Source organism: uncultured Clostridium sp. (assembly GCF_963515715.1).
GTDB lineage: Bacteria > Bacillota > Clostridia > Clostridiales > Clostridiaceae > Clostridium_AW.
The window spans coordinates 57,672-101,249 of sequence record NZ_CAUPZS010000012.1; the positions used below are offsets into that span (position 1 = coordinate 57,672).

The window sequence follows — 43,578 nt, forward strand, 5'->3', positions numbered from 1 at the left end:
CAAAGGATAGAAAAAATTAATGCACATGGCTTGAGATGAATTTAAATGATGAAAATATTTATGAAACTCAATTTTACTATACTCTGATTTATAGAAACCGTCTCTATAATTTTCAATTATGTTTAATTCTTTCTTATCTTCCGGTAAAATGTGCTTATATAAAAGTTCTTTACCTTTATAAATAAATTTGCCATCCTCTTTAGTTTTTAATTTATTAATTTTATATTCTCCCATATGTTCTTTAACACGTGTTTGAAAATCTCTTAAGTCAAGAATAGCAGCTTTATCATTCCAGCGAGAACTGATAGATGCAAGCCTTTCTATTGGAAAACTGTCTTCTGCTATAAAAACATAAGCTGAACCATATGGCAATTTATCCTTAGGCAAATTTATAATATCATCATAGCAACAATCAATATCTGCCATATACATAAAGGTCCTAACCACTTCTAAATCTGTACTTTCATCAAGATTATCAACAATTATCATTTGTTTGTTTTTAGAGATATAGTAGGGATTTTTTCTATCTGAGTAAGGCATTTCTTCAATATTATTTGAATTTAAGGTTCTGGCATCCAATTTACAAACTTCTAAACTTCTTTTTTTAGAATACCTTTCAAGCTCTTTAATGATTTTATTTTTGCTACCATTAACTTTTATTATAATTAATGGTTTTTTACCAAATAAATCATCTAAAAACATATTTAATTCATCTGGTAAATGTAAATCTGCTCCTTGATCACCTATTTTTATATTGCGCAATAAACTCATCTCCTATTTCCCTATTTTTATAAAGTACTTTCATATTCAACTAATGATAATATTTTGATTATATAATTTATCCATTCTATAAAATTCCAAATATTCCTTCTTAATTTCCATATATATTCTATTAAATATTTATTTTTCTTCAATAAGATATTATTAACATCATATTCACATTTCTCCGTCAATTCTAATAAACATCGTACAAAAAAAGAGCCGAGATTTTACTCTCGGCTCTAGGTCTTTTTCTTGATTTTTTGTTTAGTTTCTGATAATGAAAATATGTTAATCACTATTGCAAAATGGTGCTCTCAAATAACTTATTGATCAACATCCAATCAGAGACTGCAACAAAACACATATGCAGGTGGTATGTTCCTCACTTCTCTTTTTATACCTACCTCTTTAAAGTATTGCCCAATAAAATCTTTTTTCAATAAAGTGTACTGAAAAGTAATAAATTTACCATCTTCCTTCAAATGATTTTGTGTCTGCTTTAAAATATTTGAGGATACATTATGTGGCAAACTCGCAAAGGGAAGTCCTGAAACAATATAATCTATCCACGGAATATCATACCTTATTATGTATTTCTCAATATATTCGGCAGAATCGTTAATAATATAAAGGTTTGGTTCATTTTTATATTTCTCTTTCAGCAGGTTGCAAAACTCTTTGTTGCTTTCAAAAAGCAAAATTATGGTGTCTCTCTTTCTTTTTTTTATCATTTTTTCAGTAAATACCCCTGTGCCTGGTCCATATTCCACAATATAGCTGGCACAGTTAAAATCAATATTTTCAATCATTTTGTTTGCAAGATATTTTGAGCTTGGAAGTATAGCTCCTACAGTTCTTGTTTTTGTAATATATTGTTTTACAAATGATAATCTTTCCATTTCAACCCCCTTTTATGTTGCAATACCAAATCTTTGATTTATTATCCAAGTCTATACAAAAAACATTCATAAAATAAGATTTGAATACCGGATGTCCATTATAAATATGCTTTAACCAATATGGAAAGAGATCGGTGTCAAATTAGAATTAATAAACTTTTCGTATTAAACTGATTTGCTCATTATATCAACCTCCATACTAGTATCACTTAAATTCTAAACTATAAAGTTACTTTACAGTCAAGTATTTTTATAGTATTTTTATGTACAGCTATATGCAACTGGACATTGAATTTTCCCCATACTTCCCAAAGTGTTTGCTATTCTTATTCTTCATGCTGCCCTAACACTACATTTAATTTAGCCATAGTTCAATTCTACTAAAATTTATAAATTTTTATAAATACACCTGTCAAAGTAAAAAGCAAAGGCCGCCAGCAATATAAAAGAGGCTGCTTTTCCAATCAGTTCCGGAGCGGTTACATGAACATTCGTCATAAGTTGAAACGCAGACTGTATCATCACCATAACAGCGATAATCTCGCATAAGCGAATCATAGTGGCGAATATCACATCACCCAAACCATTTCCTTTTCTAAGCAGATATAGACAGATAAACATCAGCGGGCTCAAAATACCTATATCCAATACATTTGTAATCTCCGTTGTATAAACTTCAATCCTCGAAAGAGAATGATTGTTGATAAGGGAAATAACTACATCAGGCAGCCAAGCTACCATTAAAGCAATGCCAGAACAAATCAGAAAAATCTCTACTCCCTTTGTTGGCTTATTCCACGCCTGTTGTTTCTTCAATTCCGAAAAATTTACATCTTTAATCAGAGCAATCAAAATAAATAATGATAAACCGAACAATGAAATATATAACAAGTGTAGCTGATTATAAGTAACACCAAATGCAATGCTCGTAGCGTAGTAAAATACTACACCCATATAAGAAATTAAGCTAAGCTGTGTTTTCAATGTTCTATGCTTGATTTCTCTAATCAGAGAAGCAATCATAAAGGGAATTACAATAATAAGCATTGTAATATCGCTGCCAATGAAGATTGGCGCACGAAAGTAGGAGTCATGAGCATAAACTCCACTGCCCCATAGCTTTACGGTATCCCCATATTGGTTTACCACTTCGTATGTCTGACTAGTAGAAAAGGAACAGGCTCCTGTTATAGTTATGACAAAAAGAAGCAATAAACAAATTCCAATAGAAATATGAATACCATTCCATTTTGTGTGTGGACTATTTTTCATTGGTTTGTACCTCACTTTGAAACTTTTCGATATTTTCGTTCATCTTTTTAATAACTTCAACGACAGCATCCAGTTCTGTTTCTGTGATATTCTCAAATACCCTTGCAATGTTGTTTAGACTGTATTGTTCTATTTCATTCAAAACGTCCTGTGCTTGTGGTGTAAGTGATACACTCAAAGCTCTGGCATCTATATTCGATTTTTTGATAGATACAAAACCTTTCTTTTCTAACGATAAAAGCATTTTCTTAATGTTTTGCCTGCTGCTTCCCATATATTTCGCAATCTCGTTGACGGTTGCATCATCTTCTTCCATCTTTGTCATAACGATAAGCAGAAACCATTGTTTCAGTGTCAACTCTGGTAAGACTTGATCCCCCAAAGTCTGTAATTTGTTAGAGAGCAGCAAGATGCTTCCAAAAATTATTTCTTGTTTTTCTGTTTTACCCATTATTTACACCTCCATTATGCAACAGGTTGCCTTTATTTTATTATAAGCAACCTATTGCATAAATTCAAGGTATTTTTTAGATTTTCTATAGTTTCAAGCCTAATGTGAGTTGCATTTCTATTTCTATAGCAGCGAGAGGTGTATCCATCATAAATTATGTTTATATAAAAACAAAAGCATCAAAATCTTTCATCTCAATGCCTTTGGACTTTCCTCGTGTAATATTTGTGTAATATAAGGTGTGCTCATTAGATTTAGTTACTCAATTTTTGAATTTCAGGATATTGCGATAACAACTTCTCGTTTGCAATTTCAAGCTGTTTGTAATAATCCGAGTATGATGTACTTAGTTTTTTCATTGCTGGAATAAAAATATCGTAATAACCACTGATACTGTTAAACTCCTTAAGCATTTCTTGAATTTTGTAGGTAGGGGAATTTTTATACTCCTCCGACTGCTTATATTCAAGATACCAATCCAGTATTTCCTTGTTTTCAGATAAGAAATTTTCTGGATTTTCAATAGATTGCTTAATTTTTTCGTTCATCTCAATAATACTTTGTGTACTGAAATTCTTTGTGCATTCAATTAGAAATTCCTGTAGATCTTTTGGGAAGTTCAGCGTGGGAACGTTATCGAGAAAACTAACTATTTCTTCATAAGCTACTTGTTGTTCTTTCGTGGAAATCGGCTCATTTAAAAAACGTGAAAAATGAAGGGTAATAAATCGACCATAATAACCAGGAAAAGCATCTAATAGCTTTTCTGTTATTGTTTCGTTTTTTTCAATGGATTTAAGCTCCACACTTACTTCATCAAAACTTTTGCCCGTACTTAGTTTATCAAGTAGCGATTGTTTTGCTCTTTCTTGTTTAAGTCTTAACTCTTTTTGAATGGAAAGCTTTTGTAAAGTCTCTCCATTTTCATCTGATAGTGCAATTTTAATATCATCCGTTCCAAGCCCCAATTTACGCAAAATTGCTATTTTTTTCAGTTTTTCAATATCATCAGTGGAAAAATCTCTGTACCCGTTTTCCAAAACATCAGGAAAAATCAAGCTTTGTTCTATGTAATATTCAATTGCTTTTTTAGTCAGTTTTGTTGTTACACACACTTCTTTAATAAACATAATTGTCACCTCGAAACAATCATAAGCTAGCACCCAGGGTGATAGTCAAGTGGCTTTGCAAAGAAAATATAAATTAACTCACCTACAAGAGCTACTTCTCTTTTCTTTTACATACCATAATTTTAAGCTTTTGTCAAAGAGCCATGGACTAGGAGTTAACCTAACCCATGGCTTTAAATTTAATTTGGTACCTTTAACATTATTTCATTCTCTGCTACAATTTTTCCATCCTTGTTATATCCTTTAACCTTAATTTTATAGTAGACTCCTTTAGAAAAAGTGCCTCCTCCATTTCTTATATTTATAATTTTGCTAGTATTTTTAAATAGCTTTGTATAATTACCATTAGGTGGATTAATGTCAAAAGCCCAACTTGATCCCTTATCACTGTCCACCCAAACGAAAACTCTTGTAATATCGTCAGAATAATCTCGAATTATTAAGTTTATACCAGGAACTCCATTGTAATTTGCATAGCCCCCTCCGTCTAATTTTATATAAGACTTTATTTCCTTATCAGATAATATAGCTTTTCTGATCTCCTCTAAGGGATAATTAACTCCAGGGCAATTGGAAGCTCCTACTTCTCTATGACCATATATTTTATTAATCCCATATTTATTACATAAATATTTACATAAATCTATTATAGTCTTCTTTTGTACCTCTGGCATTGTTTCTTTCATATAGCTTCCTTCTGCGCATATTCCTAAACTGTTTTGATTAAATCCGCTCACATGGGATCCTACTGCATTTTCTGGTCGTCCTGTCCATATACTTCCGTCTTTTCTAACTAGATAATGGTATCCACAGCCAGCCCACCCATTATTTAAATGCCACCTATGAATATCTTCTATACTGCATTTTGAAGCTTCTGCATGATGCAGAACTATAGACTTTGGATTATTACCATAGGATAAATTTTTAAAACTTAGATTAGATTTATTTATCTTCATTATTTTCACCCTCTCCTTTCTGTTCTCTACTTTATTCGCTGATTAGCATATACAATTACTCCTGTAACCAATATGCCTTGTATAACTGCATTTATATTAAATTCCATTAAGGCTATAACTCCTATTGTTTCAAAGAATAATAATATCCATGGTATTAACCAATCCTTTATATTAGACTGCTTTAACATTAAACCTAAGGTATAAAGAACAGGTATTAAAATTAATGCCTGTTCTAAGATACACTACATTATATTCATTTTCTTTATCTCTTGTTATTTAAAATAGTAAAAGAACTTGACTCTCAAGTTCTTTTACTATTTTTTCAACTATTCTATTGTATATTTCTTTTTAATATTGTAGATAGTTTCGATAGTCTCTATAAATCTCTCTCCATCTTTCCATTCGCATTGTAGAAATAAAATTATAATATTTATTAGCTATTTGCTTAGCATTTAAACGCACTGCAAAGTCTAGTAAAAAAGCTGATCTTGTAGCTCCTCTTTTCCTATTCTTATTTAACGCTCTTATTATTCCATCAGCGGTTGTTATACCTATACCATGACCATAATAAGTTCCATCGCCTAAATTAATAACATTTTCTCCCTGCCATTCAGGCGTTACCGGATTTACATCAGGATTTCTAAAATATTGACAATCTCCAGGAAAGAATTCTGTTACACCTCTATAATTTTCCATATAAAGGTTTCTACTTATATATTGCCAATCTAATAAATATATACTCGGATACATTTCATTAAAAAGTTTTTCGGGAAGTATGTTAACAAGTGCCTTATAATAAACAATAACCATTGCAGTGGCACATTCAGTACCATATTTTGAACTATTAATAAAGATATCCTTTATGGCATCAGATGGTTTTATATATTTTTTTAATAAAAAACCACCTTCATTAGTACGCTGCCAGTAATCTGTATTACATTTTGATTTACGAAATGTTGTAAAACTCATATCACTTTCATCTAATTCCCTAGCTGCTCCAACAATATTTACTCGTAGTTTTATGTCAAAATTTAATTGATTTAGTGAGTCATATCTATAAATATCTTTACTTGATGCTAACTGCTCGGCAATCTGTCTTTCCAGGCTATTTGGTGGATACTCAGCAACAATTTTATCTCTGGTAACTATATTACCTGAAATTATAATCATCGTATTCCTCCTATTCTAGCAAATTTTATTTGTTCCTCTATTGGACACTCTAGCCAATCCTGCCACTTATATATGTTATTATGATGTAACATAACGGAAAACTCTGAAAGTAATATTTGAGTATTCTTATCTAACCTTTTAAATTCATCTATCAATTTACACTTTTTTGCGCTTAAAATCCTTAATATTTTTCCTGTATCAATTGATATTGGTTCACATAAATACTTTCCTTCCAAAACTACCCTATAAATTACGGGATTGCCGCTTTGTTGAAAGCATTCCTCTGTGAAGCGCAGAAACAGATTATTTTTTCCGAACCAATCAAGAAAAGATAGGTATTGTTCTTTGATATCTATGTTATCTCGTATACCTATGTCTGGCACAAAACTTAAAAGCTTCTGTGCCAATTCAATATCTTTCAACTCTTTAGATAGTAATCTTTCTGAAATAATGCTTAAACTTATAGGATCACGTGATTCAAAAAAAGCCCAAGCTAAATGATGTATTAGTAATCCTTGTTTATATCTCCTAAAAATCATTTCTGCTATTATGGGCAGTACCGTTTTATCTCTATATACTTTTGTTAGACATATTGCTGTTATATCTAAAACTTCATCATATTGATCATTCAATCCATCGTTAATGCACCCCGTTTCTAGCATCCACTTTAAGACAGAATGAACTGCTTGTATATAGTCAAATGAAAGATCTTCAACAGCTGAAATGTTTTCTTTACTTAACAATATTTCACTTGTGATTCTTAAGGCAATTCTATTTCGTATATTTAACTTCTGAAAAAGCTTTAGTTCCTCAATTTCAGGTTTAAGCACAAAAAGTGAAGCAAAATGCAAGTTTTCATCATTAATTAAATTTAGAGCTTCTTTCTCATTAGCTTTGGTTAGTTGATGAAAAAAGGGCCTAATACTATCTACTCCACTATCATCCATTCTTTTATCTAAGAGATTTATGGTGTTTAAATTATAGATATACACATATTCTCCTCCTTCATTTTTATAGCGCTAACCCATATTATTATTTATACTTGCTAAACTTGGTACAGCTCTAAAGGTTGTGCTATAGTTTGAATATCTAGGTTTAGGAATCTTATGTGCTCCATTTTTATTACATACATAAATATATATGCTACCATCTTTAAAAAAATCACTCTTTTATTTATTTTCAACAAATTTTACTAAATTAGGTGGAATAGTCCACCGCATTTTTACTTTTTTCTTAATATCTTTCTTTACTGCTACTCATGATTATAAACCTTCTGCATTATAGCCCATCTAGCTTCTCCAACAAAGTATCCCTTTAAGCGACTTTTTATCTTTTTTATATCCTCAAAACCAAATCGCCAATAAAGGTGTTTTGCAGGATTCCCCCCGGCAACTGCTAATGTATAGGATGTATATCCTCTATCTAATAATGCCTGTTCTCCGTGCTGAAGAAGTAACATGCCAATTCCTTTTCCACGACATGTTCCATCAACTGCAATATGTTCTATATAGCATTCTCCTTCATTTAGTTTGTGAGCTTCTAACAGTGCCATTTTGCTGTACATCATTATAATATTGTAGACACCATATTGTTTACATAAGGATATAATAGGAATGTTTTCATTTGTATTTTCTGTTTTTCTACAACGTATTAGAATTACGCCAACTACCTTTTTATTTTGTTTAGCTACAAAATGAAGATACGCGGGATCATCAGCTTCGAGATGCCAAGAAGCGTATAAAATATTTTCTATATCATTATTACTTAGCTTTTGGTGTTGGCAGAACTTGCTTTTAAAAGATTCTACTAATAAAGCAATTACATCTCTAAAATCAGTATTTTGATACTTCTCAATATAAATATTATCCATCAGCATATTGTCCCCTTTACAAATTAGATTTTTCCAGGTACTATACTTAAAATAAACCCTTGAGTTGCTCAAGAGTCAATGAATATTATTAAATTTTTTGAGGAGGATAAAATGCAGGGATTACTACGGATTGGGCAAGTAAGTAAATTGTATGGTATATCACTTGATACTTTACGTCACTACGACCGAAAAGGATTGTTAAAGCCAATTGTTGATTCTCAAAATGATTATCGTTACTATTCCTTAGAACATCTAGATATCTTAGAAATGATTTTGGTTGGAAAATATATAAACATCCCTCTAAATCAAATGAAAGAAAGAATAGATTCGGAAAGTATTGATGGATATTTATCAATGGTAAAAGAACAAAAGGAACGTATAAACGAAGAAAAAAGGTTGTTAAATCAACTTGATCAATATGCTGAGGATATGTTAGCGATACTTACGACTATTTCTAAATTTAAAAACGATTATACATTTTCTACTGCTTCAGTTTATAAAGAAATTGATATTACCATCTATAGAATAAATCTGGAAACATTACTGCAGGAAGACGCTAAATCACAGCAAACAGAAGGGATAGAATCTTTGGAGCAATGGGCTTTCTATCATAGTGAACCGGATGGAACAATAGTAGAGAATGACGAGGTAATTGGTTTTTCATTTCCTGGCAGTACGATAAATACAACTATACTTGAAAATCAATTTATATTTGCAGCTGAACATAACGTTGTGGCCCAACATCATGTAACGGGCTATTATGCCAATATTATGTTCTGGGGTGTAAAAAATGATTTAATCAAATATCTATATAAATTATGCCGTCATTTTCGCCTGCACGATTCTACCCTATTAGTAAAATACAAGTTTGCGCTACTTCATAAAAGTATGGAACACGAATATTTTGTAGAAATATACTTTCCCCAAAACCCAGTTTAAAAAACAATATTCGTGGCGTTGTAAAAATCTATTTATGACAACAAAAATGCGCCATAGGATGTTATTGTCCTATAGCGCATGCACTTTGTTTCAGTTATATGGTCTAAAAAACTATACTCCTATTTCCCGCATTTTCTCCGTGATTTTTTTCATCCTGTCATCAATATTTGTGCCACTGAATTTCGGAAGTCGCATTTCGCTCACGATTTTTCCGTCGCACATAAACATAATACGCTCCGTCCACGCTGCCACCTTTGCATCATGAGTTACAAGCATAACCGTAGTACCTTCCCCGTTGATTTCGGAAAAGATGCTCATAACCTCCTGTGCAGATTTTGAGTTAAGCGCTCCAGTTGGCTCGTCACCGAAAACAATTTTCGGATTGCTCATAAGTGCTCGGCATATTCCCACACGCTGAAGCTGTCCTCCCGAAACCTGTGTAATATCACGCTTTTCCAATTCCGAAATGCCCGTCTTTTTCATAAGCATTCTTGCTTTTTCAATAATTTTCGTAGCGTTTTTTCTGTTGTCGCGCATTGAGGGAAGAATGATATTGTCGAGAATATTCAGATTTTTAAGCATTGTAGGCTGCTGAAAAACAAATCCCATTTTTCTTCTGCGTATATCTGAAAGCTCATTTTCCTTGAGTGCCGATAAATCCCCACCGTCAAAAACAACCTTTCCGCCATCAACTCCGTCCATTCCACTCAGCGCAAACATCAGTGTGGATTTTCCTGAGCCTGAAGGTCCCATAACCGCAATAAACTCGCCTTCCTTTATTTCAACAGACACTCCGTCGAGAACATTGCGCTTTTCATCGCCCTCGCCGAATGATTTCACTATATTTTCACTGATAATAATCTTCTTCATAAGCTACTCCTTTATATTTTCGTATATTCTTATCTTCTCGATGCCTGATATGCCAATTATTGTTGCGATAAGTACTGAACATACCATCATCAGCGGACAAAGTATGTACGCTGAAAGCGGATTGACAGTAAATTTAAACGATGTCGCTCCAAAAAAGGAGATAGCCATGCCCGCAAGCATTTCTCCAAGCGTATTTGCCAAAAACGTACCAAAAATGATTCCCACAATTAAAACGAATACTGAACGAGAAACATACTGCACAGTAATATCCGAGTTTGTAAAACCGAAGGCTTTCATTACGGCAATGGAATATCTATCCTTTGCAACAAGCATTTTCATAAACAATAGGGTAACAAGTAACGTAATAATCAGTGAGACGCCAATTGCGGCAGAAGAAGCCTTTTTAATGGCGCTTAGTGTTGCGCCGAACATCTGAGTAATATATTCATCAATGCTCGAAACTTTTGAAAAACCAAATTTGCTCGCATATTCCGAAACCTTGCTATCAATCAGAGATTCATCCGCAAGCTCTGCGCCGATTACGTACCACATAATGTTCGCTGAATCGTCAGTAAAAGCAGCCTTTGCGGTTTTACCACCGTTGGTGATATCTGAATAAATTCCGCATACCGTGAAATTTTTCTCCTTCCCTTGAGCCACCAGTGTAATAACATCGCCAACCTTTTTGTCTAGTTCATTGGCGTTTATAACTGATAGCGCAATTTCGTCTTCTGCGGTGGGTGCTCTGCCCTTGGAATACGTTACAGGAAATACCGAATGGTTGCCCAGCTCAATTTTTATGCTTTCTTCCGAGCTATCCTTCATTTTCACCGTGAATGTTTTGGTTGTAAGCACGGCATACTTTGCAAAGTCACTGTCATTGTCCATCGCTGCCACAATTTCCGATGCTTTTTCAGAAATATTGTCGGTCTGCTGAATGTCGATGCGCATGTCGCAGTCTCCAATTCCCATATAGGTTATGAAGCCTTTTGAGGAAATAGTATTGTACATATTCTGGGGAATAATCATGATAAACGCTGAAATCACAAACACCACAACCATTGTTGCGTAAAGTCTTTTCCTTGTAAGAACATCTTTGATGCCGAGAAAAATATTTGTGTCAAACAACCTATTTTTGCTCAAAACAAAACTCTTTGCACCGGCGGATTTTTCCTGGGAAATGCCAAAGCGCATTGCTTCCGTGGCAGATATTTTCCGAAATCGTTTCAGCACTTTGCTTACATAGGCAATAATTGCAAGGAATACAATCAGTATGCCGATTATCCCGAAAAGCAAAGCGAAAGAAGCATTTTCGCTTTCGCCCATATAAAGCCGTATATTTTCAAGAAGCACGCCTCTGAATACAAACGAAAGTGCAAATCCGAGAATACAGCCAGCCAACCCAATCGCCGTGTATTTTGCAAGGTATATTTTTTTAATGTCGGAAACGCGCAACCCTATTGCTTTCATAACGCCTATTTCTCGGTAATCGTCCTCAATTTTAGCAAGAAGCGTGAATCGTATGCATAGAAACGCAATCGCAACCACAAGCACGCTTACAAGAAGAATAACTGCAATCATCAACCCGTCGGAAATCGCGTTCATCATTTTGAAAAGCGGATAGGTGACCGTCGGTCCGTTCGATTCTAGTCCAGCGGAGGTATATGCGGTTTCAAATGCACCAAGCGCCGACAAATCTTTTAATCTAAACTCAATCAGATACTCTATATTTCCAAAATCCTTTATTTTCACATAATCATTTTCACTGATAAGAAATCTCTTTGATGCGGCGAGAGTGGAATTCATCTGCGAATCACGGAGAAATCCCGCAACAATAAACTTCTTTCCATATATTACTGCTCTATCGCCGATCTTTGCAGTGCCGTCTTTCATATAACTTATCGGGACATAAACCTCTCCATCGAACACATTGATAATGTTTCCATCAAGGTCGAGGAGATAATCGAACTTTTCGCTCTGCGTGCAGAAGCCGTTGTCCTGAACAGTACCTGCAAGGGAGTTTCCGTTAATTACTATCTGCGTACCTTCAACATTTAGAAACTCAAGCACTTGAAATTCATCTACATTACTATTCTGCTCTGCGAAAATCGTAAGTCGTGCAGTATCTATTTCATCCGAATGCATCTGTAAAAAATGCGGAGTTTTTGCCTGCGTCATAAGCGTATCAATCGCGCCCGAAAGATTTACGATAAGTATCGCCGCCAACGAAACAAGCATAGCCGCTGCAGCGATAAATATCATTGTTGCCAGCGTTATTACTTTGCTTTTTAAAATGTCACCCTGGATTATTCTGCGATACATAAGTCACCTCCATTTTCAAGCCTTCTCACTGATTTTATGTGATACAGAATGACCGAAGTCACACATAACAGTATTCCAGCGATGAGGATAAGAAATCCTGCCCCTCTGCCGCTGCCTGTACCGATGATCTTTCCCACACTGTGAGCCAGCATTCCGCCATCTAGCAGCAAAGGAGTGAAAACATAATCCGCAAGCACACCCGAAAGCGCATAGGCGGCTATATATCCAAGCTGAGAAATCACACCAATAAGTCCCCATGCTCTGCCCTGAAGGTTATTTTCGATGTTGGTGCGGATAAGAAAATCCAAACTTGTATTTGCAAATGGGAGCATTGCAAAAAACAGAAATCCCGAAACGCAAACAATTACAATATTTTCCCGCAGACCAAACACTGCCATAAAGATACCAGCAAAAAACAGCGAAACCGAAAGTGTTTTTACATAGCCCTTTTTTATGGAGAAAATCCCTATCAGCACACTTGTCACAAGCATTCCCGAAGCGGAGATTGTTGAAGTTGTTCCTAATACAGAGCTGTTAGCGAAAGCAAGTACCATCGGCGTGGAAAGTGTTTGGATAAAGCCGAGAAAAAATGTTAAGACAGAACCAATTATTACAAGAGCAAGCACACCTCTATTTTCTGAAACAGCGCCCCAGCCGTCTTTAAATTCACGGATAAAGGATTTTGACTGTTCATATTTCTTTGAGTCAAGACCTTTTCTCACGGCAAGAGTTGAAGTAACGGTAACAAGAGGTGTGCAAATGTCAATCAACAGCAGCAGTTTGATATCTGAAACAGAGAGCAGAACCGCCGCAAGTAAGGGGGAGATTAGATATTTCGCCGAGCCCGCCACCTGAACAAAACCGCTTGCCTTTGTGTACTGCTCCTCAGTAAGTAAATCCGTAACCGTAGCTCTGTACGCAGGCTCAAGCAGCGATGAAAACACCGAACTGATCGTAACTCCCACGCAAATTTGCCATAGCTGTGCTTCTCCACGAAGCATGCAAATCAGAATAAACACAAGGCCCACCGCCGAAAGACTATCGCCCAACACTATTAAAAGCCTGCGGTCATAGCGGTCTGCAAGCACGCCCGCAACAGCGCTTAAAAGAAGCGACGGCAAAAATGCAAGCAGCATTACAAGTGCAGTTGCCGACGCTTTCCCTGTCTGCTCAAAAACATATACTCCAAGCCCAAATGATGTAAGCCCGCTTCCTATTGCCGAAACAAAATCTCCCGACCACAGAAGAAGAAATTTTCTGAATGATTTTCCTGAATTACTCATTGCTGCCTCCATTTCCGCCGCCAAACATCTGCATAATATTAAAGCTTCCACTTTCGGCGCCGAACAACCTTTCCGTATTGAAAGCAAACGCCTGTATGCGTGAAACGCGCTCCTCATCTGTCATCTCTACCATATCATCATCAAAAACAGTATTTGCGTATGCTACAGTCATTTCCACGCATTCATATGGGAACGGCGTGCTGAACAATCCCTGCTCGATGCCCTCGCGGATTATTCCCGTTAATATCGGCGTAACGCCGCTGATTATAACCTTTTGTATTTTCTGATGCATAAGCGCGTTTTGTGGCTTATGAATGTGATCCTTAATTTCCTTGCTGCTTCCACCACTTATCTTCAGTGCCATTACAGCACGAATAAGGCGCTCGTTTATAGGTATGCTCTTGTCAGCGGCAATTTCCTGAGCTGCACCTAAAATACGGACATTATACCGCTCAATCAACGCGTCCATAATATCCTCTTTCGACTTGAAGTGGTAATACAGCGTTCCCCGTGCAATTCCAACCTTTTCGAGAATATCATTTGTACTTGTGCGGTCAAATCCCTTCTGAGCAAAAAGCTCCTCCGCCGCGTCAAGTATCTCATTTTTGCGTTCTTCAGCTTCTTTTACAATCCTCATTTTTACATCCTCCTTTTATAGACCGACTGCCTGTCTAATACATTGTATTATACTTTTTTAAAGTTGGCAAGAGGGCGTATAAAATACATCATAACGGATAACATTACAACAAAAAAAGACTGGATAATAAAAATCCAATCTTTTTGGAATCTGCAATACAGCTCTTCATTCATCCATCATTTATTCTCGATTTTACTCTATAAATATCTATAGGGTTTGCTTTTCATTTTACAATATAAGAATGGTTTCACTAATATATTAGTTAACCAAAAATACTGTCGACTTTCTTTAATAATGGCATTCTAAAGTAATTTCATCAACAATCCATATCCCGGCTCTCCCAGTATTCCTTCCCCTTCAGGGTAAGTCTGCTTCCGCCTCTTCCTTTTCTGATTTTTACAAAACCCTTTTCCTCCATATCCTTTAAAATATCTCGAATTTCCTTTTGGGACAATAGAAGATGCTGCTGCTTCGCTCTCAGCATCAATTTATCCCTTCCGATAAACTCATTTCTCTCCGCTGCTATATAAAGCTGCTCCAGAACGAACCAGAATGGCGAAACCACCTCCTGAAGTCTCTCTTTCTTCTCCACATTCACTGGTCTGGATGTCCGTACATGGAAAATGGTGGGCGGTAAATCATCCATCTCAATCACCTGTTTCCCGGTATAAACAAAGTATTCCACTGTGTTATGCAGTTCTCGGATATTTCCCGGCCAGGAATACTGACGCAGAAAGTCTTTCACTTCCTCTGATAGCTTAAAGTCACCCTGGAGTTCCTCTTTAAACTCCTCCATCAAAAGAAAAACATCCTCTCCTCGTTCCCGTAAAGTTGGTACTACAACCGTCAAGGTATTCAGACGGTAATACAGGTCCTTTCGGAAGCTTCCTCCCTCCACTTTCTGATCCAGAGATTCATTGGTTGCCGCAACAATTCTGACATCAACGCTTATGATTCCGCTGCCGCCTACACGCATAACTTCACCTTCCTGCAGAACTCTCAAGAGCTTTATCTGCATGGCCTGACTCATGCCTTCTACTTCATCGAGGAATAAGGTACCGCCATGGGCAAATTCAAACAAACCGGGACGTCCTCCTTTTTTAGCACCGGTAAATGCCCCCTCTTCATAACCGAAAAGCTCACTTTCCAGAAGATTTTCCGGCATGGCTGCCACATTAATGGCGATAAAAGGGCCCTTGCTTCGCTTAGATGCACAATGCACTGCATGAGCCAAAAGTTCTTTTCCCGTTCCTGTTTCACCTACAATTAAAACCGGACTTTCGGTAGCTGCCATTCGTTTTAAAATCTCCCTCGTCCGGCAGATACAATCTGACTCTCCGATTACATCATCAAAGGTGTACTTGGCATAATGACCCTTTTTCAGCAGCTGGCTTCTTAACTCATTCTGTTTGGATTCCAGCTCACTAAATTCCTGTAGGGTAGCAAATGCACCGATGCATTCCTTCTGCCTCAAAACCGGTATAACTGCAATACTTACGTTTACGCCGCCCAACTTAATCACTTTAGGTGGAATTTCTTTCTTATCCTTCAAGGCGCTGTAAAAGGGAATATACGGAAATACTTTTTCCCCGCACCTGCCAAGGACAAGATTCTTCTCAATCTTTGCAATCTGGCAGGCTTTCTTGTTGCATGCAAAGATTTCACCCTTTTCATTAACGCCTACCAGTCCCTCATCTAATATTTCCATCAAAATATGGAATTGGCTTTCCAGTCTTCTAGAACGGGTGTATATCTGATTAAAGCTGTAATTATGCGTTACCATTTTTTGAAAATAATCTTGGAATTTTTTTGTCTCTAGCAGCTCTTCAAGTCCCAGACGTAGGGCGATCTCAATCATCATCCCTGAGGTACAGGAACGGTGTCCGATATTTAAAACATTCTTTACGCTCTGAGGCACATATCTCTCCTCATCGGGCGTTATAGCTATATCCACCGGCTCTTCCAAAACAGCACCTGGATAAAATGAAATAAAACGAATATGGTTTATTCCCAGCTGCTGCAGCTGTGCAATAGCCTCCCGGGCCATGGTATCCGTCAAATTTACAAAAAGCGCCCGAGTCCCCTTTGGTATCATACTGAGCTTTTGTAGCGTACTCCACCGGTAGGAAACCTCAATTCCCATGGTCAGGCTGTCTATAGGAACATGACGTGCCACCTCTTCTGCGGAGCCATATGCATCTGTTGAAATCACAAATAAATCTGCCTTGGGCAGCGTTCCCATGGCAGACCCGTCACTCACACTGTAGGATGCTATTTCCACATATTCCCCAAACAATTCATTAATTTCTTTTGCATAAGACTCTCCGGCTCTGGAATCAAAAGCCACTACAGATATCGTCCTTTTCATGTTTCCTCCATAATTTCCTCATATTAGTTACATATATTATAGCTTAAGTAATAAATGAATGCAATTTGTTCCTTATCCCAAACCTATCGGCGGTTCCGGCACCGCCGGCCACTCCTCCTATAATTATTACTTTCATCCCATTCTCTTTATGTGATAAAAGGATGCTGCAAACGCTGTTATACCAACATACGTTTTCATGCAGCATCCCCTTTCTTTTTATTTTATTTTTCTCTCATATCTTCTAGGTCTTTTTCTTAACCCTCTAGAACCTTTTTGATATCCATAGTCAGTTCATTGTTCTCTAAAACAAAGCATGGAATTCCTAGACGTTCTGTTCCTCTGATTTCATCGTAAAGAGCATTAGTATCTCTCAGTTTTAAATATTCCTTTAAATCTGCATGGCAGGATAGGATATCCTTAAAATCAATATCTGCTCCAGCATCAGAAAGCTTGTTTAATGCAGCTAAGGTATCTGGACAAAGATGGCTTCCAATTACAGTAATTTTCATATTATTTCCTCCTTATTTTACAGCTATTGCTTCAATTTCACATAGTACACCCTTTGGAAGGGCCTTTACTGCTATACAACTGCGGGCCGGATTTGATACGAAATATTTTGCATAAACCTCATTAAAAATTGCAAAATCCCCCATATCTGCTAAAAAGCAAGTAGTCTTAAATACTTTTTCAAATCCGGTGCCTGCCGCTTCTAGGATGGCACCTACATTTTCACAGCTTTGTTTTGCTTGTTCTGCAATTCCCTCCGCTATTTCCCCATTTTCTGGATTAACCGGAATCTGACCGGAAGTGTAAACTATTCCGTTTACCTCATATCCTTGAGAGTATGGCCCGATAGCTCCAGGAGCTTTTGTTGTTTCGATAATTTTCATGTGTTCTTCTTCCTTTCTTTTTCGATATGTGATTTTATAACTTTATCATAAACTACTAAGTTACTACAAACATTTTATATATTCCAGGTCTTTTTCTTAGCTCTCCATGGCCTTTTTGATGTCCATGGTCAGTTCATTGTTTTCTAAAACAAAACATGGAATTCCTAGACGTTCTGTTCCTCTAATTTCATCGTAAAGAGCATTAGTATCTCTTAGTTTTAAATATTCCTTTAAATCTGCATGGCAGGACAGGATATCCTTAAAATCAATATCTGCTCCAGCATCAGAAAGCTTGTTTAATGCAGCTAAGGTATCTGGACAAAGATGGCTTCCAATTACAGTAATTTTCATATTATTTCCTCCTTATTTTACATAGACTGCTTTAATTTCATATTAATGTGTTCTTCTTCATTTGATTTATTTTTTCCTCTCTTTAACATCCAATCCTTACCTTCCACTAAACGTGCGACGATCATGGATGCAATGGTATCACCTGAGGAATTGAGGCAGGTAGCTGCTGGGTCCACCAAAAATCCAATAGTAGCAATTAATGGGAATGCTTCTCCTGGAAAACCAAAGAGGCTGACAATCAGCATTTCTCCTACCAGACCGCCGCCTGGAACACCAGATAATACAAATGCACTTAAAATTGATACTAAGATAGCCATGGCATAGGTTCCCATCCCTGTAAACGGCATTTGGAACACACCAAACAGGAAAGCAATTTTCGTTATGGACGAAAGTACGGAACCGTCCATATGCATAGTAGCTCCCATAGGCAGAACTATGTTAGAGATATCCTCAGGTACTCCGATATTTTTACAGGATTCCATATTAACAGGTAATGTAGCTACAGAGCTTTGTGTGGCAAATGCAGTAACTGCAGGCTTGAAAATGTTCTGCACCATTTTCTTTACTCCCAGCTTTCCTCCAGCAAAATATGCATAAGCCGGGAAGAAAACCACTCCATAAACAATACACATAGGATAATAAATCAGCATTGTACGTCCATAATCCCCAATCAGCTGAGGACCAAACTCACCAACCAGGTTTGCAAAGTAAGCGCCCAATCCAATAGGAGCTAGCTTCATAATCATTTCCACAATCCTCATAATAACCCTATTCAGGTTTTCTAATAACTTACCTACAGCGCTTTCTTCCCCACCGCAGACAGATATAGCCATACCGGAGATGATAGCAAATACAATAATTGGCAGCATGTTTGCACGGCTCATAAGACCAGAAAAATCGTTAACCGTCAAAGAGCCTACAATCATGGAGCTGATGTTTGCAGTCTCCTGCATCTCTGCGCTTCCCATTGCAATTGCAGTATTTGCTGCCGGCGGCCAGATATTGACAACCGTCAAAACCAGAATTGCTGCGAAGCATCCCGTTATTATAAAGGTCATCACCATACTTCCTAGGATTTTACCCAAACGTTTCATGTTCAGCATACTTCCTACAGCAGTTGCTATTGAAACAAATACCATCGGAACTACGATAGTAAACATTAAATTAATAAAAATTTCTCCCAAAGGCGCAAATACTGTTGCCTTTTCCCCCAAAACAACACCCAGTATAGCTCCCGTAATAATCCCCCCAAGCAAAATGAGAGGAGATCGATAATGCTTCCATAGTTTCTTCTTATCCATATTTTCCCCCTTCTAGCATTTCACAAAAATGCTATCCCTTATATTTTATAACTTATCAACTGCTTCTTTTAACTGTTTCAATGCCTGTTCCAGTACAGAACGCGGACATGCTGCATTAAGTCTCATGTAGCCGGAAAGACTACGCCCGAAGCCACATCCTTCATTTAAGCCTAAACCAGCCTTATGAATCATAAAACCACGGAGCTCTTCATTGGTCATGCCTAATTCTCGGCAGTCCAACCAAACCAGATATGTAGCATCTGGAACATTTGGCTTGATTTTTGGAATATTTTCATCAAAATATTTCTTAATAAAATCAAAGTTTCCTGAGACATAATCAATCAGCTGTGCCAGCCACTCTTCACCTTCATTGTAGGCTGCTTCCATAGCTACTGAGCTAAAAGCATTGTTTCTATGTATTTCCATGTTAAGCCAAAAACGATCAAACTTCTGCTTCATCTCTTCATTTGGAAAGATAGTTGTAGAAGCCTGAAGACCTGCTAGGTTGAAAGTTTTAGTTGCAGATACACATGTAATAATTTTTTCTGCAATTTCTTTGGAAAGTGTTGCTGTAGCCGTATGTCTCTTTCCATGGAAAATCAAATCTGAGTGTATCTCGTCTGACACAAGAAGCACATCATTTGCAATGCATATCTCCGCCATCCTTTTTAATTCCTCCGGCTCCCATACAATGCCAAGAGGATTATGAGGGCTACACAAAAGAAAAATCTTACACTCTTTTGCCTTTTTTTCAAAGTCCTCAAAATCAATACACCATTTCCCATCTTTTTCTACAAGCTGGCTTTCTACTACTACTCGTTCCCAAGCCTCTGTCACATCATAAAACTCTGGATAAACCGGAGTCTGAATCAAAATTTTGTCGCCGGTGTTGCTAAAAATTTTAACAATAGCTGATAATGCAGGAACAACTCCTAAGCTCCAGCTCATCAGGGATACATCAACCTCCCATTGATTACGCCTTTTTTCCCATTCCTGTACAGCCTTAAAGTAGCCGTCCGGCCTGGAAGTATAACCCCAGATGCCTTCCTCGGCTTTCTTTTGGCAAGCATCGATGATTGGCTGAGCAGTTCTGAAATCCATATCCGCAACCCACAAAGGAATCACTTCATTTGTACCGAATTTTTTCACCCTCTCATCATACTTTGCAGCACGATTATTGCTGCGGTCAATGATTTCATCAAAATCATATTTCATAATAAATCTTCCTTTCCTTACTGTCCTTCTTGTTTGCAGTTGACATTAAATATAATGAGCAAAAACCATGCCAAAAATTTTTTTATTGAAATTTTAAAAAAATTTATATTTTTTCGTCTTTATAGTTTGTTTTAATTGGTCTATTTGGTTATATATATGGTTAATGTGTTCTATTCGACCATTTTAACCATATCCTTTGCTTATTTTATCTTTCTTTTCGATTCCAATCCCCTCTTTTTTCTCTGATTCAAAAATTGGCATGTTTTTTGCTTCATATAAAAAGTAAAAACCAAACCCTGAAAGGAGATTTTTTTCAATGCTAACAAAAGAAAATTTATTAACCTTATTAAAGCAAGAGGTTGTTCCTGCCCTCGGATGTACCGAACCTGTCTGTGTAGCTCTAGCTGCGTCAGACGCCTATCATGCCATAGGAGGCAAAATTGTTTCTATTAAAATAGAGGTAAACCCTGGAGTTTATAAAAACGGAATGTCTGTAGGCATCCCCGGCTTCGACCGCGTAGGCCTTAAATATGCGGCTTCACTGGGAGCAGTCATAGGAAATCCTGAAAAGAAGCTGGAGCTTTTAGAGGACATCACACCAGAGGTAAGCCAAAAAGCCATAAAAATTGTAGAAGATAGCCAGGTTGTAGTAGTGATTAAACATGAAGAAGCCCAGTTATACGTGCGTGCGGAAATCATCACCACTGCCGGAATCGGAATCAGTGAAATCCGTGGCACCCATTCCAATATCATTTTTACCAAACGAAATAATGATGTGCTTCTGCAGAAAGAATACTCTGCCGACTCTGACGATTCACTTCATCAGCAGCTGAAGCTTATGAGCATAGCTAAAATCCGTGAATTGATTGACCAGTGCAGTGAAGAAGAGCTTTCCTTCCTGTTGGACGGCGTTGATATGAATGAAAAGCTGGCAAACTATGGTCTGGAGCATTCTCTAGGAATCGGTATCGCTTCTGCCCTGCAGAAAAAAATGACCGCAGATATTATGGGGGATAATTTATTTAGCCGTGCTATGCTTCGCGTTGCTAGCAGTGCCGAAGGTCGTATGAGCGGCTGTCCCTACGCCGTAATGAGCAGTGCCGGTAGCGGAAATCACGGAATCACAGCCATTCTTCCCGTAGCGGAAATGGGCCGTCACTTAAATTCCTCCAAGGAGCAGCTGGTAAAAGCACTGGCATTTTCACACACTCTTAACGTTTATATCAAGCTTTTTACAGGAAAACTGTCTGCCACCTGTGGCTGCGGCGTATCCGCTGCTACAGCAGCATCAGCAGCTATGGTATGGCTCATGGGCGGAAATGACCGTCAGATTACCAGTGCCATTATCAACATGAGTGGAAATTTAACTGGTATGATTTGTGATGGCGGCAAAATCGGCTGTGCCTTAAAGCTGGCTACCGCAACAAATGCAGCATTAATGTCCGCTTATCTGGCTATGTCTGACGTAGCGTTGCAGCCATCAGACGGAATTTGCGATGTAACAGCGGAACAAGTTATCCGAAACATGGGACAAGTCAGCAATCCTGGCATGGTTGAAACAGACCGAACCATTCTCTCTATCATGATAGAGAAAGACCAGAGAGAGTAAACTGTACCCTGTAAGATAGACACAGAAAAGAGGCTGTGTTTGGAACTGTCAACAAAAATAGACACAAAGTTAAGTTGATTTTTCTCTTAACTTTGTGTCTACTTTATTTTACCATATCCCAAATTATTGGGTAAAAATAGACTGCATATTTTTTCCCACTGCTTTTAGCAATTCTTTTGGTAGTTCTTCTACTCCTTCGCCAATTATTACTCCATGTGGTTGTTTGTATCCTTCATTCCATACGAAGTTAAATATTTTTTCATTTGTTTCGCTATTTTTTCCTATTTGAAATGCATAGACTTCAACATTTTTAGATAACAATTCTTGTACAGCTTCTTTCGCTGATCCTGGAAAGCTTGATGCACCATCTGTAATTTCAAAGACTATCTTTATTTGTTTTCCTTTTTTAAGTTCCCTTTCCTGTATGGACGTAATTCTATCGGATATTTCTCTAAGGCAACTTGCATCGTCAGTTGCTCCATCTGTTGCATCTAGCTTTACGATTGAGCGAATTATATCACTTTTTTCTTTTTCCTTAACATTTTTATCGTTAAATTCTTTAACATTGTAATACTTACTGCCAAAAAACCAAGTTTCGCTTAAAACTTCTACTTTTTGATTCAACTGTTCTGCATTGCTTTTCAAATATTTATTAAAATCATCTATGGACAGCAAAGTCACTGCCAGAGCTTTTCTTGCCGCCTCAATTTTGGATGCATTCATTGATCCAGAATTATCTATTACAAAAGAAATCTCTATTCTTTCAGGCAATATGTCTGCTCTACTCTCTAGTAAGTATCTGTTAAAAATCGGAAGATTTTTATAATTCCCCTTTTTTTCAGCTTCTACAAAATCAGGATAAAAATTAATAAAGCTATTCACATCTAGCTTTCCCTTTATTTGACCATCTTTTTTTACACTTACTTCTTTTTTTGCATCACCTATCAACTTTTCCCAAAATTGACGCATTTGTTCTCTTTCCGATTTCATTTTATTTGAATAGAATTGAAACAATTCTTGGTCTGATTGACTAATCCCATAGGCCTCTAAATCTACCTTACCTTGCATGACATTTTGCATACTCGTACTTATTTGGTCTTGTTGATCCATCATTTCTTCTAAAATTTTTTCCACTTCCTCTTGAGTAGATTCTAGTGAATCTGGCATCTCGTCTGCTTCTGACTGTTCAAAAGGATTTTCACTTCCTTTAACTTGCTCTTCTTTCTGTCCTTTTGATTTATAAAACATCATTTCATCAATTTCTTGTTTCCATAATTGCTGAAAAGTTGGAAAGATGAAAGACCTAATGAGTGGATCTCTTTCTATAATTCCTTGATTATTATTTATCTGTCTAACTAATTGATAATGAATAAAATCAAAAAAATGCTGATTAAAAATTTTTCTATCAAAGGGGTTTTCAACACATTCTTGGATTTTAGGCTCTATTTTATACAATTCAATAATTAAAAAACTGTTTGCAAAAGCTCTATGTCTAGGCATTTGAGAAATTGACTCCATTGTCTTACCTGCTTGTTTCATATATGAAACAATTTTCTCGAAATTTTCTTCATCCCTGTATATAGGGCACATTTGTAAAACCCTAAGAAAAGATACTTGCTTATCCAATAGATATAGCAAATCAAGAATTTCTCTAGTTACATAATTCGAAATTATTTTAGACTGATATGCAGGATCTTTCTCCAACCCTTCTTTTTTTATCCTAGCTAAAATATAGCTTGTCATGTGATCAATTTCTCTCTGCCAGTCTTTTCTTCTATTCAAATATTTTTTAGTTTGTCTTTTCCAATCAGGATATAAAGCTAGCTCATAGTAGATATGCCACATAATTTGATTGTCATCTAACTTTCTATCCAAAAAACTTTCCAACGGCAAATACAAAACTCCTTTGGAAGGATCCAATAAAAATCTTTGCAATTTTGAATCAGGAATATACATCAAACTAGAATCTCCTGTAAATGTGGCTAATGAGCGTTGTTCTTTTTGTAGAAATTCTTCGCAATGTTTTTTAGCTTCTTCAATTAAAGTTTCTTCATCAAAGTCAAACATACTCATCCCTCCTATTGATACAGTGGCAGATTCCACAAGTCTTTTGGTGTGTCAATTCTGTCAACATACAACAGATTTAACTTACCTTCTATATCCATTAATAAATATTTTGAAGTATCTAATTTAAAGACATTGGTAAAAAAAGCGTCTTTAATCGTCGCATCTTCATTTAGATACCAATTTCCAAAGTTCTCTTCAAGTAAGTATATGATTCCATCTTCACTTAAAACTATTGTTGTGCCACTCTTAGATTGAACGTCAAACAAATTACCTTTTAAATCATTTAATTCTATTTTTATAGTTTTTGAATCTTCGCATAAAGAAAATATTTTAAACTGCCCTTTATTTCCTGTCACTATAAGAGAATTTTTATTACACCTTTCATCCTCTAAGCATCTAATTTTCCTTATTTCATCATGTGAAAAATCAATTTTTTCTGTAATAGTAAACTGTCCCTTTTCATATTTGATAAAATATAATTTTCCCATCCTTGTTCCAACTGCAAAATAGTCCTCATTTATTTTTTCTAACACCGTCCAATTTGGAATAGTGCAATATATATCTTTATGAAAAATCAAACGATATTCATCATTTTCTTTTATTATTTCAAATAAATTTAATTTTTCATCTCCATTTTCCACTACAAATAAGTTATCTCTAATCGCTAAACATCTTCCAAACCCATTAAAATCATGATCTGTTTGTATCCTTTTAACTTTAATCTGTCCGTTAACATTAGGCATTTCATCAAAATTATCGATTGAAAGTAGATAGCATCCCCCTCTAACTCCCAAAAGCAAAATTTCTTTGTCATTCAACTTATATATAAAGGAAATTGTTTCTTTTATTTCTTTAATAGGAGGGGTCCACTCTACTTCAATTTGATTATGATCAGAAAAATCCTCCCCAATATCTATATAAAAAAATTGAACTTTTCTATCTATACTACTTGTAATAAAAAGATTTTTATTAATTCTCAATACAGTTTGTAAAAAACTATCAAAACTAAAAGCTCCCAATTGTTTTATAGGATTTATCCCCATTGAAGTCTTTTTTATATTGTTTGCATAAACTCGGTAATAAGGAATTAAATCAGTCAATAATTCTTCTTCCATTTGTAGAAGTTTATCTAACTGTTCTTCGAAACCATCGCCTAAAATTCCATTTACTTGGCATTTATTCAGCTTTTCTCTTAGATCTTTAACTTGACTCTTAAAATCCTTCGAATCTACTGATAGATTTATCTTCATTTCTCTCCCCCATTATCTTCTAAGTATTCAAGTAGATCCTTTGAATGCTCTAAATGAGATAATTGTTGATCTAATTTTTGATATTTTTTCGCATCAACTTGTGCCAAATCATCAATAGCTGCTTCAAAAGTTTCTGTTAGTCCTTTTGGCAAGTTTTTTCTAGGAGTTCCTTTCCCAAATATCATATGAACTACATCTAAATAGCTTAAAGTTTCTGTTAATGGGCGAACATAATGATATGAACGAGTACGAATTTCATCATATGTTGTGGTTGCTTCTCCTATGCCTTTTGTCTCAATATTCCATCCTTCTCCTACAGGGAAAAATCCAAAACGTACCGCTTGTGAGAGAATATAGTTTTGGTCATCAGGATAAGTAATTGAACTAATAAAACCATCCCATAAAGCTCTGCTCAAGTCTTTTTCTTCGCCTCTATTCCAATTATTTAAAACGTGTAAAATATTACGAATTGATAATACAGATTCCCTCAGCTCTAATTCACCCATCTCAGAATCTTTTTGAGCCTCATCATCTTTCCATTTTCCCATAAAAACATTCTGAGTAATCTTGCACAATTGGGAAAATCTAAACAATTCTTCTAATGTTCTTTTAGAATCAGGAATATGGATATTTCCATTTTTATCAGCCAATTGTGCTATTATTATTCTAAAAAGTTCATTTCTTTCTGGAAACTCTTGATCTTCTAAGGAACCAATTGTCTTTTGAGGTACATAATTATATTCAATAGTTACGAAACGTGATTTAAAAGCTGGATTTAATTCATTTGTTCCTTCATAATTGACCATTTGACTTGACAAGTTTCCTGTACCAATAAACCCAAATCCAGGTTTAATCAAAACAGGACCAACTCCTGTAATATAAGCTGTATTTCCCGCATGACGCTGCAGTATATCATTTAAAGCAATTAAATTTTGCATGGCAATTGTATTTAATTCGTCTACGATTACAGGACGACCTTCTTTTACTGCAATCAAAATTTCTCTTTCTATTTTTTTAATTTCAGTACCAAATGCACTATTACTTGCTACCAATAAATCAGAAAAACTTTTCCATATTTGAATCTTAAGCTGTAACTGTTCTTCATCACTCATCTTCTCTAGTCTAGTTCTGTGCTCATCCATCCACTCATAAAAATCTCCTATAATCATATTCAGATAATCCGAATAAGATCCTTTAGAAAAACTGTGTTTGAGAGTCAAAGTTTTTTCCACAAACATATCTTCATAAGTTAAATTATGGGATCCAGATATAAACAGTGGCTGTAAAGATTCTATTTCTTCTTTACTTCCATTAGTTAAAATATTTTTATAGTAAAGTTTTCTTTCTTCATTAAATTCTCCAAATTTTTCAATTGCTTCTTTTTCTGTGGAATTTAGATTTTTAGAAAACCAATCCTCCATTTTATCTTCTAATTCTCTTTGTATTCTATTTTGAATAGTAAAATCTAGAGCTGCTTCAGTTGCTAATTGTGTTTTACCACTTCCCAAATGTCCTACAATATATACAGGAACACCCAAATTCAAGGAATCTATTACTTTTTGTTTTGCTTTAACTACATAAGGTACAGTTACCAAACGCTGTTGATGCTGGGTCTCTATATCGCTTATCAATTGGCGTTTATAATAAAATTCCCATGCTTCCGGAGAATTTTCTAAAATTGTCTCTAACTCTTTTTCCAACCTTTTTATGCGATCAACGCGATATCTTGTAGCTGAATTGCTGCTATAATGACTGTAATTATTACTCTCGCTATTGACTCTTCTTTCCCAACGAAGAAAAAACTTTTCATATTCAATTGAATTCTCAATTTCTTGTATCTTTTTACCTTGGTCTATCGTCTCTTCTTCCACATAAGCTTTATATTTTTCGTAATAAACATTATTTTTTTTAGGATCAAAAGGAGTTTTTTCATCCCTTTCTTCAAATCTTCGAAAAGCTTTAAAAAACGTTCCCTGTTCTTCTATTTTTTTATTATTCTCGTATTCAGATGATTTTATGGCTTCCCTTCGTAAATCATCTTCATACCAACTTTGCATTTCTTCTATAGCAGGAATATAAATTTGCTTAAGATCTGTTTTTTCTTTCACAGAGGTGCCCTCCTTCGTGCGACATTCTATTATATTATTAATATACCAAGTAGCAATATGAATAATAGCTACATATAAATTAAAATCCCGATTTTTTAAAATTCGGGATTTTAATCAAATTATCTAACTGTAATTGTCATTAAATAATTCCATATTCTTTTAATAACTTTTCAATATCTGTTCCTGATACTTGTTTTAAAATTTTACGTTTAGCCAGTGGTGGTAAATCAAGTTTTGGTTTTTCTCCATCTAATAAACATACACCTGCACTTAATAAATAGCGGATATCATATCTTGAACCAAATACCTCAGGAACTCCTTTTTCAACTCCAGTTAAAACATATACTGCTTCCATAGCTGTACGTCCTGAGTATTCTATAGTAAATACAGTATCACGACCTGGATCATCCAATGTTTCAGCAAATTGTCCAAGGAAAGCAAAGTTTACTCCATTCTTTGGTACAACATATGGACGGTCTCCAGCTGCACGAGGCATAAATTGAGATGTAATATATGGCATCATAACAGGAACTGCACTACAGGATCCTGCTAATTCTTCAATTTTATCTGTAGGAACACCTATATGATATAACCATTCTTTTGTGATTTCCTTACCAGTACAATCTCTCATAGGTTTTTTGATATAATCTCCTGGAACATCAGAGAATAAACCATATACCCAAACAACAACATCTTTTTCAGGTTGTCCATAGTATTGTTCTTGACGGTTTATTGTCCAACTCATCAACCATGAAGAGTCAAGAGCTGTAACTATTCCACCTGTTACAGTACGTCCGCCGTATGGTGAACGTTTTGTGATTTTTTCAATGTACTCAGGAACACGTTCATCATGACAAGTTACTGTACAAGATTCCCAATTAGATTTTTCTGTATCTGTACAGAATTTATCTGGTCTTCCAAATTCATCTGATTGAGCCGCTATATTTCTCCACAACTTCCAGCATCCTTCTATCTCCCTATTAAATGGTGCAGGAGTATTATCATCACCATATCCTGAACTTTCAGTCATAGAACCATTAGTGATAAACACTAAGTCGTTTTCTGTTAAATCAATAGAGATATCTTTTCCAGTTTTATCTCTTGCAACTATTTTCTTTGCAACCTTTTTATCAGCTGAAATTAAGAATTCAACGTTATCAACAGTAACTCCATATTCAAATTTAGCACCATGGTCTTCTAAATATTTAACCATAGGTTTTACAAATGAAGTGTATTGATCATGTCTTGAAAATTGTAGTGCAGAAAGACTTGGCAATCCGTCAACATGGTGAATGAAACGATTCATATATAATTTCATCTCTAAAGCACTATGCCAGTTTTCAAAAGCAAACATTGTTCTCCAATATGTCCAGAAATCAGTATTTAGAAGCTCTTCAGAAAAAACATCTTCCATGGTTTTATCTTCAAGTTCTTCGTCTGGCATATTCACAAAAGCAGCTAATTCTTTTGCTAAGTCTTGGCCCAAATTAAATTTTCCATTGTCATAGCGCTCACCTTGATTTTTAGTAATACGGCAATTGCTAAAGTTTGGATCATCGTAGTTTGTATAATAAAAATGATCTAAAACACTCATATTAGGATCTTCTGTAGATGGTAATGAACTAAATAAGCTCCATAAAACCTCAAAATGGTGACCCATTTCACGTCCGCCACGTGCTACATAATCCATATTTTGACGAACATTTCCGTCCAAAGATCCACCTGGAATGTCTAATTGTTCTAAGAAGGTAATCTTGCTGCCATCCATGTGAGCATCACGAATTAAAAAACAACCAGCAGCCAAAGCTCCAATTCCAGTGCCAATTAAATAAGCTTTTTTATCTTCAATTCCTTTAGGCTTTCTTGCATTTACTAAGGCATGGTAACTTCCATTTGTAAGGGTAAGTCTATCATCATGTGTCTTTAATTTCATTATTATCTACCTCTTTCTTAATTTTTTAATAGTTTTCTAAATCTTACTATTATATTTAGAGTTTCTATGTTCACTCTGCTAGTATGCCCATATGGTGTAATAAATAATAAGTTCTCCCTTAATTTTGTGGATACTTATTATCTGTAAGATTTCTATAAATCTATGATATAGCTTTTTTGTGTCTTTTTCATTAGATAAACAAACTGCGGTGTTCGAAATTCGAACACCGCAGTTTATTTGCTTAATTTTTAGGCATTTAGGTTAAAATGCCTAATACAAAAGGAATCTCCTATTATTTTTTACTAGACATCATTTAAACCAGCACTTCGCTTAAGTGATAACTCAATGTTTCCATCGAAGAGGTATCCGATCCGTCTAATGATAGTATCAGGGTCCCCCTTCATTCCAGAAGCAATCCAGCGTAGTACCATTTCAGTGAGGGCACACTGATAAAAGGAGGCAATCAGTTTTTTATCTCCTGAAGAGGCTGAGATACCATCTCTTACTTTTTCAACATACCGAATCATGACATTTCCTGATACATTGTATATATAGTTCACTAATTCTTCCCTCTGCATAGAGTTATATACATGATAAATGGCTTTTCTGTTTTCTAAAGCGAATTTAGCAGCCACAATAAAACTCTCCTCCCAGGAAAGTGTATCATTATATTCATCAATGACTGTCTGAAGTTCTCTTTGGAAGATCTCTGACAGAAGTGCATATATATCTGTGTAGTAATAATAAAAAGTATTTCTGTTTATCTCACATGCTGTAGCAATATCCTTAACTGTGATTTTGTTAAGTGGACGCTCATTCAGCATCTTTATGAATACCTCACGAATTATTTTTCTGGTATATTGTTGTGCCAAGCCGCCACCTCCTTAACGCTTTATCTATATTCAAAATTATAACATATAGTAAGTTATTTTTAAATAATCCATCATATTTAGCATCTGAAGAGAAAGATGAGTATGCATTCGTTAACTGTTGGTTTCCATGAATTTTTCCTATGCGATATAAAAAATGGCGTATGCAGTAACTAAACAGCTGCAACGCCTTTTGGGTTTATTAAAATTTCTGCAAGTTCTGAATTATGCGTCACCATGATTACAAGACGTTCCTTCTTGGAAATTCCCGATATCGTAAGCGCCAATTCCACATTAGATAATATAGTCTGATGAGGAATTAAGTTGTAACCTTGGAACGCAAATCCGATTATATGATTGCGGTATGAGTCCCATCCTCTATCTTTGCATTTTTGTGTGGATATATTATTAATTATCAAATCACCAGTAATATACTGTTTTAATATTTCTTTAATTGTAACATTATAATCTGTCCCTCCTATTTACGCCGCATCGAACTGACTATTATATAGGTCTGCATAGAATCCGCCTTGTTCCATTAATTCGTTATGATTTCCGCTCTCCATGATATCCCCATCTTTCATAACAAGAATCAAATCCGCATTTTTAATTGTTGATAGTCTATGGGCAATAATAAATGAAGTACGTCCTTTCATTAACTCATCCATGGCATTTTGAATAATTAACTCTGTACGAGTATCTACAGAACTTGTAGCTTCATCAAGAATTAACATTGGTCGGTCTGCAATCATGGCTCTCGCTATTGTAAGTTGTTGTTTTTGTCCTGCCGATAGATTCACTTGATCATTTAACACCGTATCATATCCATGTGGAAGCGTACGTATAAAATGATGCAACCCAACTGCTTTACATGCCTCTTCTAACGTTTGTTCAGAAACATTTTCTGTACAATATACTAGATTTTCACGTACCGTTCCTTCAAAAACCCACGTATCTTGAAGCACCATACAAAATTGTGCATGAACATCCTCACGTCGTAACTGATGAATTGGAATATTATCAATCTTAATTGTACCACTTTTTATTTCATTGAAACGCATTAAAAGATTTACAATCGTAGTTTTCCCTGCTCCAGTTGGGCCAACAATTGCAACCTTTTGACCTGGCTTTGTGGAAACCGAGAAATCATTAATAATTGTTTTATCTGATCCTTCATAACCAAAATGTACATGTTCAAAATCAACCTTACCTTGTACATTTTCAGGCTTTCTTGTCTTTGTTGACTCATCTCCCATTTCTTCCGCTTCAAGGAATTCAAACACACGCTCTCCTGCTGCTGCAGCCGATTGTAAAGACTGGGCAGCTTGCGCAAGCTGACTTAATGGCTGTGTAAAATATCTTACATATAATATAAATGCCACGATTACTCCAAAGGAAATCGTTTCATTCATTGCAAGAACGGCACCAACTACACAAACTGCAACATAACCTAAGTTACCAATAAATGACATCAAGGGCATCATTAACCCTGATAAACATTGGCCCATAAAAGTACTTTCTCGAAGTTCATTATTTAAATAAACAAATTTCTTTCGTGCTTCAGCTTCACCATTATAAGCTTTTACAATGGTATGCCCAGCATAAATTTCTTCAATATGTCCATTGATTTCACCTAGATGCTGTTGCTGACGTGCAAAGTATTTTTGTGATTTTCCCATTATAAGCATCATTAATACAAATCCAATACAAGTTGCAACAATTGCTGTAATTGTCATGATTACATTGGTCTTTAACATCATAATCAAAGATCCAACTAATAAAGTAATTGCAGAAACTAATGTCCCCACACTTTGATTTAAAGACTGCCCAATGGTATCTACGTCATTAGTCACACGAGATAGCACATCTCCTGTTGTTGTCTTATTATAAAACCACATCGGCAAACGATTAATCTTAGCAGAAATATCTCCACGTAACTGTTTAGATACATTTTGTGTAATAGTAGCCATCACCATACCTTGTATTAATGATAACAGAAAACTAAGTCCATAAAATATAACCAATATCCAACCAATTCTAGCAACACCATCTAAATCAATTCCAGTCACAATTCCCTTTGTAATCAAATCGGTAAGTTCTGATAGTTTGTCAGGACCAATTAAGGTTAACACAGTACCCATAACTGCACAAAGTAATGCAATTGACATAACTAACCAATATTTTTTACAATATTGAAGTAACTTTACCCATGTTTTCTTAAAGTCTTTGGCTTTCTCACCACCGCCGCCCATACCTGGTCCTGGTGGTCCCATTTGTTTTCTATGATTAGAATTAGATTGCCCTAATTTATATTCTTCTTTATGACTCATGCTAACTCCTCCTTCGATAATTGTGAATACGCAATTTGTTGATACACTTCACATGTTTTCATTAATTGTTCATGTGTATCAATTCCCACTACTCCCCCTTCATCAAGTACTACAATTTTGTCTGCATCACGAACAGTTCCAATACGTTGTGCTACAATCAGTTTGGTATCATCTGCACACTCAAGTTTTAATGCATCACGTAATTTACGGTCTGTCTTATAATCTAGCGCTGAGAAGGAATCATCAAAAATAAATATTTCTGGATGTCTACAAATCGCTCGGGCAATGGATACTCTTTGTTTTTGTCCACCAGATAAATTGGCACCACCTTGTGCTACAAAGCTATCATAGCTTTCTTCTTTTGCTTCTACAAATTCAGCTGCTTGGGCAGTACTAACTGCCTCTATAATATCAGTGGCAAGAAATCCTTCCTTCCCATTATCTCCAAAGGCAACATTCGATTTGATAGTTCCTCCAAATAACGTTGCTTTTTGGGATACATACCCGATTTTATTACGAAGTGCGTATTGGCTATATTCCTTCACATTAATTCCGTCTACTAAAACTTCTCCTTCTGTTACATCATAAAAACGTGGTACTAGATTCACTACCGTACTTTTACCGCATCCAGTGGAACCGATAAATGCCACCGTTTCCCCCTTTTTTGCAGTGAAACTTACATTACGTATTACATATTCCTCTGCATCTGGATACTTAAAACTTACATTTTTGAATTCCACTTCACCTTTACATTTTGTTTTTGAAGACGTAATCTGTCCATCTACGATAGTTGGTTTTGTATCTAATACTTCTAGAATACGTTTTGCAGAAACGGAAGCACGAGGTAACATAATAAAAATCATAATTAGCATCATAAATGCCATAACTACTTGCATTGCATAAGAGGAGAAAACTATCATATCTGAAAACAATGTCATTTTCTCCATCATACTAGCTTCTTGAATTAGAATCGCTCCCACCCAATAAATTGCTAAGGATAAACCACTCATTACTAACTGGATACTTGGTAGCATCATAGCCATTACACGGTTGGCAAATAAATTGGCTCCAGTTAATTCTGTATTTGCTTTTTCAAATTTACGACCTTGATATTCTTCTGCATTATATGCACGAACAACCCGAAGACCAGTAAGATTCTCTCTCGTTACTCGATTTAGATCATCCGTTAATTTTTGAAGTTGCTTAAACTTAGGCATTGCTAAAATTACACAACAACCAACAACAACTAATAGGAACAATACCGCAAGTGCTGTTGTTAATGTCCATTGCCAATTTTTACCATAAATTTTCATAATTGCCCATACTGCTAGAATAGGTGCTTTAATCATAACTTGTAAGCCCATTACAACAAGCATTTGCACTTGTGTAATATCGTTGGTGGATCTTGTAATCAAACTGGATGTAGAAAATCTATTGATTTCTTCCATCGTAAAGGACTGTACCTTATCAAATAGATGTCCTCTTAGTCTGGCACCGAAGTTGGAAGCAACTTTTGCGGCTAATACAGCAACAATGACGGAACCAACAAGACTTCCTAGTGCACATGTTAACATCTTTCCTCCCGCAGTTAAGATTTCACTCATTGTGCTTCCTTCAGTCTGCACCAACATTGTAATTTCACTCATATAATCTGGTAATTTTAGGTCCAACCATACCTGCGCTATAATAAACACAAGGCTGATTCCCACAAATAACCATTCTTTTTTCGTTAAATTTTTAAATAATTTAATCATATGACTCCCCTTTCTGTAAGTTGGGAATATCATATCGCATAAAGAGAAACTGAAACTAAACTCATCATATATTTATATTAATACATAAAAAAAGAGCAATTGCCCTAAGACAATTACTCTAATCAATATATTATTATACTCTATTTTGGTAAAATAACAGAAAATTTCGTTTGCTCCTTTGAGCTATATACATCAATTTTCCCTTTATGAAGTTCTATAATTCGTTTTGCAATGGATAAACCAATTCCTGTACCTTCCGAGGCATGAGAGGTATCCCCTTTCCAAAATCTATCATAAATACGCTTAACTTCCTCCAGACTCATCTCTGGCCCATGATTAATGATGGATACAATAATAAAATCATGTTCTTCTATCAATTTAATCTCAATATCACTATGAGTTGGTGAAAACTTAATGGAATTATCCAAAATATTAATCCACACTTGCTTTAATAATTCTTCACATGCTTCAATATAATACTCATTAAATTCCACAGTAATTGAGATTCCTTTTTGCATCCACTTATTCTCTAACATTAATACACTGTTTCGCAATTGTTCCGAGAGATTAAATTGAGAAATGTCCGTTAGAATGCTTTGATTCTCAACTTTAGTCAAATTAAGTACATTGGTTGCCATATCAGAAAGTCTAGTAGATTCCTCCACGATAATACTTAAATACTCCTTTTGCTTTTCTTTCGAAATCGTATCCTTTTGTAATAACTTAGCAAACCCACAGATTGACACAATTGGTGTTTTAAATTCATGGGAAAAATTATTGACAAAATCAGAACGAAGCATCTCTGTATTTTCCAATTCTTCTGCAAGTGTATTGAAACTATTGGATATGTCCATGGCAAGCGATACATGTCCTAAATCTATTCGTGTTTGATACTTTCCATTGGCTAATCGATTCATGCCATGAATGATTGTATTAATTGGCTTTAATGGTATACGACTAAAAATAATAGCAACCATAGTCCCGATTAATATACTAGCAATTGCAAAATAAATAGTTGGGATCCAAATATTTGGTGCGTTAAAGGTATCAATAATTTGTAGTTTATTTAACAATACGACAAAAGAACCTACAATCACCATAGTAATCCCCAATATTAAAAAAACCAAAATAGCAAATACTAACGTCAATATCACTGGTGGGGGATCTTTCGGCCTCTTATGCTTCCTTCTGAACTTTATCATACTAACTTCACCACCTTATACCCTAGCCCCCGTACCGATTCAATTTGAAATTCTGGCCAACCCTCAAATCTCCTACGTAACCGGCCAACGTGCACAGTTACAGTTTCCCAACCCGAGTCACTCTCTGTTCCCCAGATTTCATCCATAAGCTGAATCCTTGTAAATATCTTATCCGGATAAGATAATAATTTAAATAGAAGCTGAAACTCTTTTTGTGGAAGTACTTGTGTTTCTCCCTCTCGTGTTACCGATAAAGAGTCTGCATCAAGTACTACATTTCCAATCATTATTTTTCGTTCACTTGCAATTTTAGCACGACGTAACAGCGCTTTAATGCGTAGTACCATTTCCTCTGCATCCACTGGTTTTGTCATAAAATCATCGATTCCCACTTGAAATCCTTTTTTTCGATCAGCAGGAAGTTGTTTCGCCGAAACCATTAATATAGGAAGTTCGTTTTGTACGCTACGCAAAATCTCTGTAAATTCATAGCCATCCATCTTTGGCATCATAATATCTAACACGACTAAATCAATGTGAGTTGTATCTAAAATATCCAAAGCTTCCACTCCATTGGAAGCTATAAATACAATATACTGTTCTTCTTCTAACACTGCTTCCATAAATCTTCTCGTATTTTTGTCATCATCTACAACAAGAATATGAACCATGCTTCATCACCTCTGTTTTATTATAACACTTTTTCATAAACTCATTCTAAACCAATAAATATCATACTGTAGGCGTATTTATGCCGTTGCCTTTATCTCTATCCTTTCAACCGATACCCTGCCCATACCGTTTGAATATATCTTGGATTTGATGGTTCTTCCTCAATCTTCTCCCTTAATCAGTTGAAGCTGATACCTCAATGACCGCCTTAGATTTCTCCGATGGCGGTGCGGAAAATGGTGCAATGCATCATCAGATTCCCCTGCCTCAATTTAGTACTAATAGAACATTTCTAATCATATTCTTATAAAAGAAAAGAATATAGAGGAGTGTAAAGTTAGTTGTTAAAAAAAGTTAAAGTTAGTTTACGGCCCATTGCTGGTAAGATAAATATGCCTACTGTTTTGAAAACAGCTATACTTCCGGGTGACTCAATGGAAAGATTATTTATTGCAACCCAGGTAGGAGAGATCTTTTACATTGGAAACGGAGTTATAAAAACCTTTTTAGATATTCGCCCCCGAATCATAAAACTAGGTTTTGCTGGTGGTAAATATGACGAACGCGGATTGATAGGGCTAGCATTTCATCGCCACTTTTCTTATAACGGCCTGTTTTATCTTCATTATTCAGTAGCTGGAACACAAGGTCCAGGTGCTCTTCCAAGCTCAGAAGTTTCAAGACAAAGCCTTCCTGAATTTTTTAAGCCTAACCCATGTGACCCCAAAACCTTAAACCAAAAGTGGATAAATAGAGAAGTTAACTATGATCATATTGATACAGTTGAAGAATGGATTTTACAATTCAATGGTCAACCTCAAAAACGGCGGACATTACTTAATTTAAGAAGACCATTTTTTAATCATAATGGTGTCAATAGCTTAAACTTTTCACCTGAAACAGGAAAGCTTGTTTTAACAACTGGAGATGGTGGATCAGGTTATGATCCATTTAATTCAAGCCAGAATGATATGGAAATCGCCGGTAAAATAATTGAAATTGATGTAGCTAAGAATACATTTATCAATAATCCACCGGTAGTCACACGTTTTGATGAACTCCCCGTACCTATTCAGGAAACGCTTACGGTAATCGCCAAGGGGGTTCGCAATATACCTGGCATTACATTTCAAAGGTTATATAACCAGTATATCAAATATGTAGGAATTGTCGGACAGGATCTGGTAGAGTCAATTTTTTCATTCGTTAATTATAAACCAATACCGGTTACTCAGCTTGTTCAAGCCTATTTAATGAAATCTGAACCTGACCAAGAAGGATTCATTAACTTTGGCTGGCGAGGATGGGAAGGTGCTCTTCCTACTTCGATTATAAGGGACTGCTCTGCAAATCCAACTTTGGATGAGAAAATAATTGCTTATTACAATGATACAGTAAAAACTTCAGTGCAGCGTATTCAGCCTCTAACTAGTTACTTTCATAAAGATCCCCGACCGGATAAGTTTGGAGGAACTGCACTTACGGGAGTCCAGTCATATATGGGCAATAGAATTCCAGGCTTAACTGGAAGCGTTGTGTTTACTGATTTTGCCCGAAATGAAGAATCTCAACCTCCTATTAGAGGTGTTTTAGCTTATACCAGGGTAAGAAGAGATTGTAAACTAAGTGATTTTAGTGTCATTGAAACTGATTATAATTTTGGATCTCAATCAGCTTATTATGCTAGTTTGGGAACGAATCTGAATCAAACCAGACTATATTTAGGGGCTTATGGCTCTATGAATGTGACTGATTTTAACCAAGGTACTGTTTTTGAAATTGTTCCATGATTCATAACTATAAAATTCCACTTAATATCAGATAAATTCCTTTCTAGGATTTATTGAATCGAAATATAAAACAAACAAGAGAGAGCAATCATATTCCCTCATCAATTTTGAAATTGATTTGATGTAAATGATGAAAATCTTTACTGAAGGTATATTAAGAAGATATACCTTCAGTGCTTATACAGAAATATGCGCTGTATTAATTAGTATTCTAAATTAGCAGCTTGAATTCCCAGATTAGCACCTACCAACCCTTTAATCTTACTTGTCAATCCATTAGAAAAATTGATCCCTGCATTAAATGAATTATTTAGATTATCTTGGCTGTTTCTAACCCTATCCTGTTCTCTTATTAATCTCTGTAGTTCTGCTCCTACATTTTGCATTGCTCCTCTAGAAGCATTTAAATTATTAGTAACTCTTATATCCCTGTTGGCGGAATTATTCAAGCTATCCATAGCTGATATAGTTAAATTCAAAGCTTGCGTTACTTGTTGAAGAGGCCTTGTCATTTGGTCAAACATTCTCAAGGTTGTAGATACTATTGCTATAATTATCACCTCTTTTCACATAACAACAAAAAAGCACTTACTCAAATGTAAGTACTTTTTTTTAAGTTTTTTATTTTTTACCCGGTTGAAATTTATGACCACATCTTAAACATGTTAATTCAATTTTATTTTTCCCTATTCCTCCAGCTAATAATCCCATTGGACCTGCCAACATACCTCCTACAGCTGTTTTACCTACCCCAATCCCTTTTCTTTGAACATGCACTTGAGTGGAAGAGCATTTAGGACATCTAATTTGATCATCTTGAATATCTGTTTTTGTATTCATTTCTTTAACCGATTTCAAATTTTCTACTCCTAATAAACCTAATCTACCCATTATGGTGTTATATAAATTATTTAAATCATCTTCTTTTGCTACACTGAAAATAATCCTGTTCGTATTAATATCATCTTTTATATTAAACTCAATAGCACCGTTAGCTACATTTACAGAATCAATCTTATATATGGGTATAAATACTTTCTTCCCCATAATAATATCAAAAAGCAATCCATTGGATCTGACTTCTAATGTTCCTCCTGATTTTTTGTTTAACTCGTTTATTCCACTTAAAAGAGTTGCTACAACCATGCATTCAACCCCTTTTAATCCACCACTTTCTTTTTTTAGTTCTTTAAATTCTTCTTTACTTACTATCATAAACACTCAATCCCCCTAATACTTGTTTTCTACATTATACCAATTTATTACCTTTTTCGTCCACCTTTAAAATTATTCTTATTTACAACTTTCTTTTCATTTTCTATATGAAAGTCTATGCTAGCATAAATATAGTCTCTTTCTTTTCTATCCATATTCACTAATTACACAAACATCTTTAGTCTTGCATAAAAGTTCATCCATCTTAACCAAAAGTCCCTCAAATCTAAAGTCTGAGAGACATATAACACTCTTCAATATTTAATTAAAAATCTTTAAGATCTTTATTTTTAAGAAGCTTTGATTTTTCCTCAATCATGTTTTGTTGTCTAGCTTCTATATTTTTAGCACGCTTCATCATTTTTGCAGCTTTAGCTAAATATACGGGGATTACATGAACTCAATATCAATCTGAAGATTATCAAGCCTCCAATACAAAGTTGATTCTTTCGGGCAACAAATACCTAAAGTATTATTTTTTGGAAGCTGCGAATAAGGTACGCATGCACGATACCGAATTCAAACGTTACTATCAATCCAAGTTTAAAGAAGTCCCGAAATATCAACACAAACGTGCCCTCGCACTTACTGCAAGGAAATTAGTTCGATTGGTTTACTCGCTGCTGAGTACCAACCAACTATACATACCACCTACTAATAGATAGTAGATTCCTTTAACACCTTCAAAAATTTGCAGCTTTCTGAAGGCTTATTAAAGTGCGTCTTTTTTAGAAATACCATACATATTTCTTTCAATTTTTAACTATTTAGGTCTTGACATATTACGGCTAGACTTTCCTTCCGTTTTTGAGTATAAATTAAGAGGCTAAGTTTATAGATCATATAGGTTAATCTAGAACTTAGCCTCTTAATTTTTTAAAATATACTTCTAATAAGTAACCTTGCCAATGAGTAAATTAGAAAAATCATATAAATTGTCATAATGTAAAATTGTTATATCATCTGATTTTTCTTTTCCCTAACAATTGTATATGTCAATTTATTAAAGTCACCTCTTCTCCCAGCTATTATTATGATCGTCATGAAGATAATCAACGTATTACTGTGATGCCTCTCTTTTTTAATTTTACAACTAATAAATCGCTACTGGCCCATGAGGACCATCAATAATTTCTATTTTTGTTTCAAAAATATCCGTCAAAACTTCTGGGTCCATAACCTCTCCTGCTGTTCCAAAAGCAGCAATTTGTCCATTTTTCATAGCACAAATTCTATCAGAATATTTGGCCGCAAAATTTATATCATGCATAACAGTCAGAATCGTTCTTCCAAATTCATTAGCAGCATGCCTCAAATGCTCCATCATTTGAACAGAACGAGCAACATCAAGATTGTTCAGCGGCTCGTCCAAAAGTACATATTCAGTCTCTTGGCACAAGACCATTGCTACATATGCTCTTTGCCTTTGTCCACCAGAAAGCTCATCTAAATATCTATTTTCTAGATCAGTCAAGCCTAAAAAATCGATATATTTAGAAATAATAGTTTCATCCTCTTTCGTTAATCTTCCTTTTGAATAAGGAAACCGTCCAAATCCAGCTAATTGTCTAACAGTGAGCCTGGTTACAAAATGATTTTCTTGTCGCAAAATAGTCAAAATTTTTGCTAAGTCTTCTGATTTAGATTCAGAAACATCCATATTTGCTACCTTGATTTGACCTTCATCCATATCTAAAAGTCTTCCTATCATTAAAAGTGTCGTAGACTTTCCAGCACCATTTGGTCCAATTAAAGAAGTAAGACCAGCTTTTGGTATTTTAATATTCAAAGGTCCTATTTTTACCTCATCACTATACACCTTTTTAACATTATCAATCTTTATCATAAAGTCCCCTTCCTTAAAATCACAATTAAAAATGTTATGCCACCAAACATTTCGATAATAACTGAAACTACACCTTGGGCAGCGAATACATGATACATAAAAAAATATGCACCCGTTAGTATCAAAAATCCTATAGCAAGAGCCATTGGAAAAATATATCTATGATCATAAGTTGGCGCCACTTGATAACTCAAAGTTGCAACTAAAAATCCATAGAAAGTAAGTGGTCCAACCAAAGCCGTGGAAATTGACATCAAAACAGAAACTAATACAAGAGTATAGATTACACTAAATTGATGATTAACTCCCAAAGAAGCACAGACATCCTTTCCAAGTGACAATACATTTAACTTCTTAGAATAAGCAAGAATAAGTAATGCTGCAATTATTACAATTGGAATTGCAACAAAGAAATATTGAGAATCAGCATTATTGACAGAGCCAAACAATCTTGCCTGTAAAATATCAAACTCAGACGGCGCAAGAAGTCTTCTCATAAAAGATGACAAAGACTTCAACCCAGTTCCAATAATAACTCCAACCAAAAGCATAAGTTGTAAATTCCCATACTTTCCAGAAAGCAACCATCCATAAAGTATCAAACACATCAATACCATAACAACAACTTGAAATATAAATGATCCAACACCACTAAAATTTATAAATGTACTAGCACCAAAGAAAAATATTGTACTAGTATGAATTGTTGAGTAAAGTGCTTCAAAACCTAAAAGTGAAGGAGTTATAACCCTATTATTCGTAGTCGATTGAAACGCAACGGTTGACAAACTCTGGCAAATTGCAGAAATAATCATTGCAACAAGAGCTACCATCCTTCTTCTAACAACTGGGATAAAAGAAGGGGAATCTATTGGAACTGGATTGTTATAAACCAAAAGTCCATAGGAAGAAAGAGCGCCCAAAGCAATCAATGTTATCAGCAAAATCCAATAACGTTTTTCTTCTTTCTTAGAACGAAAAGCTCTAGCTGATCTATTTTCATTATGAAGGCTAGAGACGATTTCGACATTTTCATTATTACGATATTCTAATTCACTCATCTTAGCCTCCTTTTTCTCAATAAAATAACAATAAATACCACTGACCCCACTGTTCCAAGTATCAAAGAGACAGGTACTTCAAAAGGCATTATAATTGTTCGAGAAATTATGTCACAAACAGTTATCGTACCCATTCCTAGCACACATACCCAAGGCAAATTACTCCTAAGATCATCACCTCTATACATTGAAACAATATTTGGTACAATTAAACCTAAAAAAGGTAAGTTTCCAATAACAGCCGCAACAATTCCAACTGCAAAAGAAATAAGACCAGTACCCAAAAGAACTATCCTATTATAATTTACTCCAAGACTTGTTGTAACATCTTCCCCTAGTCCAGCTAAAGTCAATCTATCAGCATAGATAAAAATAAGAACAGTAATTATAACAATTATCCATAAATATTCATATCTTCCAATTTGAACCGATGCAAAAGAACCTACAAACCAATTTTCAATATTTTGCGTCATTTGAAAAACAAGTCCAATAAAAGTTGAAATTGCAGAAATAACTGCTCCGAGCATCATCCCAACAATAGGGACAATTAAAGACGAACGAAGTTTAATTTTTCTTAAAAACAGAAAGAAAATCATAGTCCCTATAAAAGAAAAAATGATTGCACCAGTCATTCGTTGAACTAAAGTTGGTGCAGGAAATAATAAATAAACAAAAATAAGCCCTAAACCTGCCCATTCAATAGTTCCTGTTGTGGTAGATTCAACTAAACGATTCTGTGTAATAAGTTGCATTACCAGTCCTGACATTGACATTGCAGCTCCAGTAAGCATTAGTGAAACTGTTCTTGGAACACGAGTTATGAAAAACATACTCATTCCATCCTCTTGTCCTAATATATCATAAACTCCAGTAAACAGTGATATAATACCTAGCATAATAACAACTATAATCGCTAATATAAAAGGTTTTGTCCATATTTTATTTTGATTATAATGTTGGAGCTGAGAGTTCTCAGCCCCATACATTTTTTGCATTGTATTTTTCGGCACTATATTATACTCCTTTATGTTACTTAGCTAAAGCGTTTGTAAGTCCTTCAAATAACTCTAGATAAGTTTGTATTGATTCATTTGTGTAAGTATCGTTTGGTGCATAAACGATCTTTCCTTTAGAAACAGCAGTTGTGTTTTGAAGAGCCGGTGAATTATCGATAACATCCTGAGCA

At 35.3% G+C, this 43,578-nt stretch carries 37 protein-coding genes and 1 pseudogene (1 of these 38 cut by a window edge); 3 read left to right on the plus strand and 35 right to left on the minus strand.

What is annotated here, in order from left to right; translation table 11 throughout:
- The 10 genes from RYO54_RS10170 to RYO54_RS10215 all read right to left on the minus strand — a co-directional run.
- Nucleotides 1-762, minus strand: the 5' portion of a protein-coding gene (locus RYO54_RS10170; RefSeq protein ID WP_315118263.1) for a PGN_0703 family putative restriction endonuclease. It extends 573 nt beyond the left edge of the window; 762 of the gene's 1,335 nt are visible here — the first part of the coding sequence; the start codon lies at nt 760-762; the stop codon falls past the left edge of the window.
- Nucleotides 763-1,103: 341 nt separating this feature from the next.
- Nucleotides 1,104-1,661, minus strand: coding sequence for an rRNA adenine N-6-methyltransferase family protein (locus RYO54_RS10175; RefSeq protein WP_315118265.1), 558 nt, complete (start codon nt 1,659-1,661; stop codon nt 1,104-1,106).
- A 387-nt stretch (nt 1,662-2,048) separates the two neighbouring features.
- Nucleotides 2,049-2,933 carry a hypothetical protein gene (locus RYO54_RS10180; RefSeq protein WP_315118267.1) on the minus strand — a complete coding sequence of 295 codons (885 nt, stop codon included), beginning with the start codon at nt 2,931-2,933 and terminating at the stop codon, nt 2,049-2,051.
- Nucleotides 2,923-3,384 carry a transcriptional regulator, SarA/Rot family gene (locus RYO54_RS10185; protein ID WP_315118268.1) on the minus strand — a complete coding sequence of 154 codons (462 nt, stop codon included), beginning with the start codon at nt 3,382-3,384 and terminating at the stop codon, nt 2,923-2,925. Before RYO54_RS10185 ends, RYO54_RS10180 begins: the two co-directional genes overlap by 11 nt.
- Nucleotides 3,385-3,638: 254 nt before the next feature.
- On the minus strand, nt 3,639-4,514 hold the full coding sequence (locus tag RYO54_RS10190) for a MerR family transcriptional regulator (RefSeq protein WP_315118270.1): 876 nt from the start codon (nt 4,512-4,514) through the stop codon (nt 3,639-3,641).
- Nucleotides 4,515-4,693: 179 nt separating this feature from the next.
- The gene (locus tag RYO54_RS10195) at nt 4,694-5,470 is read right to left on the minus strand and encodes a peptidoglycan recognition family protein (RefSeq protein ID WP_315118271.1); all 777 of its coding nucleotides are present in this window, start codon (nt 5,468-5,470) and stop codon (nt 4,694-4,696) included.
- Nucleotides 5,471-5,496: 26 nt separating this feature from the next.
- On the minus strand, nt 5,497-5,709 hold the full coding sequence (locus RYO54_RS10200; RefSeq protein WP_315118329.1) for a phage holin family protein: 213 nt from the start codon (nt 5,707-5,709) through the stop codon (nt 5,497-5,499).
- 109 nt (nt 5,710-5,818) lie between these two features.
- A complete protein-coding gene (locus RYO54_RS10205) occupies nt 5,819-6,640 on the minus strand; it encodes a protein-glutamine gamma-glutamyltransferase (RefSeq protein WP_315118273.1) in 822 nt (273 codons plus the stop codon).
- Entirely contained in the window at nt 6,637-7,632 is a 996-nt protein-coding gene (locus RYO54_RS10210) for a hypothetical protein (protein WP_315118275.1), read from the minus strand. The genes RYO54_RS10205 and RYO54_RS10210 overlap by 4 nt, the downstream gene beginning before the upstream one ends.
- A 260-nt stretch (nt 7,633-7,892) precedes the next feature.
- The gene (locus tag RYO54_RS10215; protein WP_315118277.1) at nt 7,893-8,510 is read right to left on the minus strand and encodes an N-acetyltransferase; all 618 of its coding nucleotides are present in this window, start codon (nt 8,508-8,510) and stop codon (nt 7,893-7,895) included.
- A 111-nt stretch (nt 8,511-8,621) separates the two neighbouring features.
- Here RYO54_RS10215 and RYO54_RS10220 point away from each other — a divergent pair, with 111 nt between their 5' ends.
- Nucleotides 8,622-9,449, plus strand: coding sequence for a MerR family DNA-binding transcriptional regulator (locus tag RYO54_RS10220; RefSeq protein ID WP_315118279.1), 828 nt, complete (start codon nt 8,622-8,624; stop codon nt 9,447-9,449).
- Nucleotides 9,450-9,560: 111 nt separating this feature from the next.
- Here the strand turns inward: RYO54_RS10220 and RYO54_RS10225 are convergent, their stop codons facing one another.
- From RYO54_RS10225 to RYO54_RS10270, 10 genes are all read right to left on the minus strand, one after another.
- Entirely contained in the window at nt 9,561-10,319 is a 759-nt protein-coding gene (locus RYO54_RS10225; RefSeq protein WP_315118280.1) for an ABC transporter ATP-binding protein, read from the minus strand.
- A 3-nt stretch (nt 10,320-10,322) separates the two neighbouring features.
- Nucleotides 10,323-12,641, minus strand: a complete 2,319-nt coding sequence (locus RYO54_RS10230) for an ABC transporter permease (protein WP_315118282.1) — start codon at nt 12,639-12,641, stop codon at nt 10,323-10,325.
- Nucleotides 12,626-13,948 carry an MFS transporter gene (locus tag RYO54_RS10235; protein WP_399549338.1) on the minus strand — a complete coding sequence of 441 codons (1,323 nt, stop codon included), beginning with the start codon at nt 13,946-13,948 and terminating at the stop codon, nt 12,626-12,628. Before RYO54_RS10235 ends, RYO54_RS10230 begins: the two co-directional genes overlap by 16 nt.
- Nucleotides 13,917-14,561 (minus strand): TetR/AcrR family transcriptional regulator, encoded by a 645-nt coding sequence (locus RYO54_RS10240; protein WP_315118284.1) that lies wholly within the window; start codon nt 14,559-14,561, stop codon nt 13,917-13,919. The genes RYO54_RS10235 and RYO54_RS10240 overlap by 32 nt, the downstream gene beginning before the upstream one ends.
- A 316-nt stretch (nt 14,562-14,877) precedes the next feature.
- Nucleotides 14,878-16,929: a sigma 54-interacting transcriptional regulator gene (locus tag RYO54_RS10245; RefSeq protein WP_315118286.1), complete on the minus strand. Its 2,052-nt coding sequence runs from the start codon at nt 16,927-16,929 to the stop codon at nt 14,878-14,880.
- A gap of 254 nt (nt 16,930-17,183) precedes the next feature.
- Nucleotides 17,184-17,438 (minus strand): glutaredoxin, encoded by a 255-nt coding sequence (locus tag RYO54_RS10250; RefSeq protein ID WP_315118287.1) that lies wholly within the window; start codon nt 17,436-17,438, stop codon nt 17,184-17,186.
- Nucleotides 17,439-17,450: 12 nt separating this feature from the next.
- The gene (locus RYO54_RS10255; RefSeq protein ID WP_315118289.1) at nt 17,451-17,819 is read right to left on the minus strand and encodes a RidA family protein; all 369 of its coding nucleotides are present in this window, start codon (nt 17,817-17,819) and stop codon (nt 17,451-17,453) included.
- 96 nt (nt 17,820-17,915) lie between these two features.
- Complete coding sequence (locus RYO54_RS10260) at nt 17,916-18,170, minus strand: glutaredoxin (protein WP_315118291.1); 255 nt, start codon at nt 18,168-18,170, stop codon at nt 17,916-17,918.
- Between the two features lie 17 nt (nt 18,171-18,187).
- Complete coding sequence (locus RYO54_RS10265; protein ID WP_315118293.1) at nt 18,188-19,471, minus strand: dicarboxylate/amino acid:cation symporter; 1,284 nt, start codon at nt 19,469-19,471, stop codon at nt 18,188-18,190.
- A 45-nt stretch (nt 19,472-19,516) separates the two neighbouring features.
- Entirely contained in the window at nt 19,517-20,686 is a 1,170-nt protein-coding gene (locus RYO54_RS10270) for a MalY/PatB family protein (RefSeq protein ID WP_315118295.1), read from the minus strand.
- A 316-nt stretch (nt 20,687-21,002) separates the two neighbouring features.
- On the opposite strand from RYO54_RS10270, the gene RYO54_RS10275 reads away from it, so the two are divergent.
- Nucleotides 21,003-22,295, plus strand: coding sequence for an L-serine ammonia-lyase, iron-sulfur-dependent, subunit alpha (locus RYO54_RS10275; RefSeq protein ID WP_315118296.1), 1,293 nt, complete (start codon nt 21,003-21,005; stop codon nt 22,293-22,295).
- A gap of 123 nt (nt 22,296-22,418) precedes the next feature.
- Here the strand turns inward: RYO54_RS10275 and RYO54_RS10280 are convergent, their stop codons facing one another.
- The 10 genes and pseudogenes from RYO54_RS10280 to RYO54_RS10325 form a co-directional block, all read right to left on the minus strand.
- Nucleotides 22,419-24,362: a VWA domain-containing protein gene (locus RYO54_RS10280; RefSeq protein WP_315118332.1), complete on the minus strand. Its 1,944-nt coding sequence runs from the start codon at nt 24,360-24,362 to the stop codon at nt 22,419-22,421.
- 11 nt (nt 24,363-24,373) lie between these two features.
- Nucleotides 24,374-25,612, minus strand: a complete 1,239-nt coding sequence (locus RYO54_RS10285; RefSeq protein ID WP_315118297.1) for a hypothetical protein — start codon at nt 25,610-25,612, stop codon at nt 24,374-24,376.
- On the minus strand, nt 25,609-27,720 hold the full coding sequence (locus RYO54_RS10290) for a hypothetical protein (RefSeq protein WP_315118298.1): 2,112 nt from the start codon (nt 27,718-27,720) through the stop codon (nt 25,609-25,611). The genes RYO54_RS10285 and RYO54_RS10290 overlap by 4 nt, the downstream gene beginning before the upstream one ends.
- Before the next feature lie 139 nt (nt 27,721-27,859).
- Complete coding sequence (locus RYO54_RS10295) at nt 27,860-29,653, minus strand: oleate hydratase (RefSeq protein ID WP_315118300.1); 1,794 nt, start codon at nt 29,651-29,653, stop codon at nt 27,860-27,862.
- Nucleotides 29,654-29,955: 302 nt separating this feature from the next.
- Nucleotides 29,956-30,525: a TetR/AcrR family transcriptional regulator C-terminal domain-containing protein gene (locus RYO54_RS10300; RefSeq protein ID WP_315118301.1), complete on the minus strand. Its 570-nt coding sequence runs from the start codon at nt 30,523-30,525 to the stop codon at nt 29,956-29,958.
- Nucleotides 30,526-30,770: 245 nt separating this feature from the next.
- A pseudogene (locus RYO54_RS10305) lies at nt 30,771-30,965 on the minus strand (hypothetical protein); the annotation flags it as partial.
- 39 nt (nt 30,966-31,004) lie between these two features.
- Nucleotides 31,005-32,852, minus strand: a complete 1,848-nt coding sequence (locus RYO54_RS10310) for an ABC transporter ATP-binding protein (protein ID WP_399549343.1) — start codon at nt 32,850-32,852, stop codon at nt 31,005-31,007.
- A complete protein-coding gene (locus tag RYO54_RS10315) occupies nt 32,849-34,606 on the minus strand; it encodes an ABC transporter ATP-binding protein (protein ID WP_315118303.1) in 1,758 nt (585 codons plus the stop codon). Before RYO54_RS10315 ends, RYO54_RS10310 begins: the two co-directional genes overlap by 4 nt.
- Before the next feature lie 140 nt (nt 34,607-34,746).
- A complete protein-coding gene (locus RYO54_RS10320) occupies nt 34,747-35,808 on the minus strand; it encodes a HAMP domain-containing sensor histidine kinase (RefSeq protein ID WP_315118305.1) in 1,062 nt (353 codons plus the stop codon).
- Complete coding sequence (locus RYO54_RS10325; RefSeq protein WP_315118308.1) at nt 35,805-36,479, minus strand: response regulator transcription factor; 675 nt, start codon at nt 36,477-36,479, stop codon at nt 35,805-35,807. The genes RYO54_RS10320 and RYO54_RS10325 overlap by 4 nt, the downstream gene beginning before the upstream one ends.
- A gap of 393 nt (nt 36,480-36,872) precedes the next feature.
- Here RYO54_RS10325 and RYO54_RS10330 point away from each other — a divergent pair, with 393 nt between their 5' ends.
- Nucleotides 36,873-38,270, plus strand: a complete 1,398-nt coding sequence (locus tag RYO54_RS10330; RefSeq protein WP_315118335.1) for a PQQ-dependent sugar dehydrogenase — start codon at nt 36,873-36,875, stop codon at nt 38,268-38,270.
- A 203-nt stretch (nt 38,271-38,473) separates the two neighbouring features.
- Here RYO54_RS10330 and RYO54_RS10335 read toward each other — a convergent pair whose 3' ends face one another.
- The 5 genes from RYO54_RS10335 to RYO54_RS10360 form a co-directional block, all read right to left on the minus strand.
- Complete coding sequence (locus RYO54_RS10335) at nt 38,474-38,794, minus strand: hypothetical protein (protein WP_315118310.1); 321 nt, start codon at nt 38,792-38,794, stop codon at nt 38,474-38,476.
- A gap of 97 nt (nt 38,795-38,891) precedes the next feature.
- Nucleotides 38,892-39,485 (minus strand): hypothetical protein, encoded by a 594-nt coding sequence (locus tag RYO54_RS10340; protein ID WP_315118311.1) that lies wholly within the window; start codon nt 39,483-39,485, stop codon nt 38,892-38,894.
- A 1,093-nt stretch (nt 39,486-40,578) separates the two neighbouring features.
- Nucleotides 40,579-41,331: an ATP-binding cassette domain-containing protein gene (locus tag RYO54_RS10350; protein ID WP_315118313.1), complete on the minus strand. Its 753-nt coding sequence runs from the start codon at nt 41,329-41,331 to the stop codon at nt 40,579-40,581.
- Nucleotides 41,328-42,275 carry an iron chelate uptake ABC transporter family permease subunit gene (locus RYO54_RS10355; RefSeq protein WP_315118315.1) on the minus strand — a complete coding sequence of 316 codons (948 nt, stop codon included), beginning with the start codon at nt 42,273-42,275 and terminating at the stop codon, nt 41,328-41,330. The genes RYO54_RS10350 and RYO54_RS10355 overlap by 4 nt, the downstream gene beginning before the upstream one ends.
- 113 nt (nt 42,276-42,388) lie before the next feature.
- On the minus strand, nt 42,389-43,402 hold the full coding sequence (locus RYO54_RS10360) for an iron chelate uptake ABC transporter family permease subunit (protein ID WP_315118317.1): 1,014 nt from the start codon (nt 43,400-43,402) through the stop codon (nt 42,389-42,391).
- Between the last annotated feature and the right edge of the window lie 176 nt (nt 43,403-43,578).

What these genes read in the sequence shown, in the direction of transcription:
- RYO54_RS10175 (WP_315118265.1), bottom strand. Translation starts at nt 1,661, where the DNA reads ATGGAAAGATTATCATTTGTAAAACAATATATTACAAAAACAAGAACT.
- RYO54_RS10180 (WP_315118267.1), bottom strand. Translation starts at nt 2,933, where the DNA reads ATGAAAAATAGTCCACACACAAAATGGAATGGTATTCATATTTCTATT.
- RYO54_RS10185 (WP_315118268.1), bottom strand. Translation starts at nt 3,384, where the DNA reads ATGGGTAAAACAGAAAAACAAGAAATAATTTTTGGAAGCATCTTGCTG.
- RYO54_RS10190 (WP_315118270.1), bottom strand. Translation starts at nt 4,514, where the DNA reads ATGTTTATTAAAGAAGTGTGTGTAACAACAAAACTGACTAAAAAAGCA.
- RYO54_RS10195 (WP_315118271.1), bottom strand. Translation starts at nt 5,470, where the DNA reads ATGAAGATAAATAAATCTAATCTAAGTTTTAAAAATTTATCCTATGGT.
- RYO54_RS10205 (WP_315118273.1), bottom strand. Translation starts at nt 6,640, where the DNA reads ATGATTATAATTTCAGGTAATATAGTTACCAGAGATAAAATTGTTGCT.
- RYO54_RS10215 (WP_315118277.1), bottom strand. Translation starts at nt 8,510, where the DNA reads ATGGATAATATTTATATTGAGAAGTATCAAAATACTGATTTTAGAGAT.
- RYO54_RS10220 (WP_315118279.1), top strand. Translation starts at nt 8,622, where the DNA reads ATGCAGGGATTACTACGGATTGGGCAAGTAAGTAAATTGTATGGTATA.
- RYO54_RS10225 (WP_315118280.1), bottom strand. Translation starts at nt 10,319, where the DNA reads ATGAAGAAGATTATTATCAGTGAAAATATAGTGAAATCATTCGGCGAG.
- RYO54_RS10230 (WP_315118282.1), bottom strand. Translation starts at nt 12,641, where the DNA reads ATGTATCGCAGAATAATCCAGGGTGACATTTTAAAAAGCAAAGTAATA.
- RYO54_RS10240 (WP_315118284.1), bottom strand. Translation starts at nt 14,561, where the DNA reads ATGAGGATTGTAAAAGAAGCTGAAGAACGCAAAAATGAGATACTTGAC.
- RYO54_RS10245 (WP_315118286.1), bottom strand. Translation starts at nt 16,929, where the DNA reads ATGAAAAGGACGATATCTGTAGTGGCTTTTGATTCCAGAGCCGGAGAG.
- RYO54_RS10250 (WP_315118287.1), bottom strand. Translation starts at nt 17,438, where the DNA reads ATGAAAATTACTGTAATTGGAAGCCATCTTTGTCCAGATACCTTAGCT.
- RYO54_RS10255 (WP_315118289.1), bottom strand. Translation starts at nt 17,819, where the DNA reads ATGAAAATTATCGAAACAACAAAAGCTCCTGGAGCTATCGGGCCATAC.
- RYO54_RS10260 (WP_315118291.1), bottom strand. Translation starts at nt 18,170, where the DNA reads ATGAAAATTACTGTAATTGGAAGCCATCTTTGTCCAGATACCTTAGCT.
- RYO54_RS10265 (WP_315118293.1), bottom strand. Translation starts at nt 19,471, where the DNA reads ATGGATAAGAAGAAACTATGGAAGCATTATCGATCTCCTCTCATTTTG.
- RYO54_RS10270 (WP_315118295.1), bottom strand. Translation starts at nt 20,686, where the DNA reads ATGAAATATGATTTTGATGAAATCATTGACCGCAGCAATAATCGTGCT.
- RYO54_RS10275 (WP_315118296.1), top strand. Translation starts at nt 21,003, where the DNA reads ATGCTAACAAAAGAAAATTTATTAACCTTATTAAAGCAAGAGGTTGTT.
- RYO54_RS10280 (WP_315118332.1), bottom strand. Translation starts at nt 24,362, where the DNA reads ATGTTTGACTTTGATGAAGAAACTTTAATTGAAGAAGCTAAAAAACAT.
- RYO54_RS10285 (WP_315118297.1), bottom strand. Translation starts at nt 25,612, where the DNA reads ATGAAGATAAATCTATCAGTAGATTCGAAGGATTTTAAGAGTCAAGTT.
- RYO54_RS10295 (WP_315118300.1), bottom strand. Translation starts at nt 29,653, where the DNA reads ATGAAATTAAAGACACATGATGATAGACTTACCCTTACAAATGGAAGT.
- RYO54_RS10310 (WP_399549343.1), bottom strand. Translation starts at nt 32,852, where the DNA reads ATGAGTCATAAAGAAGAATATAAATTAGGGCAATCTAATTCTAATCAT.
- RYO54_RS10315 (WP_315118303.1), bottom strand. Translation starts at nt 34,606, where the DNA reads ATGATTAAATTATTTAAAAATTTAACGAAAAAAGAATGGTTATTTGTG.
- RYO54_RS10320 (WP_315118305.1), bottom strand. Translation starts at nt 35,808, where the DNA reads ATGATAAAGTTCAGAAGGAAGCATAAGAGGCCGAAAGATCCCCCACCA.
- RYO54_RS10325 (WP_315118308.1), bottom strand. Translation starts at nt 36,479, where the DNA reads ATGGTTCATATTCTTGTTGTAGATGATGACAAAAATACGAGAAGATTT.
- RYO54_RS10330 (WP_315118335.1), top strand. Translation starts at nt 36,873, where the DNA reads ATGCCTACTGTTTTGAAAACAGCTATACTTCCGGGTGACTCAATGGAA.
- RYO54_RS10335 (WP_315118310.1), bottom strand. Translation starts at nt 38,794, where the DNA reads ATGTTTGACCAAATGACAAGGCCTCTTCAACAAGTAACGCAAGCTTTG.
- RYO54_RS10340 (WP_315118311.1), bottom strand. Translation starts at nt 39,485, where the DNA reads ATGATAGTAAGTAAAGAAGAATTTAAAGAACTAAAAAAAGAAAGTGGT.
- RYO54_RS10350 (WP_315118313.1), bottom strand. Translation starts at nt 41,331, where the DNA reads ATGATAAAGATTGATAATGTTAAAAAGGTGTATAGTGATGAGGTAAAA.